This window comes from Arthrobacter sp. SD1074B, assembly GCF_056780195.1.
The window spans coordinates 279,706-334,931 of the sequence record NZ_JBRAZT010000001.1 but is presented as its reverse complement, the minus strand read 5'-3'; the positions used below and the strand labels follow the sequence as shown (position 1 = coordinate 334,931).

The window sequence follows — 55,226 nt, the reverse complement described above, 5'->3', positions numbered from 1 at the left end:
GAAGTCACGCGCACGGGCCGCGACGTCGCCGTCGAACTTGTGCGGCGCGTCCGAATACAGGTTGAGGGCTGCCTGCGCTTCGCCCTGGAGGTGGAACGGCACCGACAGCACCGAGCGGAGTCCGTGGGAGGCCACCGCGGTGGCGTAGTCCGGGCCCCAGCGGTCTTCCTCGAACAGGTCCGGGACGTAGACTTCGCGTTCCTCCTGCGCCGCCGTCAGGCATGGCCCCTGTGCCAGCCGGTACTGGATCTCGTCCACTTCGCGGGCGGAGTCGCTGCTCCAGCCGATGGTGGCAGCCTTCCGGTCCCGCAGCAGGGTGATGCCGCAGAGCGCATCGTCGCCCTCGCCGGCAACCTGGTGCGCGGAAAAGCGCGCGAGTTCGTTGAGGAACTCTTCGAAGTCGGTGCTGTCGAGGATGAGGTTCTGGACCTGGTCGACGGTACTGACAGATTCAGGGGATTCCTGGGGCGGGAGCATAGCGCGTTTCTCCAACTACGGGTACGAACGTACCGACTGGGGGTATTCCAAAATGATAAGCCACCCCTATAACACCGTCCACATGTGTCCGCCGCCGGTGAAACGCCTAGTTCAGGCCGAGTTCATCCTTCCCGAAGGCGAAAAGATAGGGGACGCCGGCTTCGGCTTCGATCTTCTCTTTCGCGCCGGTGTCGCGGTCCACAATCACGGCGACGGCGACAACGTTGCCGCCGGCCCGGCGCACCCCCTCGACGGCGGTGAGCGCGGAGCCTCCCGTGGTGGAGGTGTCCTCCAGGACCAGGACCTTGCGGCCCTCGACCGAGGGGCCCTCAACCTGGCGGCCCATGCCGTAGGACTTCTGCGCCTTGCGGACCACGAAGGCGTCCACGGGACGGCCGGCGTCGACGGCGGCATGCATCACGGCGGTGCCCACCGGGTCCGCCCCCATGGTGAGTCCGCCGGCGCACTCAAAGTCGATCCCGGCGTCGTCCATCAGCGACAACATGACCTGGCCGACCAGCTTGGAGGCCTCGTGGTGCAGCGTGATGCGGCGCAGGTCGATGTAGTAGTCGGCTTCGGCGCCGCTGGAGAGGATGACCTTGCCGCGGACGACGGCCAGCTCCTTGATCAGTTCCAGGAGGCGGGCACGGGCGGCAGCAGCGTCGGCTGCAAAGTCACTGGTGGCAGTCATGGGACCCAGTTTAGTGGCTGGCGGTGGCCGGAATCCCAGTCCGGGCCGCAGATGTCCGGGCCGTGCCGCACGGTCCAGTACGTGCACGGGACTTACGGCACTGGCAGCCTGCGCGGGGCGGGCGTCCGATGTAAGCATGACGGCAGGAACCGAACCTTCCACCCGCTGGCCGGCGATCCCCAAGGATCCCGGCAGCTTCCGGGTCCGGCCCAACCTGCTGGATTATGACGCGAGCTGCGCGGCCTTCTCGTGGGAGGACGCCCGCCGGGAACTGTCCGGACTGCCCGAGGGCCGGGGCCTCAACATCGCCTTCGAGGCCGCGGACCGGCATGCCGCCGGCGGACGCGGCGGCCGCGAGGCGCTGCGTTTCATCCGAGCCGACGGGAGCAGCCACGCGGTCTCCTACGCGCAGCTGGCCGAGCGAAGCAGCCGGTTCGCCGCGGTGCTGCGCAGCCTCGGCGTCGGGCGCGGCGAGCGCGTCTTCTCGCTCAGCGGCCGCACGCCCTCCCTCTACGTCGCAATGCTCGGCACGTTCAAGAACGCGAGCGTGTTCTGCCCACTCTTCTCGGCCTTCGGACCGGAACCCGTGCGGCAGCGGCTGCAGCTGGGGTCGGGGCGGGCGCTCATCACCACCCGTGCGCTCTACCGGCGGAAGGTGGCGCAGCTGCGCGGCTCGCTGCCCGAGCTGCGGCATGTGCTGTTGACCGACGCCGACGGCGACCCGGAGCCGGGCACCCTGGACCTGGAACTCCTGATGCAGGCGGCTCCCGCGGACGGGGAGATCGCGGCGACCGGGCCCGAGGACATGGCCCTGCTGCACTTCACGTCCGGCACCACCGGCACGCCGAAAGGCGCCATCCACGTGCACGACGCCGTCACCGCCCACCACGCCACCGGCACCTTCGCGCTGGACCTGCACCCGGACGACGTCTACTGGTGCACTGCCGATCCCGGCTGGGTGACCGGGACGTCCTACGGCGTCTTGGCCCCGCTCAGCCACGGCGTGACGAGCATTGTGGACGAGGAGGAAATGGACGCGGACCGCTGGTACCGGATCCTCGCCGAGCAGCACGTCACCGTCTGGTACACCGCCCCCACCGCGCTGCGGATGCTGATGAAAGCCGGGGCGGAGCGGGCCGCCGGGCACGACCTGTCCGCCCTGCGCTTTGTGGCCAGCGTCGGTGAGCCGCTCAATCCGGAGGTGGTGGTGTGGGGCAAGGAAGCCTTCGGCCAACCGGTGCATGACAACTGGTGGCAGACCGAAACCGGAGGCATCATGATCTCGAATTTTGCGGCCACCGAGATCCGTCCGGGCTCCATGGGCCGGCCGCTGCCCGGCATCGAAGCCGCGCTGGTGGCCCGGGACGGGCAGGACAAACCCGTGGTCCGCAACGGGCACGCGGTGCTGGTCACCGAGCCGGACGCCATGGGCGAGCTGGCGCTCCGGCCCGGCTGGCCCTCGATGTTCCGCGGCTATCTGCACGAGGAGGAACGCTACCGCCGGTGTTTCGTGGGCGGCTGGTGCCTCACCGGCGACCTCGCCAAGCGCGACGCCGATGGCTACTACTGGTTCGTCGGCCGCGGCGACGACGTGATCAAGTCCTCCGGGCACCTGATCGGCCCGTTCGAGGTGGAGAGCTCGCTGATGGAGCACGAGGCCGTGGCCGAGGCGGGCGTCATCGGCGTCCCGGACCCGGTCGCCGGGGAGGTGGTCAAAGCCTTTGTGGAGTTGCGCCCCGGCTGGGCGCCGTCCGAGCAGCTGCAGCTGGACATCATCGGATTCGCCCGCAAGCGGCTGGGCCCCGCGGTCGCACCCCGGCTGCTGGACTTCACCACGGCACTGCCGAAAACCCGCAGCGGGAAGATTCTCCGCCGCCTGCTCAAGGCCCGCGAGCTGGGGCTGCCGGAGGGCGACACGTCCACCATAGAGTCCCCGCCGGGGTCAGTGCCCGACGGCGGGGCGCCGGGGGCAACCGGGGCAGCGCCGGAGGGTCCGCAGTGACCGGGCCCATGGCGGCGCCCGCCGGCCCCCTGGATGCCGGGCACGGCCGGCACCTGCTGTTGCAGATGCTGCGCGTGCGCCGGTTCGAGGAGAAGTGCGTCGAGCTCTACAGCGCCGCGAAGATCCGCGGCTTCCTGCACGTCTACATCGGCGAGGAGGCCGTGGCAGCCGGAGTGCTGGAGGCCCTGTCACCGGAGGACGCCGTCGTCGCCACCTACCGCGAACACGGCCACGCGCTGCTGCGCGGCGTTTCCGCAGGTTCGATCCTGGCCGAGATGTACGGCTGCGTGGAGGGCTGCTGCCGCGGCCGCGGCGGCTCCATGCACCTGTTTGACGCCGCCACCCGCTTCTACGGCGGGAACGCGATCGTCGCCGGGGGCCTGCCGCTCGCCGTCGGGCTGGCGCTCGCGGACAAAATGGCCGGGCGTTCCCGCGTCACCGTGTGCTTTTTCGGCGAGGGCGCCGTCGCGGAAGGCGAGTTCCACGAAAGCCTCAACCTGGCCGCCCTCTGGCAACTGCCGGTGCTGTTCTGCTGCGAGAACAACCTCTACGCGATGGGCACGGCACTGGGCCGCTCCGAGTCGCAGACGGACATCGCGCTGAAGGCCGCCGGTTACGAGATCGCCGCCTGGGCCGTGGACGGGATGGACGTGCTGGCCGTGGAGGAGGCCGCCCGGCGCGCAGTCGACGCGGTCCGGGGCGGCGGCGGCCCGCACTTCCTGGAACTGCGGACCTACCGTTTCCGGGCGCACTCGATGTTCGACCCGGAGCGCTACCGGGAGAAAGCCGAGGTGGCCCACTGGCTGGAACGGGATCCGATCACGCTGCTGCGCTCGGCGATGGAGTCCGCCGGCCAGCTCACCGGAGACCAGTGGCAGCAGCTGCAGTCCGATGCCGAGGCGGAAGTCGCGGCCGGCGTCGAGTTCGCGGAAGCCGGCACACCCGAGCCGCTCGAGGACCTCACGCGCTTCGTCTACAGCGAGCCCGGCGCCTGGCCGGAAGGGCCCGAATCATGAAATCCAGTTACCGGGAGGCGCTCCGGGCCGGGATCCGCGACGCACTGCAACGCGACGAGCGGGTGTTCCTGATGGGCGAGGATGTGGGGGCCTACGGCGGGTCCTTCGCCGTGAGCCTGGGCCTGCTGGAGGAATTCGGACCGGAGCGGATCCGCGACACCCCGCTGTCCGAGTCCGGCTTCGTCGGTGCCGGCATCGGCGCCGCGCTGGGCGGGATGCGCCCCATCGTGGAGATCATGACCGTCAACTTCAGCCTGCTGGCCCTGGACCAGATCGTGAACAACGCCGCGTCCCTGCTGCACATGTCCGGCGGCCAGTTCCACGTCCCGCTCGTGATCCGGATGACCACCGGCGCCGGCCGCCAACTCGGCGCCCAGCACTCGCACAGCCTGGAGGGCTGGTACGCGCACATCCCCGGCCTGCGGATCCTCACCCCTGCCACCCTCGAAGACGCCCGCGGAATGCTCTGGACCGCGCTTCAGGACCCTGATCCGGTGCTGATCTTCGAGCACGGCTCGCTCTACAACGTCCCGGGCGAGCTCGCCGACGACGCCGGCGCGGTGGACATCACCAGCGCCGCCATCCGGCGGCCCGGCACCGACGTCTCCCTCATCACCTACGGCGGGACGCTTCCCCTCACGCTCGAGGCCGCCGCGCAGCTCGCCGCCGAGGGCATCGACGCCGAGGTGTTGGACCTGCGCACCCTTCGTCCGCTCGACGACGCCGCGATCCTCGCCTCCGTGGCCAGGACGCACCGCGCCGTGGTGGTCGACGAGGGCTGGCGCAGCGGCAGCATCTCGGCCGAAATCAGCGCCCGGATCAGCGAACACGCGTTCTTCGAGCTGGACGCGCCCGTCGGCCGGGTCTGCAGCGCGGAGGTGCCGATCCCCTACTCCAAGCACCTTGAACTGGCCGCGCTGCCCTCGGTGGAACGGGTGGTCGCGGCGGCGCGGGAGGCGGTCGGGGCGGGTGGCTGATTTCCTGATGCCCTCGCTCGGGGCCGACATGGAGCACGGCAAGATCGTCGAATGGCTGGTCAAGCCGGGCGACTACGTCCGCCGCGGGGACCTGGTGGCCGTCGTGGATACGGACAAGACGGTGATGGATGTCGAGTCCTTCCAGGAGGGGGTGGTCGCGGACCTCCTGGTGGACATCGGCGAGACCGTGCCGGTGGGGACGCCGCTGGCCCGGATCGCGCAGACCCCGGCCGAGGTCGGGGCCCCGGCTCCGGAACCGCCGCCGCGGCCCGAGGCCGCAGCGCCCACCCCTCCCCGGGAAGCGCCGCCGATCGCACCGCCGGTCCGGCACCTCGCGCACCGGCTCGGCGTGGACACCGGCCGGATCCACGGCACCGGCAAGGACGGAACCATCACCCGTGCCGATGTGGAGCACGCGGTGGCCGCCCGGCCGGCGGGCGCAGCGCGGGTGCGGTCCTCACCGCGGGCCAGGCGGCTCGCTGCCGAACTCGGCGTCGAGCTTTCCGCCGTTGCGGGCACCGGACCGGAGGACGCCGTGACCGTGGAGGACGTCCAGCGCGCCGCGGCCCGCCAGCCGACGGCCCGCCAGCCGACGGCCGGCCGCCCGGAGGCTGAGGCGGCGGCCGAAGCCCCGGCCGGTTCCGCCGCGGCGGCAGCCCCAGCCGCGGCGGAACCGGCGTCGGAGGCACTCGGCCGGGTGGCCACCCTCCGCCGGGCCATCGGGGCGCTGATGTCGCGCTCCAAGCAGACCATCCCGCATTATTACCTGAGCACCACCCTGGACCTGCGCGCCGCCGTCGGCTGGATGCAGACCCTCAACGCGCACCGGCCGGTGGCATCCCGGCTGGTGCCCTCCGCCCTCCTGCTCAAGGCCGCGGCGCTCGCGGCCAAGGATGTTCCGGAGGTCAACGGCTTTTACGTGGACGGCGCGTACCGGCCCAGCGCTGTGGTGCATCTGGGCGTCGCGGTGGCCCTGCGCCAGGGCGGCCTGGTGGCGCCGGCCATCCACGACGCCGACACGCTGCCCCTCGACGAGCTGATGCAACAGCTGCGGGATCTGGTCGGCCGTGCGCGGGCCGGGCGGCTGCAGCGCGCCGAGATGGCGGACCCCACCATCACCGTGACGAACCTGGGAGACCTCGGGGTGGACAGTGTCTACGGGGTGATCTATCCACCGCAGGTGGCCATGGTGGGCTTCGGCCGCGTGCTGGAGCAACCTTGGGCGGAGAACGGGATGCTGGGCGTCCGGTCCGCAGCGATCGCCACCTTGTCCGCGGACCACCGGGTCAGCGACGGGCTGCGCGGCGCCCGCTTCCTGGCCCGGATGGAAGAGCTGCTGCAGAAACCGGACGAACTGTGAAGATGGAGACGCCATGAACGGACAGGATGCCCGGGCCGCGGTGCGTGCCGCGCTGGGCAAAGTCGCACCGGATGTGGAACTGGACGACGTCGGCGGCGACGCGCGGCTCCGGCAGGACCTTGAGCTGGATTCCCTGGATTTCCTGCGGCTCGTGGAGACCATCGACGAGGCGACCGGCGTGGACATCCCGGAGCGTGACTACCCCGCGGTCGCCACGGTCGACGGCCTGATCAGTTACCTCGCCACGCACGGCTGATCCCCGTCCGGTCCTGTGTCCATTGCTCCGTTGCCGCCCTTTTGGAGGGGCTAAAGGGCGGCTGCGGAGCAATCGACGGGAGTGGGAGGTTAGGGGCGGGGCTGCGGCCGTGCCTCGGCACGCCGCGCGAACGCGGGGGCGTGTTCCGGGCGGGGTCCGAAGGCGATGAACCGGGGAATAATCCGGCGGACCGCCGGAATCCGCCGGGCCAGGAAGAGCGCCGCGGCGGGAACTGTGGCGCGTTTGCCAGCCATGATCGGGCCGAAGACGGCGCGGTGCATGAGCCGCTGGCCGGTCTGCACGATCACGGTGGGGAGCCGCCGTCGTCGTTCCACTTTCCGGAGGTCTGCCGTCGTCACCCTGCCCCGGAGCAGCGCCGGGGCCAGGATCTCCGCCGCGGCCACGGCGTCCTGGATGGCGAGGTTGATGCCGACGCCGCCGGCCGGGGACATTGCATGCGCGGCGTCGCCGATGCAGAGCAGGCCGTTGATGTGCCAGGACTGCAGCCGGTCAAGGCGGACGTCGAGCCAGTGCAGGTCAGCGAGCGAGCGGATCGCGTCCACTCGGTCCGCGAAATCCGGCCGAAGCCCGGCGATCCTGCGCCGGAAGCCTTCGATGCCCTCGGCGCGGATCCTGGCGTCGGTGCCTTTCGGGGCGAGGTAGCCAATCTGGTAGTAGTCGGTGCGGGACAAGGCCACCAGCGCCTCGCCTGGCCCGAAGGCTGGCACCAGCCCGGCCACTTCGCCGGCTTCGGCGGGATGCTTGGGCAGCCGGAACCACCAGGTGTCGAACGGCACCGGAAACTCTTTGGGCGCCAGCCCGACGGCGGCGCGCAGCGCGGAATGGCGTCCGTCCGTCGCGACCACCAAGTCGGCCCGGAGCTCGCCCGGCGTGCCGTCCGGGGTGCGGAACCGGACCCCGCGGACGCGGCCTCCGTCGCGAACCAGCCCGGTGGCCGTGTGGCTCATCAGCAGTGTGAACCCCGGCTCCTCGGCGGCGGCTGCGGCCAGGAAGTTCAGGAAATCCCACTGCGGCATCATGGCGATGTAGTTGTACGGCGGCGGCAGGGAATCAAAGTCACCCATGGTCACCGGCGGACCGCCCGGGACCGGGAACACGACGCTCCGCAGCCGGCTTTGTGGCAAGCGGCGGAACGCCTGTCCGAGCCCGAGTTCGTCGATCAGCCGGATGGTCGACGGGTGCACCGTGTCGCCGCGGAAGTCGCGCAGGAAGTCCGCATGCTTTTCCAGGACCGTCACCTGCACGCCGGCGCGCGCCAGCAGCAGGCCGAGCATCATTCCGGCCGGGCCTCCGCCGACCACCACGCATCCCGTCGTCTCCATGGCCATACGCTACGCCTGCCAGGGGTGCCGCGGGAGGGGGTTTTCGCGGCGGTTCCGGACACGGGCGGCGGTTCCGGACGGGTGCGCCCCGGATCCGCGTAGCGCTGGTCCGGAAGCGTAGCGCTGGTCTGGAAGCGTAGCGCTGGTCTGGAAGCTCGGCGCATCCGGCCGCCGGAGCCGCACCTCGCCGGGCACTGGCCGCCGGCAACAGTTGAGCCTGATTGACACAGCTGGCTAGGCTGTGAGGCATGCGTGAACTCCAGGCGAAGATCATTGAAGAAATGGGCGTACAGCCCCGGATCGACCCCGCCGGGGAGGTGCGCAAACGCGTTACCTTCCTCAAGGACTACCTCAAGGCCAGCCACACCAAGGGCTTCGTCCTGGGCATTTCCGGCGGCCTCGATTCCTCGCTGGCCGGGCGGCTCGCGCAACTGGCGGTCGAGGAGCTCGACGCCGAAGGAGTGGAGGCGAACTTCGTCGCCGTGCGGCTTCCGTACGGCGTGCAGCACGACGAGGACGACGCCCAGGCGGCCCTGGACTTCGTGCGGGCCAAGACGGAATGGACCTTCAACATCTCGGCCGCGGTGGACGGCTTCGAGGACGAATTCGAGAAAACCGTGGGCAACGGCATCTCCGACTTCCACAAGGGCAACACCAAGGCCCGCACCCGCATGATCGCCCAGTACGCCCTGGCCGGAGAGCACAATTACTTGGTGATCGGCACCGACCACGGCGCCGAATCCGTGACCGGGTTCTTCACCAAATACGGCGACGGCGGCGCGGACATCCTGCCGCTCTTCGGCCTGAACAAGCGCCAGAACCGGGCGCTTCTTGCCGAGCTCGGCGCCCCGGCGCGCATCTGGGAGAAGGTCCCGACGGCGGACCTCCTGGACCACAAGCCCGGACGCACCGACGAGGAAGAACTCGGCCTGAGCTACGACACCATCGATGACTACCTCGAAGGCCGGGACGTCCCCGACGCCGCGGCCGAGCTGCTCGAGCAGAAATACCTGCGGACCCGGCACAAGCGCACCGTTCCGGTCACCATTTTCGACACTTGGTGGAAGCAGTAGCCTGCCCTTAGTGGATGCGCCCGGGTTCACTCAGCGGTTCCGCCCGGTCACTTCCGGACTTCCACGGTGCCCACCATGCCCATGAAGTCATGCAGGCCGCAGATGTAGTCGAACTCGCCGGCCTTGGTAAAGGTCACGGTGAACTTGCTGTGCGGGGGCATGATTCCTGAGTTGAGGTCTCCGCCGCCAAATTTGGCCGGGTTGCCCCGAGGAACGAAGAGATTGGCGGGTTCCTTGCCGAAGGTGACGGTATGCGGGGCGCCCATGCCGTTGTTGACGAATGTCACTTTCTCGCCCACACGGATTTCAATGTTCTGCCGGACGAAGCGCATCACCATGGACGTTCCGTTGTCCGTTCCCGCGATCACGGTGTGCTCGTCCGCCTGCTCCCGGGCGGCGTCCCATGATTGGCGTCCGTCCCGCAGGATGGCCCGTTCCTGCTTCTTGGCCTGGCGGTCATACTGCGCCTGGCTGTACGGGTAGTCGGTTCCGGCAGCACGGACATGGACTACGCCTTTCATGGCCATGCCGTGGACCAGGCAGTAGTAGGTGAAGTTGCCCTTGCGCGGGAATGCCAGGGTGTATTCCGTGACTTCCTTAAAGCCACTGTCCGAGACATTCGTCATGACGCCGGAGTTGTAATACGAGTGCCCGTCATAGCTTTTCCCGCCCCGCTGGAAGATGTTCTGCGGCAGCGAGGGGTTGAACGGCTGGGTGGACCTCAGGGATTGGCCTTTGGCCAGGAACGTTACGGTGTGGATTTCAGCGGAGTTGGCCTCCCAAGTGACCTTGTCGCCCGCATTGATGTAAATGTTCGCGGGCAGGAAGGCCATGCCTTGGATGGCCTGGCTGGGGGATTCGGATCCCACCTGGACCGTCCACGTGGTGGGCGAGTTGTCGTCGTCGGTGGCGGCGGCGCCGCTGACTGCCACTGGCAACAGGAGGGCGGCGGTGAAAGCGATGAGAAGGCGCAGCAAGCGTGGCGCGCGGCGGGTTTCTACTGGGAGAGTCATGAGACTCATTCCTTGATGGCTGGGGGCTAACGGGGGTGACAGCCGGGAACCGGCTCGTCGGGTGCGCCGACGCCGCCTTGGGCGACACCGGTTCGCTCCGGCCTGGACTGCGTCCGCCGCTCGCTTCTCCTGCTCCCAGTCCCCCAGCATCAAGGCGGGGAAGTAGTTGTTTGGCCAGACGCGCCACCCGGACAGGGGTATAGGCGGGGTCTAAAGCGCATGCAGCTGCGGCTGCAATTCCCATCGTGCTCCGAGGCTGCCGGTTTGTCGAGAGCTCGTGCGCGTCGGCCGCGGTGCCCGCCTAGGTGCCCTGCAGCTGCAGCGAGATCCGATGCGCCTCCTCCATCAGCAGGCGGCCCAGGAGTTCCCGGCGGCCTTCGCGGAAACGCGGTTCGATCCCGGTCAGGGACAGCGCCCAGGCCGGCCGGCCGCGCTGGTCGAAGACGGCGGCGCCCATCCCCCAGCTGCCTTCCAGCACCAGGCCCGGGTTGACCGAATAGCCTGCCTGCCGGGTCGCTTCCAGATTCGCGCGGACCACTTCCTCGCTGTGGGCAGCGGCGAAGCTTCCGGCATGGGCGGCCCAGCCGGCCAGCAGGGCCCCCTGCTCCGCCGCCGGCAGGAACGCCATGATGGCGGTGCCGGCGGAGGCGACGCCCAGCGGAAAGCGGACGCCCTCATGGAGCACAAAGGAACGCACCGGGAAGCTGCCCTCCTCCCGGAGCAGGCACACCGTCTCGGCGCCGCGGCGGATCGAAAAGAAAGCGCTCTCGCCGGTCTCCTCGGCCAGCCTGCGCAGGCTGGGCCGGGCAATGTCCTCCAGCGGGAAGCGTGCCGAGGCCACCGACCCCATCAGCAGGATCTCCGGACCCAGCACCCAGTTGCCGCTTTGCGGGTCCTGGTCCAGCAGGCCTTCCGCGGCCAGGGAGGTCAGCAGCCGGTGGGCGGTGGGCCGCGTGAGCCCGGATTCGCGGACCAGCTCCACCAGCGGGGACCCTTCCGGCTTCCGGCCTACGATCCTCAGCAGGGCCGCGGCCCGGCTCACCACCTGGGCTCCCTGAACAGGGACGGGGTTCATCTTTTTTTCCTCGCGCTTCCTCAGGACGTCCTCCAATCATCCACATTGTGGACAGCAGCAAGCCTAGCGTCCACACTGTAAAAAAGCACCGCTTACCGCAGAATTTCGACGTTGACAGTGCTCCACGCCACACCATAGGCTCCTTCCTCAGGCGAACAGTCCACAACGTGGATCACGGCGGCGGCCGCTGGCCTGGCCGCCACTGACTGAACAGGCTCAATGAGGAGATGAACATGTCAAAGGTGAAATCCGGCGCGGCGGCCGCGCTGCAGGACGTGCTGCGGGACGGCATGACGCTGGCGGTCGGCGGCTTCGGCCTCAGCGGCATCCCGGCGGACCTGATCGAGGCCGTCCGCGATTCCGGCGTCAAGGACCTCACCGTGGTCTCCAACAACATGGGCGTGGACGGCAAGGGGCTGGGTGTGCTGATCGAAGCCGGCCAGGTCCGCAAGGTCATCGCCTCCTACGTCGGTGAAAACAAGCTCTTCGCCGAGCAGTACCTCGCCGGTCGGCTGGAGGTCGAGTTCACCCCGCAGGGCACCCTCGCCGAACGCCTCCGCGCCGGCGGCGCCGGCATCCCGGCCTTCTACACCAAGACCGGCGTCGGCACCCTCGTCGCCGAGGGCAAGCCGCTGGCGGAGTTCGACGGCGAAACGTATGTCCAGGAACGTGCCATCAAGGCCGACGTCGCCCTGGTCCACGCGCACACCGCCGACACCGACGGCAACCTGATCTACCGCTACACCGCGCAGAACTTCAACCCGGTGGTTGCCACGGCCGGCGCCATCACCGTCGCGGAGGCCGAGGTGATCGTCGAACCCGGCGCACTCGACCCGAACCACATTGTCACCCCCGGTGTCTTCGTGCAGCGCCTGGTCCAGGCCAGCGGCCGGGTCAAGGACATCGAACAGCGCACCGTCCGGCCCCGCGCCGGAGCGGCCGAAGCGTCCGAAGCGTCCGAGACGGACAACGCTGCCGCCTCCGCCGCCACCGTCTAATCCGGCCTGAGCGCCGCCCCCACACTTTCAGGAGAATCATCATGGCTTGGACCCGGAATGAAATGGCCGCCATTGCGGCCGAAGAACTCAACGACGGCGATTACGTCAACCTTGGCATCGGCATCCCCACGCTGGTCGCCAACAACCTGCGCGAGGGCGTCCGCGTGGTGCTGCAGAGCGAGAACGGCCTGCTCGGCATGGGCCCGTTCCCCTATGAGGGCGAGGAGGACGCGGACCTGATCAACGCCGGCAAGCAGACGGTCACCGTACTGCCCGGCGGCAGCATCTTCGACTCGGCCACCTCCTTCGGCATGATCCGCGGCGGCCACGTCAAGGTCGCCATCCTCGGCGCCATGCAGGTCTCCGGCGCCGGTGACCTGGCCAACTGGACCATCCCCGGCAAGATGGTCAAGGGCATGGGCGGCGCCATGGACCTCGTGGCCGGCACTCCGCGCGTTGTGGTCCTCACCGAACACAACGCCAAGGACGGCACCGCCAAGATCGTCAAGGAATGCACCCTGCCGCTCACGGGCCTGAGCTGCGTGGACCGCATCATCAGCGACCTCGCGGTGTTTGACCTGGTGAAGGATGAAGAAACAGGCGTTCGGCGGCTCACGCTGACCCGGCTCGCCCCCGGCGTCACCGTAGCTGAGATCCGCAAGAAGACGGAAGCCGAGTTCGACGTCGATCCCTCCCTCGAGGCAGCGCCGGCCCGTGACGCCGGCAGCCTGGAAGGAGCCACGGCATGAGCCTCAAGGACCAGTTCGGCAAGGATGTCCTGCTCACCGGCTGGGGCCACAGCCGCTTCGGCAAGCTCACGGAGGAGACCCTCGAGTCCCTGATCGTTCAGGTTGCCACCGAGGCGATCGGCAACGCGGGCATCGAGCCCGGCCAGATCGACGAGATCTACCTGGGCCAGTTCAACTCCGGCATGATGCCGTTGGCGTTCCCGTCCTCGCTCGCCCTGCAGGTCTCGGAGCAGCTCGCCAACGTGCCGTCGACGCGGGTGGAGAACGCGTGCGCCTCGGGCTCGGCCGCGTTCCAGCAGGGCACCAAGTCGCTGCTGGCGGGTACCGCCAAGACGGTCCTGGTGATCGGGGCCGAAAAGATGACGCAGGCCGGGGCCGACGTCGTGGGCGCCGCCCTGCTCGGAGCGGACTACGACATGGCCGGCAAGCCCTCCAGCACCGGCTTCACGGGGCTCTTCGCCGAAGTGGCCAAGCACTACGAGAAGCGCTACGGTCCAATGTCCGACGTGCTGGGCTCGATCGCGGCGAAGAACCACCGCAACGGCGTGGACAACCCCTACGCCCAGCTCCGCAAGGACCTCGGCGAGGAGTTCTGCCAGACGGTCTCGGACAAGAACCCGATGGTCGCCGATCCGCTGCGACGCACCGACTGCTCTCCCGTCTCCGACGGCGCCGCCGCCGTCGTTCTCAGCGTTGCCCCCACCGGCGGCGCCACCGAGCCGGTCCGGCTTGCCGGCTTCGGCCAGGCGAACGATTTCTTCCCGACTGACCGCCGCGACCCCACCGCCTTTGCCGCCACCCGCGCCTCCTGGCAGCGGGCCCTGGGCATGGCCGGCGTCGGGCTGGAGGACCTGGACTTCGCCGAGGTGCACGACTGCTTCACCATCGCCGAACTGCTGATGTACGAGGTCATGGGCCTGACCGAGCCGGGCCAGGGCGCCCGCGCTGTCAAGGAAGGCTGGGTCTTCAAGGACGGCAAGCTGCCGGTCAACGTCTCGGGCGGGCTCAAGGCCAAGGGCCACCCGGTCGGGGCCACCGGCGTCTCGCAGCATGTCATCGCGGCGATGCAGCTCACCGGCACCGCCGGGGACATGCAGCTGGCCGCCCCGCGCCGTGCCGCGGTGCAGAACATGGGCGGCGTGGGCATTGCGAACTACGTCAGCGTGCTTGAGGCCGTCTGATAAGCAACGCGGGGGACGGCCTCCCGGTCCGGGACTAGACTCGTTCCAGCCCCCATCCACGACCATGCGAGGAATGCCCATGCGCGCCACCATCATCCACGGCCCCGGCGACATCCGGGTCGAAGACCGCGACTACCCCACCATCCAGCAGCCCACCGACGCCGTCGTCAAGGTCACCGCCTCCTGCGTCTGCGGCTCCGACTTGTGGCCGTACCGGGGCGTCCGGCCCACGCATGAGCCGCGTGCGATCGGCCATGAGTTCATCGGTCTGGTGGAGAGCATCGGCGACGCGGTGACCGGACTGGCCGTGGGGGATCTGGTGATCGCGCCGTTCGTGGTCAGCTGCGGCAGGTGCCCGCAGTGCCTCAACGGTGTCACGGTCGCCTGCGACCACCTGGCCGGCTGGGGCGGCAAAGACGACGCCGGGCTGGCCATTGACGGCGGCCAGGGCCAGGCGGTCCGGGTTCCGCTGGCCGACGCCACCCTCGTCAAGGTGCCCGGTGTCACCGATCCCGACGACGCGCTCCGCGCCAGCCTGCTGACCCTCTCGGACGTCATGGCCACCGGCCACCACGCCGCCCTCGCGGCGAAGGCCGGCCCCGGCCGGACCGTCGTCGTGGTGGGCGACGGCGCCGTGGGCCTGTGCGGCGTCCTGGCTGCCAAGCGGCTGGGCGCGGAACGGATCATCGCCATGTCCCGGCACGCCGACCGGCAGGCCATCGCCCGGGAGTTCGGCGCCACGGACATCGTCGCGGAGCGCGGGGACGACGGCGCCGCGAAGGTACGCGAACTGCTCGGCGGGGTGCTGGCCGATTCCGTCCTGGAATGCGTCGGCACCAAGGAATCCATGGAGCAGGCGCTGCACAGCGTCCGCCCGGGCGGCGCCCTCGGTTTTGTGGGCGTGCCGACGGGCGGGGCCGAGATCCCGCTGCGCTACCTTTTCGACACCAACATCTCGATTGGCGGCGGAATGGCCCCGGCCAGGACCTACATCCCCGAACTGCTCGCCGACGTGCTCGACGGCAGCATCAACCCGGGCCGGGTGTTCGACGTCGTCATGGCGCTGGAGGAGGCGCCGGAGGCCTACCGTGCAATGGACGAACGGCGCGCCATCAAGGTGCTGCTGACGCCGTAGCCGCGGGCCGGCCCCCGGCCGCGCGGCTCTTGCACTGTCGCGGCGGCGGGTCTAGCGTGATGCGCATCAGCACCCGCAGCCGTCAAGGAGCCGTCATGGCCAGGTTTGTGCAGATCATCGAATACCAGTCGTCCCGCATCGAGGAGATCGAAGCGCTCGGCCGGCCATCCCGGACCGAGGGGGAAACCGCCCCGACCTTTCGCCGGATCCTGAACACCGCGGACCGGGACCGGCCCGGTACTTACCTCACAATCGTTGAATTCGATTCCTACGAGTCGGCGATGGAGAACTCCCGCCGGCCGGAAACCTCAGAGTTCGCGGCACGCATGGCGGCCCTCTGCGATTCGCCGCCGGTGTTCCGCAACCTGGACGTCCAATGGGAGGACGCCGGCGACGCGGCGAGCGACTAGGCGCGCGACCCATGCGCTCCGAAGCGGACGACGATGAGCCGGATGCCGCTGCGTCGGACGAGTTCGTGCTGGACCTTGGCCGGACCGGCTCAGCTCCCCTGCGGCTCGTCGGCGGCAAGGCCCTGAACCTCGGAAAACTCACCTCCGCGGGTTTTCCGGTGCCGCAAGGCTTCTGCCTGACCACCGACGCCTACCGCCTGGCGGTACCACCCGCGCTGGAGGCCTTGGCCGCCCGGCTCGACGCGGAGGCCGACGGCGGTGCACCCGGCGCCGACACAGCAGCAGGTCCCACGGCCGCGCCGGACCCGGCGGAGCTGGACCGGATCGCGGCCAGCGCCCGCGAGTTGATCGTTTCAGCCGCTGTTCCGGCCGACGTCGATGCGGCCGTCCGGACGGCGTACGCCGCACTGGGCGCCCGGCCCGCGGTCGCGGTGCGCTCCTCCGCCACCGCCGAGGACCTTCCGTTCGCCAGCTTTGCCGGCCAGCAGGATTCGTTCACCGGCGTCACCGGCGCCGACGCCGTCGTCGACGCCGTCCGTCGCTGCTGGGCCTCGCTGTGGACCGACCGGGCGGTGGCCTACCGGTCCGCCAACGGGATCAGCCACCGCGAGGTGGGGCTCGCCGTCGTCGTCCAGATCATGGTCGACGCCGCCACCGCAGGCGTGATGTTCACCGCCAACCCGGTGACCGGAACCCGGACCGAAACGGTGATCAACGCCAGTCCCGGGGCGGGACAGGCAGTGGTGTCCGGCGCGGTGAACCCGGACCAGTTCACCCTGGACACCACCACGGCAGCGGTCCTGCGCAGGGTGCGCGGAAATGACGATCCTGCGCGGGGGTTGAGCCTGAATGACGCGGAACTCGGCGAGCTGACCAGGCTGGGAGATGCCGTCCAGCATCTCTTTGGCGCGCCGCAGGATGTGGAGTGGGTCATCGACGTCGCGGGCACGCTCTGGCTGACCCAGTCCCGGCCGATCACCACGTTGTATCCGTTGCAGGATCCGTTCTCCACCGGCCCCTCCGCCCTCAGCCCGGACCCCGACGGCGGACCCCGCGTCTACCTGTGCGGGACACTCCTGCAGGGACTCACCCGCCCGATCACACCGATCGGGCTGGCCGCCCTCGGCCTGATGCGGAACCGCAAGGGACCCTGGCGCTACGTCAACCCCGGGTTGAGGATGTACGTGGACCTGACGGCGCTGGTGCACAACAAATGGGGCCGCCGCTACCTGACCCGGATACTCCCGCTGGCGGACGGCAGGTCAGCCGCGATCTTCCCGGAACTGTTGGCCGACCCGCGGTTCGCGGCCAGCGAGCACCCGCGGAAAGCCCGGCCCGACCGCGGACCGCGGACCCACAGCCCGCGGACCCGGAGCACCGAAGCCAGCGCCAGCCTCGGCATGGTCCTGGGCCTGATCCCGGCGCTCATCGGCGCCGCGCTCCGGCCCGCAGCGGAACTCCGCCGGGCGGACGCCTACGAAAAACGCCTCGCAGCCCAGCTGGTGCTGCCCGAGCCCGCCACCGCGCTGCAGCGGCTCGACTACGCCGAACAGATCACGAACCGGACGATTGACGGCCTGATCCGGGCCACGCTGCCAGCCCCGTCCGTGGGCTACATCATGCTGGCGGTGGCACGGCGGCTGCTGCGCGGCATCGCCCCGCCCCGCGAGCTGGAGGCGGTGCTCCGCGGGCTGCCGCACAACGTGACCACCGAGATGGACCTTGAACTCTGTCAGCTATCGGTAAGCATCGGGGACGTTCCCGCCGCGCGGGAGGCTTTCCTGGCGGAGCAGCCGGCCGGGCTGGCCGCCGCTTACCGCGCCGGTTCGCTTCCCGCGCCGGCGCAGGAACGGGTTCGGGATTTCCTGTCCCGGTACGGCCACCGTGCGGTGGCCGAGATCGACCTGGGCATGCCCCGCTGGTCGGAGCAACCGGACCACATCCTGGGCATGATCTCCAACTACCTGCGCGTGGAGGACCCCGAGCAGGCCCCGGACCGTCAGTTCCGCCGGGCCGCCGAGCACGCGGAAGCCCGGATCCGAAGCCTGGTGGACCGTGCGGCCGTGCACGGCAAGTGGCGGGCCCGGCTGCTCGAGCTGTCCCTGCGCCGGGTCCGGGAGCTCTCCGGCCTGCGCGAACTGCCGAAGTTCCACATTGTGAAGATCCTCGGCGAAATGCACCGCCAGCTGCTGCTGGTCGGCGCGGAACTGGCGCGCACCGGCGGTGTGGCGGCGGCCGACGACGTGTTCTTCCTGGACTTCGACGAGCTCCGGGTGGCCCTGCGGGGCGCCGGAATGCAGGATCTCGTCGCCGGGCGCCGCCGCCTTTACGACGTCGAACTGCGCCGGCGCCACATTCCCCGCCTGCTGCTCTCCGACGGGACCGACGTGGAGGCCGCCGTGATGGCGAAAAGGCCGCCCACCGGAGCCTTGTCCGGGACCCCCGCCTCGGCCGGCACCGCAACCGGGACGGTCCGGGTGGTCATGGACCCGGTGGGCGCCCGCCTCGAGCCCGGCGAAATCCTGGTGGCACCCTCGACCGACCCCGGCTGGACCCCGCTGTTCATGACGGCCGGCGCCCTCGTAATGGAGATGGGCGGCGTCATCTCGCACGGCGCCGTCGTCGCCCGCGAATACGGCATCCCCGCGGTGGTCGGCGTGCCGGACGCCACCACGCGGCTGCACACCGGCCAACGCGTCACTGTCGACGGCGCCGCCGGCACAGTCCGGGAACTACCGGACTAGGCGCGACCGGGCGGCTGTCCAGTTCGAGTCACGGCCGCTCCCGCCGCAGTGCCTGGGAGTGCTCTGAGTTCGTCGCTTAGCCAGTGCTCATAACTTCCGGGTCCGGTACCGGGCGGTTACGGACGCCCACCTTCGTAAGTGCCAGCGGCCCAAAGACCGCTCCGCTGAGGATGATGCCCGCGAAGACCAGGCACGACAGCTGCCACGCTCCACCCTCGTACAGCAGCCCCGCGAGCAGTGCCCCTGCTGCTGCTCCGAGGATCTCGAAATTGGTCAGGAGGCTCAGTCCGCGGCCCACTCGATGGTTGTTTACTTCGGCAACAACCGCCCGCTGGATCGGCAGGAGAATTGCCCATGAGGCACTCGTCAGCACCCAGAGCGCAGCGATCACGAGCGGACTGGGCATGAAGGCGAGACCGGCCGCCGCCAGGGCCGACGCGACGGACGCGATGACATATCCCGCGCGCCGGCCACGACGTTCAACGAAACGGTGCAAAACGCGGGGCATCACCGTGAGCACAATGCCTCCGGGCAGATAAATCAGTGCGATCTGGTAGACCTCGAGTCCGAGCGCGTTCTGCAAATGGAGCAGCAAAAGCAGCGACACGCCAGCCTCGGCGACGGCCGTCACGAGTGCGGCGAGCAGCAGCGGGGCGAGGCGCTTTCCGTCGCCCCTGATCCCGCCTGATGGTTGCTCCTGCGGCGGCGACAGGAACCGCGGCACGCGGAACAACACAACCGCAGCGAGGATGCAGACGACAGATAGGATCCCAAAAACCCCGCCGAAGCCGATGAGCTGCAGCAGGACCATCGCCGGGATCCAAAAAAACCACGATCCAAGCGCTTCGGACGACAGCATCCCGGCCAGAGAGCCGGAGTCCCGGTCCAGGCTCTCCGCAGCGATCGACCGGGCTGCGATCCAGAAGAAGGCGCCGCCCATGCCGCCCGCGACAGCTGCGCCGAAGGCCAGCGGAAGGGATGTCGCAAGGGCGTAACCGATGCAGCTCACCGAGTACAGCAGAGCCCCCGCCGCGGCGACCCTCGTTCGCACACGCGAGTCGACCAGCCAGCCGGAAATTGGCCGGGCGATCACCGAGACGACGAGTTCGACAGCGACGAGAACTCCGATCGCGCTGGGCGCGAGGCCAAGCTCGGTGCCGCCCCATAGCGGGATCAGGAAGTCCACCAACTCCGCCGACCCTCCGATCAGGGTCGCCGCAGTGCCGGCTGCCCGCCTCCGGTCCGGTTGTATGCGCATCCGCCGATCCTAGGCGCAGGATCGCAAATCGCACCCGTTTTTCCCTTCTGTCGGCCGCGTCACGCACCGTCCCAATTTCTCGGCAAACCGTCGATGTCTTCTCTCGTCAACCACTCACGTCTGCTTGCCCGTAAAGAACCACAACCATCCACAAGGCGACGCTCACGAGCATCAGCCCCTGGTTCGAACCTTTGGGTTGGCGAGAACCAAGACGAGCCGTTGGACCAGTGCCATTGACGTCCAGAAGTGGCATTCAACGCCGATAGGAGCATCGTCGCGCCGAGGCGCAAGGGACTGACTTTCACGCCATGCGGCAGCGGGAACGCTACTCCAGGCTGAAGTCCTTTTCTCAGGCTCCGGGATGACCATCGCGAAACGCTCCACCCGGGACACCTTGGGAGGACGCCCGGAAAGTCCTCGCCAGCTGGGCCCTCACCCAGCGGGCCACCCCCGAAGTCCTGCTCAAAGGCAAAAAATGACCGACCGCTGTGCGGCAAGGGCAGGCTGCCCTCGGCGTGGTAGCACAGCCGTGCCCAGTTAGAATGGATCATGACCCCGGCGGTCCAGCCATCCCAGCAGTCCCCCTCCCTTCCTGCACGGCCCCTGCCCCTGCCACCAGCGCAATACCCTGCGCAGCGGGCCGGCAGCGCCTTCGGCCTGGCCCGCCGCGCGCGCGGGGTGTTGCGCCGGGTTCCGGTGTGGGCCTGGCGGGCCCTGATGCACTCGCTGGGCCCCGGCGAAAAGGCCCGCTTCAACGCCGACCCCATCACCGGCGTCGACTACTTCCACGACATTGACTTCGTCGGGGACGGCATTCGGGCCCACCGCCTGGACGTGATCGCCCCTGCCGGCGCAGTAGCGGTTGACGGCGCCGGCCAGCTGCCGGTCTACGTTTACTTCCATGGCGGGGGCTGGACCTCGGGCGACAAGGCCTCGCTGACCAAGTACTGCGCAAGCCAGGCCGAGGGCGGCATGGTGGCGGTCAACGTGAACTACCGCCGGGCTCCGCGCTTCCACATGGCCCACGTCCTCCAGGACGCCAATGCAGCGCTGGCCTGGGTCCGCGACAACATCGCCGGCTACGGCGGGGATCCTGCCCGGATTGTCCTGGGCGGCGACTCCGCCGGCGGCCAGATCGCTGCCCTCCTCGCCGCGGCCAGCTTCCGCCCGGAACTGGCCCGCCATTACGCCTTGGAGCCGGCGACCCCCGCCCGGAGCCTGCGGGGCCTGGTGCAGCACTGCAGCGTCGTGGACTTCTCCGTGTTCTTCGACAAGGGCTTCGTGCTCAGCCTGAACTTCGTCCGGATGCTCCTGCCCCGGGCAGCGCGCGGCCCCGGCCGCCGCGTTGCGGAGCTGCGCGCCGCGGCCGGCTTCCTGTCCCCGATCGAATGGCTCGACGCGCGGTTCCCGCCGGTCTTCGTGACCACCTCGGAACGGGACTTCTTCTACGCAGCGAACCTGAACTTCATCGAGCGCCTGCGCGGGCATGAAGTCCACGTGGACACCCTGATTTACGGCTGGGACGCCCCAAACACCGAGCACACCTGGCAGCAGGACTTCCGCCACCCGGAGTCGCAGGAGGTTTACCGCCGCCTGCACGCGTTCGTGCGCAGGGTGGCCGGCGCCTGAGGTCCACACCCCGGGGCTATGTTTAGTCCATGGCGTCAACAGGCCGCAATCTCCCGGGCGCACCGGAACCGGACCCCGGGGTCTTCGGCTCGGGGCTCATCGACGAGGCCGCCCGGCTGGACGCCGCCCTGCCCGACGTCGACTGGTCCGTACCGCCGCCGGGCTCCGTCCGCGGCGAGTTCCGGGCCCCCAGCGGTGCGCTGGCGACCCTGTCCATGGGTGAGCCTGGCCGTCCGCGGGTGCTGCTGGTTCCCGGAGTCACCGGGTCCAAGGAAGACTTCTCGCTCATGCTGCCCCAGCTCGCGGCTGCCGGATATTTTGTGCTCAGCTACGACATCGCCGGCCAGTACGAATCGGCCGGCGCCGGGCCCGAGCAGCTCGACCCGCCCCGGAAACACTACGACTACCGGCTCTTCACCGACGACCTGATCGCCCTGCTGGAGGCCGGGGACGGCGCTGCGCACGTCGTTGGTTACTCCTTCGCCGCAATCGTCGCGCAGCTTGCCTTCGCGACGCGGCCCGATTTGTTCCGCAGCCTGACCCTCCTCAGCTGCCCGCCCGAACCCGGCAACAGTTTCCGGGGCGTCCAGCGGATTGGCCGGTTCAGCGGCCGGGCCGGCGCCGGCGTGGGTGCGGCGCTGATGGTGTGGGGCATCCGCAGCAACGTGGTCCGCGTGGCGCCGAACCGGATCCGTTTCGTGCGGTACCGGTTCCGCTTTACCCGCCGCAAATCCGTGCGGGACATCTTCGGGCTGATGCAGCACGCCCCCGATCTGCGGCCGGTGCTGGCCGCGGCGACGCTGCCGAAGTTCGTCGCCGTCGGCGAACACGACCTCTGGCCGCTTGCCCTGCACCGCCGCTTCGCCCAGGCGATCGGAGCGAAAATCGCCGTCTACCGGGGCGGCCACAGCCCCAGTGAAACGTCGCCGCACCAGATGAGCCGGGACCTGATAGCCCTTTACTCCGACGCCGGCTGACCGCCGCAGCGATTAGCGCCGGTGGGCACGTTCCCAGCGCACACGACGGCGGCGCCGCCGCAGCGGCGGCTCCAAGCGGAACTCCACGGCGAACGTCGTCCACGCCATCGCCAGCCGGCGCCCCGCGGCGTGCCGGCTTTCGAACGGTCGGGCCGAGACGGCCACCCGCAGCGTCGGCTCCCAGACCACGGACACCTCGGGCGGGATCTGATAGGAAATGTCGAGGTCGTCGTGGACCGGCGGCCGGCCCCGGTGGACCCGGCCCCGGATCTTCTCCCAGACGCCGGCCCGCAGTGCGAAATTGGAGCCGAACAGCGGCGGGTGCCCCAGCAGGAGCCCCACGGCCCAGCGATAACCGGGAATCCAAACGTTTCCGCCCATCCAGCGGGCGAACCGCGTCCCGCCGTAGAAGTCCCCCGGTCCGCTCAATGCCGTCAGCGGACCGGCCTTGTCCAGGATGGCTTCGACGCGTTCCAGCCAGTCCGCAGGCGGGACGGAGTCGGTATCCAGGCGCGCGATGATCTCAGTCTCCGCCTCATCAAAGCCACGGGCGGTGGCCGCCGCGATCCCGGGCAGCTCAACAGCGATCCGCCGCACCCCCGCGGCGGCACAAACCTCGGCGGTGTTGTCCGTGCTGCCGTTGTCCACCACGATCACCTCGTCCGCGCGGCGGCTCTGCCGGGCGAGTGCCTCAAGGCACACCGCCAGCGGCTGCGCATCGTTCCGGGTGGGGATTACCACCGAGATTGTTGACATGGTGAGCCGACTATAGCCTCCCCCGGGATTAACTCCCGCACTCAGACCCTTGCACCACGGCCCGGCGCCCCGTACGTTGGGGACAGCGGACGAATGTCTCCGCAGCCGTTGGCCTCGTGGCCGCCGGAGATCAGCAGCGTTTCAGAAGGATAAAGGCATGGCTACAGGCACAGTTAAATGGTTCAACGCCGAAAAGGGTTTTGGCTTCATTGCCCCGGATGACGGGTCGGCCGACGTTTTCGCCCACTACTCGGCAATCGCTTCCAGCGGCTACCGCTCGCTGGACGAGAACCAGAAGGTCGAGTTCGACGTCACCCAGGGTCCGAAGGGCCCGCAGGCTGAGAACATCCGCCCGCTCTAAGCTTTCAGGAAAGCCCGGCCTGCCGGACTGCTTCTCCTAGAAGACCATGCAGCCCCTCCGGAGGAATCTTCCGGAGGGGCTGCTGTGTTCCCGGCCGTCCCGGCGGGACACCGGCCGGCAAAGAAACCCGCGCGTGAGAAAGGCGCCGCATGATCGAGATCCTCAACCCCGCCGAACTGACCCGGGCAAGGGCCGCAGGCGCCCTGGTCGCTGACATTTTGCAGTCGCTGAAGAGCCGCAGCATGGTCGGCACCAACCTGCTGGAGATTGATCAGTGGGCCAGGACCATGATCCTCGAGGCGGGAGCGCAGTCCTGCTACGTCGACTACGCGCCGTCTTTCGGCCGCGGGCCGTTCGGCCACTACATCTGCACCGCCGTCAACGATGCAGTGCTGCATGGCCTGCCGCACGACTACGCACTGGCCGACGGCGACCTGCTGACACTGGACCTCGCCGTCTCCCAAGACGGCGTCGCCGCGGACTCGGCCATCAGCTTCATCGTCGGCGCATCAAAGCCCCCGGAGAGCGTGGCGATGATCAGCGCCACCGAACGGGCCTTGAGCGCAGGGATAGCCGCTGCCGGGCCCGGGGCCCGCATCGGTGACATCTCCCATGCCATCGGTTCGGTCCTCAGCGCGGCGGGTTATCCGATCAACACCGAGTTCGGCGGCCACGGGATCGGATCCACAATGCATCAGGACCCGCATGTTCCCAACACCGGGCGGCCCGGCCGCGGGTACCAACTGCGCCCCGGCCTGCTGCTCGCCCTGGAACCATGGGTGATGGCGGACACCGCCACCCTTGTTACGGACGCCGACGGGTGGACGCTCCGCAGCGCGACAGGCTGCCGGACCGCGCACAGCGAGCACACCATCGCCATCACCGACGACGGAGCCGAAATCCTCACCCTGCCGAGGCCTTTCCGCGTTTGACCGGGGTTGCCGAGCAGTCCGCCTAGCCAACGTGCACCCAGGGCCGCCGCGTGACATCGGGTTCGGCTTCGCGCAGCACCTCGCGGGTCACCGGCGCGATTTCGCCCTCACCAAAGGCGAGGAAGCGCAGGAGGTTGGTGAGCGGGTTTCCCTCGGTCCAGCGGAAGTAGATGTGCGGCATCAGCCCTGTCACGTCCCGGATGTGCAGCAGCACCGAGGCGATGGTGTTGGCGACGGCGGGGCCGTGCACTTCGAGGATCCGGTAGCCGTGCCGGGTGATGCCGCGGACCTCCAGTTCGGTTTCGAAGTCCGAGGAATCATCCACGACGACCTCAAGGAACAAGGCCCGATAGTCCAGCGGCAGGTGGCTGACCTCAATGGCGGACTCCAGCTTCTGCCGGTAGGCCTCCGCGCTGAGGCGCAGCGGTTCGTGCGCGACAATCCGCAGCGGGCCCTCCAGCTCATCGGACATGAATTCCAGCGCCTGCCGGTCCAGATGGACGTGGGTGGCGTGCAGCTCGAACGAGCGCCGGGCGCGCGAGAGCAAGGAAATCACAATGATCCCCAGGATGAAGATCGACGCGATCCGGATACCCTCGGGGCGTTCAATAATGTTGGCCACGGTGGTGTAGATGAACACGACGGCAATGACGCCGAAGCCCGCGGTTCGCTTGCGCTGCCGCTGCCGCCGGGCCGAGAGCGTCACGGCCACGGCAGCCGAAGTCATCAGCACCAGCACGCCGGTGGCGTAGGCGCCGCCCTGGGCGTCGACGTCGGCGTCGAAAAGCCAGGTGACCATGAACCCGATAAGGGTGAAGACCAGGACGAGGGGGCGGACGGCCCGGGCCCAGCCGGGGGCCATCCCGTAGCGGGGCAGGTACCGCGGGACGAGGTTGAGCAGGCCGGCCATCGCGGACGCGCCGGCGAACCAGAGGATCGCGATGGTGGAGATGTCGTAGACGGTACCGAAACCCACGCCGAGGTACTCATGGGCCAGGAAGGCCAGGGCACGCCCGTTGGCCTGGCCGCCGGGCTGGAATTCGTGCTCCGGGATCAGCACGACGGTGGTGAAGCTGCTGACGATCAGGAAGGTGCTCATGATCAAGGCTGCAGTGGTCAGCAGTTTGCGGGCGCCCTCGATCCGGCCGGCGGGGTGCTCCTCGGTGTCCTTGGTGTGGCCCTTGATCTGCGGCATCACGGCGACGCCGGTCTCAAACCCGGACAGGCCGAGGGCGAGCTTGGGGAAGACCAGCAGCGCAAAGCCGACCGCCAGCAGCGGGTTTCCATGCGAGGTGGAGATGGCCTGCCACCAGTTGTCCACGGCCAGCGGATGGCTCAGGACCTCCCAGAGCGATGCGCCGACGACCACGACGTTCAGGCCGAGGTACAGTCCGACGATGACCACGGCCACGCCAATGGCCTCCTTGAAGCCGCGGAGGAACACCGCCCCGAGCAGGGCCAGCAGGATCAGCGTCACGGCGACGTTTTGCCCTTGCAGCCAGGCCGGTGCCACCGGGTTCTGGACGAGGTGGGCGGTGGCGTCCGCGGCCGACAGGGTCATGGTGATCATGAAGTCCGTCGCGGCGAAGCCGAGCAGGACCAGGACGAAGAGCTTTCCGCCCCAGCGCGGCATCAGCCGTTCCAGCATGGCGATGGATCCCTCGCCGCGGTGGCTCTCGCCTGCGACGCGGCGATAGACCGGCAGCGCGCCGAGCAGGGTGATTGCCACCAGGACGAGGGTGGCGAGCGGCGAAATCACCCCGGCGGCGAGCGCGGCGATGGCCGGCTGGTAACCCAGGGTAGAGAAGTAGTCGACGCCGGTCAGGCACATGACCTGCCACCAGCTGTGCTTCTTCTCGTGCGCCGTGGGCACGCCGCCCGGGCCCTGGTGCCCGCCCTTGCTGTCCTGCAGCCCCACCAGCAGCCAGGTCCGCAGCGTAGTCAGGCGGCCCGGTTTCGGCGCCGACGGGTCGACCGGCGGCCTGCTCAGCGTGGTCATGTCGTTCCTTTCTTCGCGGCGCCTCTCTCAACGGGCGGGTGCCGCGTTGTGCCCTCCAGTTGCGAAGCTAGCAGCGGCCGTCGCCGCGGCCGCCACCCGGGCGCGGATCTTGATGAATCCTTGACGCCCGGCTCCCCCGCCGGCCCGCGGCCGGAATGGAACAATGGCTGCATGGCACGTGGAACGCTGCGCATCTTCCTGGGATCGGCCCCAGGCGTCGGCAAGACCTACGCCATGCTCCGGGAAGCGCACCGGCTCCGGGGGGCCGGCGACGACGTCGTCGTCGCCTTCGCACGCGACCGCGGCCGCCGCGACACCCGTGACCTGATGGCCGGCCTCGAGGCGATCCGGCCCAGGCGGGTACCCGTCGGACTGGTCGACGTCGAGGAACTGGACCTGGACGCGGTGCTGCGCCGGGCGCCGGCCACCGCCCTCGTGGACGAGTACGCCCACTCCAACGCCCCCGGCAGCCGGAACCGGCACCGCTGGCAGGACATCGACGAACTGTTGGCTGCCGGGATCAACGTCCTGTCGACCCTCGACATCCACCAGCTCGCCTCCCTGGCCGACGTCGTCAGCGCGATCACCCAGGGCCGGGCCGCGGAGACCGTGCCCGACGGGATCGTCCGCCGGGCCGATCAGCTGCAGCTCGTGGACCTCTCCCCCGACTTGCTGCGGCAGCGGCTCGCGGCCGGCAAGATCGTGCCGCCGGACCGGGTTGACGCGGCACTGTCCAACTACTTCCGCCCCGGGAACCTGGCGGCCCTGCGTGAGCTCGCGCTGCTATGGCTGGCGGACCGGGTGGACGAGCGCCTGGCCAGCTACCGGGAGGGCAACCGGATCGATGCCCGCTGGCCGGCCCGCGAACGCATCGTCGTCGGGCTGGCCGGCGGCCCGGAGGGTGAGGCGCTGATCCGCCGCGGCGCCCGGCTGCTCAACCGCGTCAGCGGCATCGACCTGCTGGCCGTCCATGTCAGGGCCGCGGAAGGGGTCGCCGCCGAGTCTCCGCAGGCGCTCGAGGCGCAGCGGCAGCTGGTCCAGGGCCTCGGCGGCAGTTACCACGTGGTCGCCGGCGAGGACCCGGCCGAGGCCCTGCTGGACTTCGCCCGCAGCGTCAACGCCTCCCAGCTGGTCCTCGGCGTCTCCCGCGGCGGCGCTGCCGCCCCCCTGCTGGCGCGCCTCCGTGGCGGCGGCACCACCGCCAGGGTGCTCCGCGCTTCCGCCGGCATCGATGTCCATCTGGTGCCGCAGGAGCGTGCGCCAGCCGGGGCGCGCCGGAACCGGCACAAGGACCTGGGCCGGCTGCGGGTGGGGGTCGGCTTTGGCCTGGCCGTGATCCTTCCTGCGCTGCTCCAGCTGCTGCTGGCGGTCAATCCGGACAAGAACCTGGCCACGTCCATGCTGGTGCAGCTGACGGGTTCAGTCGCCGTGGCGCTGGTCGGCGGGCTGTGGCCGGCGATCCTCGCCGCACTGTGGAGCAGCCTGCTGGTGAACTACTTCTCCACTCCGCCGCTGGGCAACCTGACCATCAGCGACGCCCAGAATGTCCTCGCCCTGACGGTATTTGTGGGCGTGTCCGCCGCAGTTGCCGTCGTCGTTGACCTCTCCGCGCGGCGCTCCAAGGAGGCCGCCCGGGCGAGGGCGGAAGCCACCACCCTGGCCGAGCTCTCGCGCGGGGCAGCCGGTTCCGAAGACACCGTCACGGGCCTGCTGGAACAGGCGCTGGACGTCTTCCAGGTCCGCGGCGCCGCCCTGTTCGGCCTGGCCGGCGACGACGGCGGCGCCGCACCGGCCGCGGGGCGGCCCGACGGGGCGCCGTCCGGAGAGGCGGGGCCGCACGAGGCCGCGGCCCAGTGGCGGCTGCTTGCCGGCGTCGGCGAGTTCGCGTCCGCGGCAACCACCGACGGCGGAGCCTCTTCAGCGGGGTCCGGCCCGCAAGGGGACAACGTCGAGCAGATCAACGCCGGCACACGGCTGGTCCTGTCCGGCCGGGTGCTGCCGGCCAGCGACCGGCGCCTGCTCGGCGCCTTCGGCGTGCACCTGCTGGCCCAGCTGGAGAACCAGCAACTGCTGGCCAGCCGGAGCCAGCTGGCCCGCCTGGCGGAAAGCAACAACGTGCGCACCTCGTTGCTCCGCGCCGTCTCGCACGACCTCCGCACCCCCCTGGCCGGCATCAAACTTGCGGTCGGAGGCTTGCGGCAGCCGGGTGTCCGCTACACCAGGGAAGAGGAACAGGACCTGCTGGAGACCATCGACGAGTGCTCCGACCGGCTGGACACCCTGGTGGGGAACCTGCTGGACATGTCCCGGATCACCTCCGATTCGGTCACGCCCCTAATTCGGCCCGTGCGCTGGTACGAGGTGGTGGGCGGCGGCCTGCACGGAATCGCCGCCGGCCGGGTGCGGGTGGAGCTGCCGGCGAACATGCCGGAGGTTGAGGCGGATCCCGGCATGCTTGAGCGCGTCATCGCGAATATCGTCGAAAATGCCGTCAAGTACGCCCCTGATTCGGACATTGTGATCACCGGCAGCGCCGGCGGACTCAGCCCCGCCATGGTGGGCGGGCGGCCGGCCGGGGAATTGCGGATCATCGACCACGGCACCGGGGTCCCGGCGGACAAGGTGGTGCAGATGTTCCATCCCTTCCAGCGGCTGGACGACGCGGGCAGCGCCGGCGGCGTCGGCCTGGGCCTGGCCGTGGCCAAGGGGTTTACCGAGGCGATGGGCGGCCGGCTGGGCGCGGAGGCCACTCCGGGAGGCGGCCTGACCATGGTGGTCAGCCTGCCGCTCTCCGAGGGTGCCCCCTTCCGCGAGGACCGGGACCAGGCGCCGCTGGAGCCCCAGTCCGCGCTGGTGCGCCGCCACCACGCGCCGCCGATCCTCTCGTCCCCGACGGACGTGCCGTGACCGCGGTACTGGTGGTGGACGATGACCCGTACCTGCTGCGCGCGCTTCGCATCACCTTGCGGGCCCACGGGTACGACGTCACCGTGGCCGAGGACGGGCAGTCCGCGCTGCTGGCGGCGGCACGGACCCCGCCGGCGCTGGTCATCCTTGATCTTGGCCTCCCGGATATGGACGGCACGGCTGTCCTGGCAAAACTGCGCGGCTGGAGCCCGGTGCCCGTGCTGGTGCTGTCGGCGCGCCACGGCTCGGAGGACAAGGTCCGGGCCCTTGACGCCGGCGCGGACGACTACATTACGAAGCCCTTCGGTCTGGACGAACTGCTGGCCCGGCTGCGGGCGCTCCTGCGCCGCAGCGTGGAAGGCGCCGAGCCGCCCGTCATCAGCACCGACGCCTTCACCGTGGACCTTGGCAGGCACCGCGTCACCCGCGATGGCGAAGACGTCCGGCTCACGCCCACGGAATGGAAAATGCTCGAGGTGCTGGTCCGGAACCCGGAGAAACTCGTCACGCAGCAGCAGCTGCTGTCCGAGGTCTGGGGCCCGGCCTACGCGAAGGAAACCAATTATCTCCGCGTGTACATGGCGCAGCTGCGCCGCAAGCTTGAGCCGGATGCCGGCAATCCCCGGCACCTCCTCACGGAGGCCGGGATCGGGTACCGGTTCCTGCCATGAACGGCGCCCGGGTTCGCGGACCGGGGTTGGGTAGGATGCCCGTCATGGACGAGAAGGAAACTTTGCACCGGTACCTGCGCCTGCGCCGCGCTGAACTGCTGGCCAAGCTGGACGGTCTGGATGAATACGACGTCCGCAGGCCGCTGACACCCACCGGAACCAACCTTCTGGGCCTGGTCAAACACGTCGCAAGTGTGGAGATCGGCTACTTCGGCGAAGTGTTCGGGCGCCCGAACGGCCAGCCCCTGCCCTGGCTGGAGGACGGCGCCGAACCGGATGCGGACCTGTGGGTAGCCCCGGACGAGACCCGTGACCAGATTCTGGAACTGCACCGTGCGGCCGCCGCCCACAGCGACGCCACCATTGACGCCCTTCCGCTGGACGCCGCGGGCGAGGTCCCGTGGTGGCCCGCCGAACGCCGGCGCGTCACACTCCACCAGATCCTCGTCCATATGTGCGTCGAAACGGCGCAGCACCTGGGCCACGCGGACATCCTGCGCGAACTCATCGACGGGACGGCGGGCAAGGGCCCTGGCGATCCGAACCTGACGCCCCGCAGCGACGGCGACTGGGCCGCGCACCGGGGAAGGATAGAGGCCGCGGCCCGGACGGCCGCCGGGGAGGCTGCCCCGGTTTCACGCCCGGTGTTACCACAATAGATACTGGGGCAATGAACTTTCACAGCGCTCTCGCCCGGGAGAACGCACAGCCGCCGCGGCTGCCCGAGGTGCCCGCCCAGATGCGTGCCGTGCTCAACGGCATCCCGGCGATGGTGGGCTACTGGGACTCCGAGCTGCGCAACCGGCTGGCCAATGATGCCTACCGTGACTGGTTTGGGGTCACGCCGGAGGAACTGCACGGCATTCACATCCGGGACCTGCTCAGCGACGCCGTGTACGAGGCCAGCTACCCCTACATCACCAAGGTGCTCGACGGCGAGCCGCAACTTTTCAAGCGCACGCTTACCGACGCCGCCGGGGCGACGCGTTTCGCGGAGGTCTCCTACATGCCCGACCTGCGCGACGGCGGGGACGGGACGGACCACGGGGACGGGACGGACGACGGGGACAGCCGCGTTCGGGGGTTCTTCGTGATGGTCACGGACATCACCGAGCGGGTGCTGGCCGAACGCCGCCAGCAACGCGACACTGACCGGTACCGGGCGCTGGCGCGCAGCGTCCCCGGCGTCTTCGTGCTGCTTTTCGATTCGGAGCTGCGCTACCTGATCGCCGAAGGCCAGGAGCTGGAGTCCTTTGGCTACCGCTCCGCCGAGCTGGAGGGCCGTCGCATCCATGAGGTGCTCGACAGCGCCCTGGCCGCCGAGCTGGAGCCCCGCTACCGCGCCGCCCTGTCCGGCCAGGAGGTCTCGTGGAGCCGGCAGATCGGGCCCCGGACCTACCGGCTGAAGGCCGGACCCGTGCATTCCGCCGAGGACGCCACCGCCGGCATGGTGGTGGCCGTGGACGTCACCGACCGGCTCCAGCAGGAACAGACGTGGGCCGCGCTGCACGAGATCGCCACCGCCGTCGCCCGCAACGCCGCGCCGGCGGCCATCTCGGAGCAAGTCGCCTTTATTGTGCGCGACCTCTTCCACGTGGATTCGGCCGCCGTCGTCCGTTTCACCGGCGCGCTGTCGGCGGACATCGTGGCGATGGCCCCGGCGTTGCCGCCCACCCTGAGCCGCAGGCACGTTTTTTCGCCGACCGACGTCTCAGCTACCGTCCGCGTCGCCGTCACCGGCAAGCCCGCCCTGGTGGTCTACGGTCCGGAAGGCGGTCCCGCCGCCGAGCAGATGCGGGCCGGAGGCTTCCGGTCCGCGGCGGGCGCGCCGATCAGGGTCCACGGCAGCCTGTGGGGCGTCATCACCCTGACCTCGAAGTCCAGCACCGGCGTCACAGAGGCGATGCTGGAACGGCTGGCCCAGTTCGCCGAACTGGTGGAGATTGCGATCGGCAACACGGAGGCCCGCGCCAGCCTGGAGCTACAGGCCACCACGGACCAGCTCAGCGGCCTGCCCAACCGGCGCGCCCTGGAACAGCATCTCTCGCACGAGATCGAGCTGGCGGCATCCCGCAGCACCAGCCTGAGCGCGATCGTGATCGACATCGACCACTTCAAGCAGGTCAACGACACTTTCGGCCACCTGATGGGCGACGTGGTGCTTGCCGACGTCGCCAACCGGCTCCGCGGTGTGGCCCGCGAGGACGAGATCGTGGCCCGCTTCGGCGGCGAGGAGTTCGTTTGGCTGCTGCCGGGGACGGATGGATCAGAGGCCCTGGTGGCAGCGGAACGGGCCCGCGCCGCCATCGAGGCGGAGCCGTTCGGCGAGGTCGGCTCCATCACGGTCTCCGCCGGCGTCAGCGAACTGCGGGACGCCGGCAGCAACAGCCTGCTGGCCTGCGCGGACCGGGCGCTGTATGCGGCCAAACACGCCGGCCGCAACCGCAGCGAGCGCTTCGGCTCCACCCGTTGAACCCGGCCGGCTGAAGGCAGCCGGCTGAAGGCAGCCGGACGAACGCCGCCTAGACGAAGGCTGACTTGCCGGTCACGGCCCTGGCCACGATCAGGGAGTTGATCTCGTAGCTGCCCTCGTAGGTGTAGAGGATCTCGGCGTCGCCGAAGAGCTTGCCCATCTCGTAGTCGCTGCTGATCCCGTTGCCGCCCATCAACGAGCGTCCCATCGCGACGGACGCCCGGGCCAGCCGGGTGGTAGTGGACTTCGCCATGGCGGCCTGCACCATCTCCAGCTTGCCCTCCTGCTGGATCCTCGCCAGCTGGGCCATCAACGCCAGCGAGACGCTGGCGTTGCCCAGGATCTCGGCCAGCTGCTGCTGGACGAGCTGGAAGCGGGCCAGCTCCTTGCCGAACTGCTTGCGTTCCAGCGAGTAGGCCCGGGCGACGTCGAACGCGGCGAGCTGGATGCCGGCGCCCTGCCAGCCCACCCAGGCCCGTGAGTCGCGCAGCAGTTCATTGGCCCGGGAGAAGTCCGTGGCACCGGGCAGCAGGTTGGCTCCCGGGATGCGGACCTCGTCCAAGACAATGTCCGCGTTCTGCATGATCCGCAGCCCGATCTTGTTTGCGATCTTGGTGGCGGTGTAGCCGGGCCTATCGGTCTCCACGATGAAGCCCTTGATCTGCTGGTCCGCGACGTCGCGTGCCCAGACCAGGGCGAAGTCGGCGATGGTGCCGGCACCGATCCAGCGCTTGGCACCGTTGATCACCCATTCGCCGTTCTCCAACCGCGCCGAGGTGGCCAGGCCCCCGGCGATGTCGGAGCCGTGGTCCGGCTCGGTCAGGGCGAAGGCGCCGAGCTGGGTGAACGCGGTGAGGCCGGGGAGCCAGCGGGACTTCTGCTCTTCCGAGCCGAGTTCGTCGATCATGCCGACGATCAGCTCATTGTGGATTCCCACGAGGGCGGAGAGCGAAACGTCGGCGCGCGCCACCTCGACGTACATGAGCCCCTTGAAGAGCTTGGAGGTGCCGTCCGTCTGCAGGCCGCCGAGGCCGTGTTTGCCCAGTTCGGCGAGCAGGCCGAAGGGGAACTCCTCGCGGTTCCAGTAGTCGATCGACGCGGCGCGGATCCGGGTCTGCAGGAACTCCCGGATCTCCTGGTAGCGCGCCCGCTCGTCCGCGGGCAGCAGGTCCACGATGTACATCAGGTCCGCGTCCGGAAACGGGGGTGCCGCCGTTAGTTGGGCTGGGCTTTCCGCGGCACCGCTGCGGGTTGCCTCGGACTGGACAGCGGTCTGTCCGCCGGCACTTCCTTGTGACTGCACGGGTACATATCCCTTCGTAACGTGCCGCGCACCGGCAGCAACATCGGCTCTTCCAAACCCTTGGATGTCCTAGTATATTGCACAGTGATGTGGATCACTAGGACAGCGGCGGACCGGCACCGGCCCGCCTGGCTGCGACCGGCTGCGAAAGGTGCACCATGACCGTCACTGAGGATTTCCGCACTGCGAGGGACAGGCTGCTGGCCCTCCGCGGGGACTACACCGCCGCCCGCCAGGAGTTCGAATGGCCGCGGTTCCAGGAGTTCAACTTCGCCCTGGACTGGTTCGACCAGATCGCGGCCGATCCCGCCAAAGCGGACCGGCCGGCCCTGGTCATCGTGGAGCAGGACGGTACGGCCACGCGGCGCAGCTTCGCGGACCTCTCGGCGCGCTCCGCGCAGGTGGCCAACTGGCTCCGGGCGCAGGGGGTGCGGCGCGGGGACCGGATGATCATCATGCTGGGCAACCAGGTGGAGCTGTGGGAACTGATGCTGGCCGGCATCAAGCTCGGCATCGTGATGATCCCCACCACCACCTTGATGGGACCGGCGGACCTGCAGGACCGGGTGGAGCGCGGCGGCGCCAACTGGGCCGCCGTCGGGAGCGCCAACATCGACAAGTTCGCCGGCGTTCCGGGCGACTACACGCTGATCGAAATCGGCGACGGCGCCGGCGCCGCGGAAATCACGACGGCGGCCCTGCAGTACAGCGAAGCCGCGGGCGCGGCGGAAGACTTCATGCCGGACGCACCAACCCTCGCGGACGAGACCCTGCTGCTTTACTTCACCTCCGGTACCACGTCCAAGGCCAAGCTCGTGGAGCACACGCACACCTCTTACCCGGTGGGGCACCTGTCCACCATGTTCTGGATCGGGATGGAACCGGGCGACGTGCACCTGAACGTCGCCTCCCCGGGCTGGGCCAAACATGCGTGGTCCAACGTCTTCACGCCCTGGATCGCCGAGGCCTGCGTGTTCATTTACAACTACGAGCGCTTCGATGCGAAGGCGCTGATGGAACAGATGGACCGCGAGCGGGTCACGAGTTTCTGCGCCCCGCCGACGGTCTGGCGGATGCTGATCCAGGCCGACCTATCCCTGCTCAAGAACCCGCCCACCAAGGTGGTCTCCGCCGGAGAACCGCTCAACGCCGAGGTGATCGACCAGGTCCACCGCGCCTGGGGCCAGACCATCCGCGACGGCTTCGGCCAGACCGAATCCACCGTGCAGATCGCCAACACCCCGGGCCAGCCGATCAAGATCGGCGCCATGGGCCGGCCGCTGCCCGGCTACGACGTCGTGCTGGTGGATCCGGCCACCGGCGAGGAGGCCGACGACGGCGAGCTGTGCCTGCGCCTGGACCCGCGGCCCGTCGGGCTGATGAAGGCCTACTACGGGGACCCGGAGAAGACCGCGGAGGCCTTCCGCGACGGCTACTACCACACCGGGGACATGGCGAGCCGGGACGAGCGCGGCATCATCACCTACGTGGGCCGGGGCGACGACGTCTTCAAGTCCTCCGACTACCGGCTCTCCCCGTTTGAGCTGGAAAGCGTGCTGATCGAGCATCCGGCGGTGGCCGAGGCCGCCGTCGTCCCCTCCCCCGACGCGCTCAAACTGTCCGTGCCCAAGGCCTTCGTGGTCCTGGCGGCCGGCCACGAACCAGGACCGGAACTGGCCGAGGACATCCTGCGCTACTGCCGCGAGCACCTGGCGCCGTTCAAAAGGATCCGCCGGCTGGAGTTCGCCGAACTGCCCAAGACCATCTCGGGCAAGATCAGGCGGGTGGAACTGCGGCGCAGCGAGGAGCTGCGGCACGGGGCCGGCAGCGTGCCGGAAGGGCTGGGCACGGAGTATTCCGAGGCCGACTTCCCCGGCTTGAAAGGCCAGGGCTAGCCATGGGCGCCCCGCTGCCGCGTGATCCGATCGCCGACGCCCAGCGGAATTGGGAACGGCACGGCTGGGCCGACGTTGCCGCCCCGATGGCGGCGATCACGGCCATCATGCGGACCCAGCAGATCCTGCTGGCCCGGATCGAGACCGCGCTCAGGCCGTTCGGGCTGACGTTCGCGCGCTACGAACTGCTGGCCCTGCTCAGCTTCGCCCGCAGCGGGGCGCTGCCGATGAACAAGGCGAGCGCCCTGCTCCAGGTCCATCCCACTTCGGTGACCAACGCCGTCGACCGGCTGCAGGAGGCCGGGCTGGTGCTCCGCTCCCCGCACCCCACCGACGGGCGGACCACGCTGATCGAGCTCACCTCGGAGGGGCGCACGCTCGCCAAGCGGGCGACGGCGGTGCTCAATTCGGAGGTCTTTGGCCAGTCCGGCTTCGAGGAGCTGGACGTGGAGCAGCTGATCCGGATCCTGGGCAACTTCCGGCGCAATGCCGGGGATTTCAGCGGCTGAGCCGTACACTTCGTTTGCGGGGCCGTCCGCCGGGCAGCCCGGAGCTGAGGAGAGCGCAATGATTCCGGAGATCAACATCTGGGCCGTCCTGCTGGCCACCCTCTCCAGCATGGTGGTCGGGTCGGTCTGGTACACGCCCAAAGTCTTCGGCAGCTACTGGATGCGGGTCGCCAGGGTCAGCCCGGGCGGGGACGCCAGGGACGCCGTCAAGCCCATTCTCATCACCCTGCTGGTCAGCTTCGTCACCGCCTGGGTGCTGGCCGGCTCCGCCGCCATCTCGCAGCACTTCTACGGCGGAAACTTCCTCGCCAACACCCTGGTCACCGCCCTGATCCTGTGGGCCGGGTTCACGGCGGCACGCTTCATCACGCATGACGCCTTCGAGGGCCGCCCCGCCGGCCTGACCGTGCTCAACTGCGCCCACGAACTTGTGACCTTGATGGTAATGGCACTGATCATCGGGCTGTTCGGAATCAGCGCCGCCTAGCCTGTCAGCGGCGGCGGCTGGCGCTGCCGTTCCGCGCCCGGGGACGGGCGGGCGGGCCTACACTGGATGGGCGGCAGGCGCCCTGCCGCTCGGCACGGGCCCGGAGGAGAGCTGCATGGAATTCGACGAATCGTTCTGGGATGAGCGGTACCGCCAGCACGGCCAGCACGCACCGGTGTGGAGCGGGCAGCCAAACCCGCAACTGGTGGCCGAGGCGGCGGAACTGGTGCCCGGTTCCGCGCTCGACGTCGGGGCAGGGGAAGGCGCCGACGCCGTCTGGCTTGCCCGGCGCGGCTGGCGGGTCACGGCGGTGGACATCTCGTCCGTGGCCCTGGGCCGGGCAGCCGCCGCAGTCGAAGGCGAGCCGGAAACCGCTGCGCGCATCACGTGGCAGCACCAGGACCTGACGGTCACGCCGCCTCCGGCCGGGACCTTCGACCTCGTCTCGGCCCAGTTCCTGCACCTGCCCGCACCGCAACGGGACGGCGTTTACGGCCGGCTCGCCGCGTCCGTGGCACCGGGCGGGACGCTGCTGATCGTGGGCCACCACCCCTCGGACCTGGAAACCAGCGTGCGCCGGCCCGCCGCCCCCGGGCTGCTCTTTACCGCCGAGCAGCTCGCGGCGCAGCTCGATCCGGACGAGTGGGAGATCGTGACCTGCACGTCCCGGCCGCGGCCGGCGAAGGATTCCGACGGCGCCCCGGCCACGGTCCAGGATGCCGTGCTGCGCGCCAGGCGCAGGGCCTAGCGCGCCCGCATCACCCGCCGGCCCGCAGCCGCTCGGCGAGGCCTAGCGGTGGGTGAAGTCGGGCTGCCGCTTCTCGCTGAAGGCCGCCATGCCTTCCTTCTGGTCCTCGGTGGCGAAGAGCGAGTGGAACACCCGCCGTTCGAACAGCACGCCCTGGGCCAGCCCGGTTTCAAAGGCCGCGTTGACCGCTTCCTTGGCTACCATGGCAACCGGCTTGGACTTGGAGGCAATCACTTCGGCCGCCTTGACGGCCTCTTCGACGACGTCAGCGGCCGGGACCACGCGGGACACGAGACCGGCGCGCTCGGCTTCCGCGGCGTCCATGAAGCGGCCCGTGAGGATCATGTCCATCGCCTTGGCCTTGCCCACCGCGCGGGTCAGGCGCTGCGAGCCACCCATACCCGGCAGCACGCCCAAGTTGATCTCCGGCTGGCCAAACTTGGCGTTGTCCCCCGCAATGATGAAGTCGCACATCATCGCCAGCTCGCAGCCGCCGCCGAGGGCGAACCCGGAAACCGCGGCCACCACCGGAATGCGCAGCCGGGTGAAGTCCTCCCAGCCGCGGAACCAGTCCGCAGCGTACATCTCCATGTAGCCCTTGGACTGCATTTCCTTGATGTCCGCGCCGGCCGCGAAGGCCTTGGCCGAACCGGTCACCACGACGGCGCCGACGCCGGGGTCGGTGTCCATCGCGGACACGGCGGCCACGAGTTCGTCCATGGTCGCCTTGTTCAGGGCGTTCAGCGCCTCGGGCCGGTTGAGCGTCACGAGGCCCACGCGGCCGCGGCGCTCCACCAGAATGTTTGCGTACTCGGTCATGCCTGTCCCCTCGGCTGGTGTTCGGATTTGTCCCGGATGTCGGTGATGATGCCGGAGAAGTCCCGGCCGGCACCGCCCTCCGCGGCAAAGGTATCGTAAATTTCGGAGGCCAGCGGCCCCAGCCTTGCGGCGACGCCGGTGCTTTCCAGCGCGTTAAGCGCGAGCTTCAGGTCCTTGGCCATCAGGGCTCCGGCGAATCCGGGCTGGTAGTCGCGGTTGGCCGGGCTGGTCGGGACCGGCCCGGGCACGGGACAGTTGGTCGTCAGCGCCCAGCACTGCCCCGACGCGGCCGAGGCGACGTCGAAGAGCGCCTGGTGCGTCAGCCCCAGCTTCTCGCCGAGAACGAAGGCCTCGCTGACGGCGATCATCGAGACGCCCAGGATCATGTTGTTGCAGATCTTGGCGGCCTGCCCGGCGCCGTGGCCGCCGCAGTGGACCACGCGCTTTCCCATCACCTCCAGCATCGGCTTGACGGCTTCGAAGTCCTCGTCCGGCGCGCCGACCATAAACGTCAGCGTTCCGGCTTCAGCCCCGACGACGCCGCCGGAGACCGGCGCGTCCACGGCCCGGTGGCCGGCAGCGACGGCCAGTGCCGAGGCCTCGCGGGCTTCGTCCACGTTGATGGTCGAGCAGTCCAGGAACATCGTCCCCGGCGCCGCGGCGGCCAGCAGGCCCGGTTGGCTGTGCTGTCCCGGCTCGCCGGGGGTGCCGCGGTAGGCGTCCAGCAGATGCTTGCCGCTGGGCAGCATGGTCAGCACGACGGCGGCGCCCGCCACGGCGTCGACGGCCGTGCCCGCGGTGGTGATCCCGTGGGCGCGGGCGGCGTCCAGCGCCGCCGGCACCACGTCGTAGCCGGTCACGGTGTACCCGGCCTTGACCAGGTTGACGGCCATCGGGCCGCCCATGTGGCCCAGGCCGAGGAAGGCGATGGTGCCGGGCTGCGCCGGTGCGGACGGCGATGCTTCAGACATTGTCGCGCTCCTTCGAAAGTTTCAGTTCCCGCGCGCCCAGCGGTGCGAAGTAGGCCTCGACGTCGTCGCGGCTAACCTCCGCCAGGCTGGCCGGTTGCCAGTGCGGGGTGCGGTCCTTGTCCACCACCTGGGCACGGATGCCCTCGCGGAAATCGGGCCCGGCCAGGAACCGCAGGCCCACCCGGTACTCCTGTTCCAGGGCCTCGGCGAGGCTCAGGCCGTGGGCGCGGCGCAGTGACGCCAGCGCCACCTTGACCGCCGTCGGGGACTTGGCCGCGATGGTGTCCGCGGCGTCGATTGCCTCACCGCCCACGGTTCGCAGCCGGTCCAGGATCTCTTCGGCGTCGTCGCTGGCGTAGCAGGCGTCAATCCACTCCTGCTGGGCAGCCAGCACCGACGGCGGAGCCGGCTCGGCGAACCGTGCGACGGCGGCGTCCACCGGTTCGGTTTCCAGCGCTGCCGCCAGGTCCGCGAGTTCCACGGAGGGGACGAAGGTGTCCGCGAGACCCAGGAACAACGCGTCGGCGCCGCTCAGATGCGCCCCGGTGAGGGCCGCGTGCGTGCCGGTTTCGCCGGGCGACCGGGAGAGCAGCAGCGTGCCGCCCACGTCGGGCACAAAACCGATGGTGGTTTCCGGCATCCCCATCCGGGTGCGTTCGGTGACGATCCGGGCCGATCCGTGCGCGGAAATTCCCACCCCGCCGCCCAGGACCAGCCCGTCCATAAACGCGACGTAGGGTTTGGGGTACTCCGCGATCAGCAGGTTCAGCCGGTACTCGACGGCCCAGAAGTCGGCGGTCGCGTCGCCGCCGTCGAGCATGTCCCGGTAGATGGCCACAATGTCCCCGCCGGCGCACAGCCCCCGCTCGCCGGCGCCGCGGACCAGCACCGCGGCCACGGCGTCGTCGTCGGCCCAGAGCGTCAGCTGTTCCAGCATCGCGGCCGCCATGCCGGCGGTCAGCGCGTTGACGGCCTTGGGCCGGTTCAGCATCACGATGCCGAGCCGGCCGCGGCGCTCAAACAGGACCTCGGCGGCCTCACCGGCCGTCTGCTCTGCCATCAGCTGCCTTCCGGCATCACGAAGCTGGCGCCCTGGCGGATGCCGGAGGGCCAGCGGGTGGTGACCGTCTTGGTCTTGGTGTAGAAACGGAACGCGTCGGCGCCGTGCTGGTTGAGGTCGCCGAACCCGGAGGCCTTCCACCCGCCGAAGGTGTAGTAGGCGATCGGCACCGGGATCGGCACGTTGATGCCCACCATGCCGACCTGGACCCGGCTGGCGAAGTCGCGGGCGGCGTCGCCGTCGCGGGTGAAGATGGCCACGCCGTTGCCGAACTCGTGCTCGCTGCAGAGCCGGAGAGCCTCGTCGTAGTCCTGGGCGCGGAGGACGCTGAGCACCGGGCCGAAGATTTCCTCCTGGTAGATCTTCATCTCCTTGGTGACGTTGTCGAACAGCGTGGGGCCCACCCAGAAGCCGCCGTCGTAACCCTCCACCTTGAGGCCGCGGCCGTCGGTGACCAGGCTGGCGCCTTCCTCGACGCCGGAGGCGATGTAGCCCTCGATCCGTTCCTTGGCGGAGGCGGCCACGACAGGGCCGAAGTCCGAGTCCTTGGCCAGGCTGTGGCCCACCTTCAGGTCCGCGATCCGTTCCTGGAGCTTGGCGACGAGCGCGTCGGCGGTCTGCCGGCCCACCGGGACGGCGACCGAGATCGCCATGCAGCGTTCGCCGGCGGAGCCGAATCCGGCGCCGATCAGCGCATCCGCGGCCATGTCCAGGTCCGCGTCCGGCATGATCACCATGTGGTTCTTGGCACCGCCGAAGCACTGGGCGCGCTTGCCGTGCGCCGCGGCGGTGGCGTAGATGTACTGCGCGATCGGGGTGGAGCCGACGAAGCCGATGGCCTGGACCCGGGGATCCTCCAGCAGCGCGTCCACGGCTTCCTTGTCCCCGTTGACCACGTTGAACACCCCGTCCGGCAGTCCGGCCTGGGTGAACAGCTCGGCGAGGCGCAGCGGGACGGAGGGGTCCCGCTCGGAGGGCTTGAGGATGAAGGAGTTGCCGGCGGCGAGGGCCGGACCGGACTTCCAGAGCGGGATCATGGCCGGGAAGTTGAACGGGGTGATGCCGGCGACGACGCCGAGCGGCTGCCGCATCGAGTGGACGTCGACGCCGGTTCCGGCGCTGTCGGAGAACTCTCCCTTGAGCAAGTGCGGGGCGCCGGCGGCGAACTCGACCACTTCGATGCCGCGCTGGATGTCGCCCTTGGCGTCCGGGAACGTTTTGCCGTGCTCCGAGGACAGCAGGGTGGCGAGCTCGTCCATGTTCTGGTTGACCAAGTCCACGAACTTCAGCAGGATCCGGCCGCGGCGTTGCGGGTTCATCGCAGCCCATTCCAGCTGGCCCTTCTCCGCGTTGGCGATGACGTTACGGCCCTCCTCCGCGCTGGCCAGGGGGAGCCGTGCCTGCACCTCACCGGTACAGGGATCGTAGACGTCGCTGAAGCGCCCCGAGGTGCCCTCGACGTGCTGTCCGCCGACGTAATGGGAAAGCTCACGAACCATGATGGAATGCTCCTTTGCATGTGACCTGGATCATCTCTGCACCCGAATATACTCGGACTTCCTACTAATCTCCAGAGCGCGGGGCGGCGGCGGGGCCCCGGGCCGGCGCCCCCGGGAGCGCCGCGGCGGCGTCAAGTTCGGTAAGTTAGGGACTGTGAAGATTGCTACCTGGAATGTGAACTCGCTCCGTGCCCGTGCCGACCGCGTTGAGGCCTGGCTCCAGCGCACCGACTGTGATGTCCTGGCCATCCAGGAGACCAAGTGCAAGGACGACAACTTCCCATGGGAACTGTTCGAGCGGATGGGCTACGAGGTCGCCCACTTCGGCCTGAGCCAGTGGAACGGGGTAGCCATCGCCTCCCGTGTGGGGCTCGACGACGTCGAACGCACCTTCATGGACCAGCCGGTGTTCGGCAAGGGCGGCAAGGACGAGGTACAGGAGGCCCGCGCGATCGGCGCCACCTGCGGCGGAATCCGGGTCTGGAGCCTCTACGTCCCCAACGGCCGGGCGCTCGATGATGAGCACATGCCCTACAAGCTCAGCTGGCTGGATACGCTCCGCGCCCACGCCGAGGGTTGGGTCCAGGCCGACCCGGAGGCCCAGATCGCCCTGATGGGTGACTGGAACATCGCCCCGCGGGACGAGGACGTGTGGGACATCGATTACTTCCGCGCCGAAGGCCTGACGCATGTCAGCGAGCCCGAACGCGAGGCGTTCCGTGCCTTCGAGGAAGCGGGCTTCACCGACGTCGTCCGCCCGCACGCGCCCGGGCCCGGGGTCTACACCTACTGGGACTACACCCAGCTGCGCTTCCCAAAAAAGGAGGGGATGCGGATCGACTTCGTGCTCGCCTCCCCCGCACTGGCTGCCCGTGTGACCGGCGCCTCGATCGACCGCGAGGAGCGCAAGGGCAAGGGCGCCTCGGACCACGCCCCGGTCATCGTGGAGCTGGCAGGCTGATGGACGCCCGCCCGGGAAGCGCCGGTCCTCAATGACCGGCAACCTCTACCACGGACAGGCGGGGTTGCCGTTCTCCTCGACCCTGCGGGTCTACGAGCCGCTGGAGGCCTTCCCCGCCGGGCAACGGGACGCCCTGCGCGCCGCCGGCGCCCGCTCCGAGTCCCGCGCCGCCGTGGAGAATGCCGAGCTGCTCGCTTCCCTGGGCCGCATCACCCGCCCCGGCGGGGATCCCTTTCCCACCGGGCAGACCGATTTGGTCCGTGTGCTGGCCGTCAGCAGCTCCGCACGCCCCGCCGACGGCGACGGTGACGGTGAGGCCAGCGGTGCAGCCGGGAGTGCAGCCAGCGAAGAGGTCCTGCCGGCCAGGCCGCTGTACTGCCCGAGCCAGCTGGTGCTGCGCGCCGGGCTGGCCGCCAACGCCCTGATGGAAGGGATCCACGGCCCGCTCGCCCAGCTCCTGATCCCGGAGGAACAGCGCGACCGGCACCAGGAACGCATCGATCAGGTGAAGGCACGCGAGGGCATCGGCAGGGTCCACACCCGGGCCTCGACCTGGGGGATTCCGTTCAGCTGGTTCTGCCTTTTCCAGGAATCAGACCCCACGGATGTGGTGGAATCCGGCGGCCGGATCATCACGGTGCGCATCCGGGCCACCATCGGCGCCGCGCTGGAACGGGTCCGGCACGCCGTCGCCCACCTGGCCCTCGCAGCCCCGGAGCTGGACATGCTCGAGGACCTGACCCAGCTCACCGACTGGCTGGAGCTCTTCCACCCTGATTCTGTCGTGGAGCTCGATTACGGCGCCGTGGCGGACAAGGTCTATCCGGACGATTCCCCGCTGGACGTGCGGCTGGGCATCGAGTGCCTTGCCGAGGGCGACATGACCGGTGCGGCCGCCGCATACCGTCGGCTCGCGTCCCGCTGGATCCCGATCCGGCAGCTGGCACGCGCCTCCTGAGGCGCGCCCCGCCGGCCGTATGCCCACCGACGCACATCTTCGCCGGCTCTCGGGTCCGCCTAGCCGGGTGCCGGGGCGAGCGGCTGCGCCAGCCGCGGCGCCGCCGTCGTGTCCCGCACGATCAGCCGGTGCGGGGCTACGGTGGAACGCACCGCTCCCGCAATCCCGTCGAGTTCATCCAGCAGCATTTTGGTGCCAAGCTCGGCCTGTTCATCGGGGCGTTGACCGACCGTGGTGAGGCCCATCGCGGCGGAAAATTCGTGGTCGTCGATCCCCACCACGGACAGATCCTCCGGAATCCGGACGCCGGCACGACGCGCCTCGAAGATCACCCCCATCGCCATCTCGTCCGAGGCGCAGAAGATCGCGGTGGGCTTCGGCCCGGGACGGTCCCACAGCCGCTTGAACGCGTCCTGCCCGCTGCTGACGGTAAAGTCCCCCCACTCGTCCCACTCGGGCCGGACGTCCAGCGCCGCCTGGGTCATCACATCCTGGAAGGCCCTGATCCGGACCCGCGGAACGTCGAAGTTCAGGTCTGTTTCGTCGTCGCCGTGCAGCAGCGCGATGTCCCGGTGGCCCAGCCCTATGAGGTGCCGCACCGCGGTGGAGGCGGCCTCGTAATCGTCGATCCCGATGTAGGCGCAGCCTTCGACGTGGCCGCCCACAACGACCAGCGGGATGTCGATCTTCTGCAGGTGCTCCAGCTCCTCCCGGGTCAGGGCCATGCAGAGGACCAGAAGGGCGTCGATTTGCTTGTAGACCATGGTCTTGCTGAACAACCGCTCGCGGTGGCTGCCGTGGCCGCCCAGGTTGAACAGCGAGAGGTTGTACTGGCGGCCGTGCAGTTCGCGGTCCGCGCCCTCGATGGCTTTCGAGAAGAACCAGCGGCTCACGAACGGTGCCAGCACCCCGATGGTCCGGGTGCGCCCGGTGGCCAGGCCCGAGGCCGAGGACGAGGCCACGTAGCCGAGGGCACCCGCGATTTCGAGGATCTTTTGCCGCGTGGTGGGCGAGACCCTGGGCAGGCCGCGGACGGCCCGGGAGACCGTGGCGGTGGAGACGCCCGCGGCGGCCGCCACGTCCTCTATGCTGACGCCGGAATGGCCGCCGCGTTGCGCCCTGTCAGTTGTCCTTGCCACCGTGTCCCCTTGTCGGCTATCCGCAAAAATCGCGTCTAGCGTGCCGCCCCCACGGCGCCGATCCGTTCCAGTATCCGGTCCGCCCTAGGCGGCCGCCTCAGCGCCGCCGGGCGGCCGTCCGGCCGGGCAAACGCCGCCGCAGCCGGATCATTCCGTACAGTGCGAGCAGCGTGGCGAGCAGCCCGAGTGCCCAGCCGACGGCCGGCTGGGCGGTCACCTCCATCCAGACGGTGACCGCCAGCAGGACCAGCGCCCAGAAGCCCAGGAACCCGATGATGATGTCGAAGTCCTCGCCCGAGCGCACCCTGCGGTGCGTAGGGTGGATCTCGCCCTGGTTCTGGCCGCGTGCCATCAGGAACCCGCCATCATCAAACCGTCACTTGACGGCGCCGGCCGTCAGGCCCGCGACGATCTTGCGCTGGAACACCAGCACCAGGATCACCAGCGGGATGGTCACGATGGTTCCAGCCGCCATGATCGCCGTGTACGGGATCTGGTTGGGCTGTGCCCCGGCGAAGCTCGCGATGGCGACGGTGACCGGCTGGGTCGCGTCGGACGAGAGCTGGCTGGCGATGAGGAATTCATTCCACGAGGAGATGAACGCCAGGATGGCCGTGGTGAAGATGGCAGGGGCCGCAAGCGGCATGATCACCTTCCGGAAGGCCTGGCCCTGCGTGCAGCCGTCCACCCGCGCCGATTCCTCGAGCTCCCACGGCATCTCGCGGAAGAACGACGTCATCGTGTAGACGGTCAGCGGCAGCACGAACGAGATGTTCGGGATGATCAGGGCCTGGTAGGTGCCCATCCAGCCGATGTTGGTGAACAGCTGGAACAGCGGGGTGATGAGGGCGACGCCGGGGAACATCGAGGCGCCCAGAATGAAGCCCAGCACCAGGAACTTGAACCGGAAATTCAGCCGGGCCAGGGCGTAGGCGGCGAACACGCCGATCAGCAGCGAGACCACGGTCACCACCACGCCGATGAACACACTGTTGAGCAGCGCCTGGCCGAAGCGGTTTCCGAAGGAGGTGTCGAACGCCGTGTTGAAGTTGTCCAGCGTGACGTGCGTCGGCAGGATCGAGGTGTCGTAGGTGAACCCGACGTCGCGGAAGGCGGTCACCACCATCCAGTAGGCCGGCGCAAGGCACCAGACGAGGATCACCAGGGCGCTGATGTACGTGCGGCCCTGGGCCCACTTTTCCCGGTTCTGGGCGACCTTGCGCCCCCGGTCCTGCTGCGCGCGCAGCTCGGTCGCGGCGGTGGTCATTTCTTCCCCTTACTAGCGCCGGTCTGCTGCTCCACCACGTTCGCGCCAAGGAAGCGCACGAAGATGAAGGCGACAAGGAAAATGATGATGAACGTGATGGTGGATAGCGCCGCCGCCGCGTTGAAGCCCTGCCTGATCTGGTTGATCACCAGGATGGAGAGCGTGGTGGTGTTGTTCGCCCCGCCGGTCAGGATGTACGGCAGGTCGAACATGCGCAGCGCGTCGAGGGTGCGGAAGAGGATGGCCACCATGAGAGCCGGCTTCACCAGCGGCAGGGTGATCATCCGGAACCGCTGCCAGGCCGTGGCGCCGTCAACCTTGGCCGCCTCGTACACCTCCGCGGGAATCATCTGCAGGCCTGCCAGGATCAGCAGCGCCATGAACGGCGTGGTCTTCCAGACATCGGCAATGATGACCGCCCACTTGGCCGGCCACTCGCTGCCGGTCCACAGGATGGTGGTGTTGAAGAGCTTGTTGGCGATGCCCTCAAAGGCGAAGATGAACAGCCACAGCTTGGCGGTAACGGCGGTGGGGATGGCCCACGGCACCAGCACGGCGGCCCGGACCAGGCTGCGGCCCTTGAACGTGCGGGCCATGATCATGGCCATCCAGAAGCCGAGCACCGTCTCCAGCGCCACGGTCACAATGGTGAAGAAGAACGTCGTGGCCGTCGCTGACCAGAACTGGGACCCCAGGGTACCCGGCGGGCAAGCCACCGTGCCGCCGGCCGGCGCACTGCACTGCTGGGCGATCCAGTTGACGTAGTTCGAGAAGCCGGCCGGGCCGCCCTCGGTGAAGAGGCCGGTGGCCGGATCCAGGCCGGCGTCGGCCTGGAAGGACATCACGATGGCGCTGATGATCGGATAAACGATGACGATGGCCAGCGCGATGATGGTGGGGGCCAACAGCCACGACGCCCACCTGCCCTGGCTGGCGATGACGTTGTCCTCCCCCACCCCCTTGGGTGCGTGGTGGAGCTCGGTCCCGCCCGACGCCGGCTTCTTAACCGGCGTCGGGCCCAATTCAGTTGCCATTTTGGACTACTTTGACTGGGTTTCGATGGACTTCTGCATATCAGACAGCGCTGCGTCCACTGCCTTCTCGCCCTTGATGGCCGGGTACGCGTTGTCCTGGATGGCCTTGGTGACGGCCGGGTAGAACGGGGTCACCGGACGCGGGACGGCGTTCTCGATCGAGGTCTTCAGCACCGGAAGGTACGGCAGCTTGGCGACCAGTTCCTTGTCGTCATAGAGGTTCGTCAGCACCGGAGCGAGCGAACCCTGCGTGGCGAAGAACTTCTGCGTTTCTTCCGTGGTGAGGAACTTCAGGAAGTCCAGGGCGGTGGCCTTGTTCTTGGAGTAGACGCTCATGCCGGCGCTGTGGCCGCCCAGCGAAGATGCGCCCGGACCGTCCTTGCCCGGGAGTGCCGTCATGCCCAGCACGTTCTTGACCTTGGACGATCCTTCGGTGGTGGCCAGGTTGTAGACGTACGGCCAGTTGCGCAGGAACAGGAGCTTGCCGTCCTGGAACGCCTGACGGGATTCCTCTTCCTTGAAGGTGATGGCTTCCTTGGGGATGTTGCCGTCAGCGTAGGCCTTGGCCAGGTTGGAGAGGCCGGTCTTGGCTTCTTCCGTGTTCAGGCTCGGCTTGCCGTCCTTGTCCAGCACGGAACCGCCGAAGGAGTTGATTGCCTCGGAGGCGTTGACCGTCAGTCCCTCATACTTCGAGAACTGGCCGGCGTAGCAACCCATGTTCTTGGACTTCGCGATCGAGCACATGCCCATCATCTCGTCCCAGGTCTTGGGTGCCGTGGGGACCAGGTCCTTGCGGTAGTACAGGATGCCGCCGTCGGAAGATTCCGGGGCCGCATACAGGGTGCCCTTGTAGGACGCAGCCTCGACGGTCGGCTTCAGCATCCCGGAGGTGTCCAGCGCCATCTTGTCCTTGAGCGGCTGGAGCCAGCCCTTCGCCGCGAACTCGGCGGTCCAGACGACGTCGACGCTCACTACGTCGTAGTTGGCGTTCTTCGACTGGAAGTTCTGGACCAGATCGTCGTGCTGCTGGTCGGCCTGGTCGGTCTGCTCCTTGAACGTGACCTTTTCGTTCGGGTGCGCTGCGTTCCACTTGGCGATCAGCGGCCGGACCACGTTGCTGTTGTCCTTGCCCTGTACGTAGGTGATGGGACCGCGCCCGTCCAGGTTGGCTGCCGCATCCCCGCCGCCGGCCGAGCCGCCGCCGCCGCCGGTGCTGCCGCCGCCTCCACAGGCAGTAAGAGAGAGGGCCAGAACACCGGCCGCGGCCGCAGGAAGTAGGTATTTACGGTTTTTCATACAGGTGCTCCTCGCTGAGTACCGGTTTGGACCGGTGGTGCAGTTGGTGTGGTGACCATCACACTAGCGAGCAAGGAGCAAGAAATGCAAGCGTTTACATTAAACCTTTACGCAACGGAGACCGGCTGCTGCCGAGCCTCGCATGCCTCAGCCCGCGGTTCCACGGATGCAGGAAGCCGTGGGGCCAGCGGTTCGGGTGGGGCGGAAGTTTCCGAAACTCACCGGGTACCGCGCCCCCGGGACCGCGTCAGTCCTCGTCGGATCGCGACGCGCCGCGTTAGCGGACGCGTTCCGCCCGGCCGAACCGGGACCGCGCTCCGGAACCGATGTGGATCAGCACCGGCGTGCGTTTGCCGACCACAGCATCCAGGGCCTCCACCAGGGCCGAGACTTCTGCCGCCAGGGTATGCGGGGCAACGCCCTGGCGCGGCTGCACCCGGATCCGCAGGGCCGGCTCGCCCCTGAATTCGTAGGTGGCCACCGTGGCGCCGGCCAAATCCGGCCGATCGGCCAGCGCCGCCCGGAGTGCCTGCTCGGCCACGCCGCCGCCGATCCGGACATAGCCGGGCACTTCACCGGCGTCGTCCTCGGCGACAAGAAGGTTTGCCCGGCCCTTGCCCTGCTGCGCCAGCCACGCGACCATCAGCGAGATCACGAGCAGCAGCACCACCACCATGACGATCCACAGCCAGCTCATCGTTTGACCGGGGAAGCGGGTGCGGTCGAAGAGACCGCGGACGCCGCCCCAGAGGCCCGCGGACCAGCCCTGCCACCAGCGGTCGACGGCCGGCACGGTGGCCAGCAGGACCAGCAGGCCCCCGATCACCAGGAGCTTGATGCCGAGGATGCCGATCAGGAGCCGGTTGAGGATCCGCGGGGTGCCGTTCATGCGCCGATCACCCCCGCAGAGGCCAGGTTGACCCGGACCTCGGGCATCGGCGACAGCACCATCTCCCGGAGCTCGGCCTGGACCGCGGCCTGGACGTCCGCTGCGCGGAGCGGCACGCCGGAGGTTGGCCGGACGTTGACCAACACCTGACGCCGGGAGACAACTACCATCACCTGCTCCTGCGTTACGTTGGCGGCAAGCCGCGCCCGCCGCGCCAAGGCCGAGGCGATGACCTCGTCATCGACCACAACGCCGGCGCGGGGGTTTGCAAGGACGTGCCGGGCCCGTCGTCCGGGAAGCACGGCGTTGAGGAAGAAGAACAGCCCGGCCGCGAACAGGACCGCGCCGGTGACGCCGAGCAGCAGCGGGGGAACCCCGGCGGGGAGGGCCGTGACCCGCTCCGCCGCGGTCTGCGGGTCGATCAGCCACGGCGGCTGTCCCACGGCCCGCACTGCCGTTTCCAGCAGGGCGTAGCCGCACAGCCCGATGACCAGTATGGCCGCGATGACCGCGGCCGCCGCCCGGGACGAGGTGGTCTCGCGGGCCAGGACTTTCTCCATCCCGGGCGCGCCGGAGCCTGCACCGGATCCGGCAGGCTGGACCCCGGCGTTGTCGGGTACGGGCACGGCGAACGTGTGCCCGGCGTCGCCATCGGGGCGTCCGGCGGCCTGGCTCACCGGACCCGTCCTCCCTCAGTGACACTGGCCCCGCTGATGCGGATGTCCACCCGGCTCAATTGCGCACCGCTGAGCTCCGTGACGCGGCGCAGGATCTCCTCTTTCGCGGCCACCGCCCGGTCCCAGATGGGGCCGCCGAAGGCAGCCACGCGAGCCGGGTCCCGGAGCACAGCAGTGAGCGACGGGACGGCGATGGGGGTGACGAGCGAGAGGGCCAGCAGCCCGTCGTCATCGGTCCAGGCGGCCCGGACGTCCTGCGGCGGCACACCAAGTGCCTCAGCAGCGGCGGCGCGCGCCACGCTGGTGAGGGCTTGGGTGCTGATCCGGTTGTGTCCGGCCAACAGCCGACCGGCGGCGGCACTCATGAGGAGGAGCGCCGGCCTGTGAGGGCGTCGATGACGCTGCGCAGGTCCAGTTTCCCTTCCGCGGCGCGGCCCAGCAGGGCTCCGAGTGCCATGAAGAGCACAGAGCCCAGGAAACCCCAGACGCCGAACGCGAAGGACATGAACGCCAGGAAGGCGCCGGCCGCTATGCCGGCTACGGTCAGGTTCACTGCAGGGCCTCCCTCACGGGCCGTACCTCGCCGGAGGCCGCGGGCTTGGGCGGTCCGGGGACGAAGACGTCATGGATTTCAATATTCACTTCGATGACCTGAAGCCCGACGAGTTCCTCCACTGCGGCGTAGACGGCCGCGCGGATCTGGTCCGCCAGGGGGTGCAGCGGGGTGCCGTAGAGCGCCACGAGGTCGATGTCCACGGCCACCTGGGTCTCGCCGACCTCGGCGCGCACCCCGGCCGCGTGGTCCGAACTGCCGACCGCGTCCCGGATGGCGCCCAGGGCGCGGGACGGCCCGGTGCCCAGGGAATATACGCCGAGCACCGCCCGGGCGGCGATGCCGGCCACCTTGGCGACGGCGGCTTCGGAGATCACGGTGCGGCCGGTCGCGGACCGGCCCGCCCCTGGCAGCCCGGCGCCGGGTGGCCCGCCCTCCGGAACCGCGGGCTGAGGATTCTGGTACTCCATGTGGCACTCCCCCTTCTCTTTGACACCACCCTAGCCCTTGGGGCCGCGGGTGGGGCCCCTCGCAGGGATTTCCGCGGTTGTTCCCGAGGGCGGGAGCGGCCTAGTTGCAGTTGGCGGCAATCCAACCGGTCACGGGAGCCATGGCGTCCTGGAACTTGCCGCTGGAGTAGACGGTCTGGTCGCTCAGGCCTGCGACGGCGACCTGGTTGAGTTTGGCGAAGTCGGCCTTGAGGCCGTCCGGGACGCGCTCTGCCGTGCGGCTGAGGTCGGCCTTGAGCTGCTCAAGCTCGGCGGTTTTGCCCTGCGCCGCCGACAGCGGGAACAGCGAGGCGCCCGTCGCCTGCTCCGAGATCGTCTTGCAGGCCTCCGCGGCAGTCGGGAAGTCGCCGTATAGGGCGGACGTGTTGGTGGGGCTGGGTGCTGCGGTGGCGGTGGCGGACGTTGCCGGGGCCGGCGACGACGGCGGGGCCGCGGCTTCCGGCGCGGAGCAGCCGGCCAGGGCAAGGGCCGCGAGGAGGGCGGTGACGGTCAGCGGGCGGCGGGTCTTGTGCAAGATGCTCTTCAAAATCACTCTTCTGGTCAGGCTTACGCCACGGACCTGTCCAGGGACGGTCCGCGGCAATGGCGTTCTTCCCCAGCATGCGAGTCTAGCCGGGCCTCCCTCGGGGTCCGCAAACGCGCACGCCGCTCAGAAGTCGTTGCTGTTCACAGTCTTCGAGACGCTCTTGATATGAATGTTCCTGGTAAGCCTGATGACCGGGCGAATCATCAACTCTACGGAGCCGGCGAGGAACATCCAGGTTCCGGGTGTGGCGGTGCTTTCGTTGAAGAAGAGAATGCTTCCCACGATGAACCACAGCGCGATCGTGACGTCGTTCAGTATCGATAGGACTTCATATCTGTTGTGGAGGACGAGTTCCTTCCCGCCGACATCCAGGTCCAGGTCTTTTCCCATAACGATCCTCCTAGTTATTGGGGCGCCGCGTGAAGACTCGCACCCCGGTCTTCCCGCTGCCGGCGGGTGAGAACGAAAAAACCCCGCCGTTCCCGTATAAACACTGGGAACTGCGGGGTTCTAGCTGGTGGCTCCGACCGGCGTCGATCCGGTGACCTTTCGATTTTCAGTCGAACGCTCTACCAACTGAGCTACAGAGCCTAGGTGACATGTCACCATGACGGCCGGAATTTCTTCTGGCAATCAGAGCGACCCTGACGGGACTTGAACCCGCGACCTCCGCCGTGACAGGGCGGCGCGCTAACCAACTGCGCTACAGGGCCTTACTTTTACTGCTTGTTTACTGCTGTTTCTTGCTGCCTGCAGTATCGCTACCGCAATTTTTCAAGGCCTTTAGCCTACCAGACTTTTTCATCCGGCTTGACCAGTTCCTTGCGTACCCCCAACGGGATTCGAACCCGTGCCGCCGCCGTGAAAGGGCGGTGTCCTAGGCCGCTAGACGATGGGGGCCAGGACGCCATCCGGAAAACCACTGAAACCAGGGCAAAAATTAAGGGCCGAAGCCTTCGATTTTTTCCCTTCGGGTTCTTCCGAACTGGACCTATAAAACTATAGGGCCAACTCGCAGAATCTCCAAAATCCGCTCCACCAAACGGGAATAAGCTCTGGACAGGGCCCTTAGGGCTGTGCGGATGATGGACGGATGGACGCCCTTGCTGCCCTCAATGAGATCGCTTTCTGGCTGGAACGCGAACGCGCCACCACCTACAAGGTGCAGGCCTTCCGCAAGGCGGCCGGCCTCATCGGCGGTTTCTCCCCGGAGGAACTGGCGGCCCGAACGGCGGACGGGCGGCTGAAGCGCATGAAGGGGATCGGCGACCGGACCTTCGAGGTGATCGCCCAGGCCGTCGACGGCGGCGTTCCCGACTACCTTGCGGTCCTGCGCGACCGCGGCGCCGAGCCCCTCGCCACCGGCGGCCGGGAGCTGCTGGCTAACCTCCGCGGCGACCTGCACACGCACAGCGACTGGTCCGACGGCGGTTCGCCGATCGAGGCCATGCTGGACGCGGCCCGGACACTGGGCCGCGAGTATCTGGCCCTGACCGACCATTCGCCCACGCTCAGGATCGCGAACGGCCTGAGCGCAGAGCGCCTCACCGAGCAGCTGGAGGTGATCGCCGAGATCGGCGCCGGAGCGGACGACGCCGGCACAGGCCGCCCCGATGTCCGACTGCTCTCCGGCATTGAAGTCGACATCCTGGAGGACGGGACGCTGGACCAGGCCCCGCACCTGCTGGAACGTCTGGACATCGTGGTGGCGAGCGTGCACTCGAAGCTGCGCTCGGACCGCCGGACCATGACCCGGCGGATGCTGGCCGGCATCGAGGACCCGCACACCCGGGTGTTGGGCCATTGCACCGGCCGACTCCTGAACGGCTCCCGCGGGACGCGGCCGCCATCGGAGTTTGACGCGAAACGGGTGTTCGCGGCATGCGCGGAGCACGGCGTCGCCGTCGAGATCAACGCGCGGCCGGAGCGCCAGGACCCGCCGGACGAGCTGATCCAGCTTGCCCTCGACGCCGGGTGCCTTTTCAGCATCGACAGCGACGCGCATGCCCCGGGCCAGCTGGATTTCCTGCAGTACGGCGCGGAACGGGCCGCCCGCAACGCCGTCCCCGCGGAGCGGATCATCACCACCTGGCCGGTGAACCGGCTCCTCGAGTGGTCCGGGCGCGGCACATAGCGGCTGCCGGCGCGGCGGTCAGGCGAGCAGCAACACGGCGAGGGTGACCATCACGACGGCGATGACGGCGTCGAGCACCCGCCAGGCCGCCTGGCGCCGGAACAACGGCGCCAGGAACCGCGCCCCCGCGCCGAGGGCAGTGAACCAGGCGATGCTTCCGAGGCCGGCCCCGGCGGCAAACCACCAGCGGCCGGCCTCCCCCTGGGCGGCCGCGAGTGAGCCCAGCAGCAGGACGGTGTCCAGGTAGACGTGCGGGTTCAGCCAGGTGAAGGCGAGGCAGGTGGCCAGCACGGCCGTCCTGCTGCCCGGGGGCTTGTCTCCGGGGAGGTCCATCCGCTCCCCGCGGACCGCGCGCCGGGCCGCGAGGGCCCCGTAGACCAGCAGGAAGGCGGCCCCCGCCCACCGGATCACCACCAAGGCAGCCGGCGCCCGGTCCAGCAGAACACCGATGCCCGCCACTCCCAGCAGGATCAGCACCAGATCCGAGACCGCGCAGACGGCCACCACCATGGCGACATGTGAGCGCTGAATGCCCTGGCGGAGGACGAAGGCGTTCTGCGCGCCGATGGCAACAATGAGCGAGAGGCCGGCGGAGAGGCCCGAAACCAGGGGAAGGATCACCCTTCGACGGTAAGTGCATGCCAACTATGAAGCCAGCTAACATTTCTACTCGCACATAAGATGAGCTAATGATCGACATTTCCCCGGAACAGGCCCGGACACTGGCCGCGATCGTCGCGCACGGAAGCTTCGACGCCGCGGCCGCCCACTTGTCCGTGACGCCCTCCGCCGTCAGCCAGCGGATCCGCGCCCTCGAAACCGCCGTCGGCCGCCCGATGCTGACCCGGGCGCGGCCGGCGGAACTTACGGAATCCGGCCAGGCCGTGGTGCGCTTCGCCCGGCAGCTGGAGCTGCTCTCCGCAGACCTTGCCGGAGAATTGCGGCCGGAGGAACCCCGGGGGCGGACACGCCTGACGCTGGTGATCAACAGCGATTCGCTGCACACCTGGGCACTGGCCGGGCTGGCCGCAGTGGCGGGAAGGGTCCAGCTCGAGATCCTCCGCGAGGACCAGGACTATTCGCTGGAGCTCCTGCGCAGCGGCGCAGCAGCCGCAGCCATCACCACCACAGCCAAGGCCGCGCCCGGGTGCTCCTCCCGGCGGCTGGGTGTGATGCGGTACCTGCCGGTCTGCACGCCCGGCTTCGCCGCCCGGTGGTTTCCCGGCGGCGCCGCGGCAGAAGCGCTCGCCTCCGCGCCGGTCATTGTTTTCGACCGCAAGGACGATTTGCAGGACCGGTACCTGCGGTCGGCGAGCCGCACGGCACTCCAGCCGCCCCGGCACCACATCCCGGCCGCCCACGAGTTCGGCGAGGCCATCCGCTGGGGAATGGGGTGGGGCCTGCTCCCCGAAATAGAAATAGCGGAGGAGCTGAAGCACGGCACGGTGGTGGCCCTGGATCCGGCGGCGCACGTGGATGTTCCGCTCCACTGGCAGCAATGGCGGCACGGATCGGCCGCACTTGACGGG

The 55,226-nt window shown here is 69.1% G+C and carries 54 protein-coding genes and 3 tRNA genes (2 of these 57 only partly in view); 28 read left to right on the top strand and 29 right to left on the bottom strand.

The features are described from left to right. Both ACUYM2_RS01635 and pyrE read right to left on the bottom strand, forming a co-directional pair. Window positions 1-477: the 5' portion of a GAF and ANTAR domain-containing protein gene (locus tag ACUYM2_RS01635; RefSeq protein WP_481598482.1), read on the bottom strand. Its footprint begins 291 nt before the window's first position; only the first 477 of its 768 coding nucleotides appear in the window; its start codon is at window positions 475-477; its stop codon lies beyond the left edge, outside the window. Between the two features lie 106 nt (window positions 478-583). After that, the gene (gene pyrE / locus ACUYM2_RS01630) at window positions 584-1,168 is read right to left on the bottom strand and encodes an orotate phosphoribosyltransferase (protein WP_346958586.1); all 585 of its coding nucleotides are present in this window, start codon (window positions 1,166-1,168) and stop codon (window positions 584-586) included. Window positions 1,169-1,304: 136 nt separating this feature from the next. Here pyrE and acsA point away from each other — a divergent pair, with 136 nt between their 5' ends. From acsA to ACUYM2_RS01605, 5 genes are read left to right on the top strand one after another with little or no spacing between them, the layout of a single operon-like run. Continuing rightward, window positions 1,305-3,170, top strand: a complete 1,866-nt coding sequence (gene acsA / locus ACUYM2_RS01625) for an acetate--CoA ligase (RefSeq protein ID WP_481598481.1) — start codon at window positions 1,305-1,307, stop codon at window positions 3,168-3,170. An 8-nt stretch (window positions 3,171-3,178) separates the two neighbouring features. Then, window positions 3,179-4,186 (top strand): pyruvate dehydrogenase (acetyl-transferring) E1 component subunit alpha, encoded by a 1,008-nt coding sequence (pdhA, locus tag ACUYM2_RS01620; RefSeq protein ID WP_481601374.1) that lies wholly within the window; start codon window positions 3,179-3,181, stop codon window positions 4,184-4,186. After that, window positions 4,183-5,163 carry an alpha-ketoacid dehydrogenase subunit beta gene (locus ACUYM2_RS01615; RefSeq protein WP_481598480.1) on the top strand — a complete coding sequence of 327 codons (981 nt, stop codon included), beginning with the start codon at window positions 4,183-4,185 and terminating at the stop codon, window positions 5,161-5,163. Before pdhA ends, ACUYM2_RS01615 begins: the two co-directional genes overlap by 4 nt. Continuing rightward, window positions 5,156-6,523 (top strand): dihydrolipoamide acetyltransferase family protein, encoded by a 1,368-nt coding sequence (locus ACUYM2_RS01610; protein ID WP_481598479.1) that lies wholly within the window; start codon window positions 5,156-5,158, stop codon window positions 6,521-6,523. The genes ACUYM2_RS01615 and ACUYM2_RS01610 overlap by 8 nt, the downstream gene beginning before the upstream one ends. A gap of 13 nt (window positions 6,524-6,536) precedes the next feature. Further along, window positions 6,537-6,779 (top strand): acyl carrier protein, encoded by a 243-nt coding sequence (locus tag ACUYM2_RS01605; protein ID WP_481598478.1) that lies wholly within the window; start codon window positions 6,537-6,539, stop codon window positions 6,777-6,779. Window positions 6,780-6,868: 89 nt separating this feature from the next. On the opposite strand, the gene ACUYM2_RS01600 is transcribed toward ACUYM2_RS01605, so the two are convergent. Further along, a complete protein-coding gene (locus ACUYM2_RS01600) occupies window positions 6,869-8,122 on the bottom strand; it encodes an FAD-dependent oxidoreductase (protein WP_481598477.1) in 1,254 nt (417 codons plus the stop codon). Window positions 8,123-8,370: 248 nt separating this feature from the next. Between ACUYM2_RS01600 and nadE the strand changes: the two genes are divergently transcribed. Next, window positions 8,371-9,195: an ammonia-dependent NAD(+) synthetase gene (gene nadE / locus ACUYM2_RS01595; protein ID WP_481598476.1), complete on the top strand. Its 825-nt coding sequence runs from the start codon at window positions 8,371-8,373 to the stop codon at window positions 9,193-9,195. Between the two features lie 47 nt (window positions 9,196-9,242). Here the strand turns inward: nadE and ACUYM2_RS01590 are convergent, their stop codons facing one another. Continuing rightward, window positions 9,243-10,208, bottom strand: a complete 966-nt coding sequence (locus ACUYM2_RS01590; protein ID WP_481598475.1) for a plastocyanin/azurin family copper-binding protein — start codon at window positions 10,206-10,208, stop codon at window positions 9,243-9,245. 301 nt (window positions 10,209-10,509) lie between these two features. Further along, window positions 10,510-11,283, bottom strand: a complete 774-nt coding sequence (locus tag ACUYM2_RS01585) for an IclR family transcriptional regulator (RefSeq protein ID WP_481598474.1) — start codon at window positions 11,281-11,283, stop codon at window positions 10,510-10,512. Window positions 11,284-11,516: 233 nt separating this feature from the next. Between ACUYM2_RS01585 and ACUYM2_RS01580 the strand changes: the two genes are divergently transcribed. The 6 genes from ACUYM2_RS01580 to ACUYM2_RS01555 all read left to right on the top strand — a co-directional run bounded on the left by ACUYM2_RS01580 (window position 11,517) and on the right by ACUYM2_RS01555 (window position 18,500). Beyond that, window positions 11,517-12,281: a CoA transferase subunit A gene (locus ACUYM2_RS01580; RefSeq protein WP_481598473.1), complete on the top strand. Its 765-nt coding sequence runs from the start codon at window positions 11,517-11,519 to the stop codon at window positions 12,279-12,281. A 41-nt stretch (window positions 12,282-12,322) separates the two neighbouring features. Continuing rightward, a complete protein-coding gene (locus ACUYM2_RS01575) occupies window positions 12,323-13,030 on the top strand; it encodes a CoA transferase subunit B (RefSeq protein WP_481598472.1) in 708 nt (235 codons plus the stop codon). Then, window positions 13,027-14,211: an acetyl-CoA acetyltransferase gene (locus ACUYM2_RS01570; RefSeq protein ID WP_481598471.1), complete on the top strand. Its 1,185-nt coding sequence runs from the start codon at window positions 13,027-13,029 to the stop codon at window positions 14,209-14,211. Before ACUYM2_RS01575 ends, ACUYM2_RS01570 begins: the two co-directional genes overlap by 4 nt. Window positions 14,212-14,290: 79 nt before the next feature. Then, window positions 14,291-15,346 (top strand): zinc-dependent alcohol dehydrogenase family protein, encoded by a 1,056-nt coding sequence (locus ACUYM2_RS01565; RefSeq protein ID WP_481598470.1) that lies wholly within the window; start codon window positions 14,291-14,293, stop codon window positions 15,344-15,346. A gap of 95 nt (window positions 15,347-15,441) precedes the next feature. Beyond that, on the top strand, window positions 15,442-15,756 hold the full coding sequence (locus ACUYM2_RS01560; protein ID WP_481598469.1) for a hypothetical protein: 315 nt from the start codon (window positions 15,442-15,444) through the stop codon (window positions 15,754-15,756). Between the two features lie 11 nt (window positions 15,757-15,767). Continuing rightward, window positions 15,768-18,500, top strand: coding sequence for a PEP/pyruvate-binding domain-containing protein (locus ACUYM2_RS01555; RefSeq protein WP_481598468.1), 2,733 nt, complete (start codon window positions 15,768-15,770; stop codon window positions 18,498-18,500). Window positions 18,501-18,576: 76 nt separating this feature from the next. On the opposite strand, the gene ACUYM2_RS01550 is transcribed toward ACUYM2_RS01555, so the two are convergent. After that, complete coding sequence (locus ACUYM2_RS01550) at window positions 18,577-19,758, bottom strand: MFS transporter (RefSeq protein ID WP_481598467.1); 1,182 nt, start codon at window positions 19,756-19,758, stop codon at window positions 18,577-18,579. A 549-nt stretch (window positions 19,759-20,307) separates the two neighbouring features. On the opposite strand from ACUYM2_RS01550, the gene ACUYM2_RS01545 reads away from it, so the two are divergent. Together ACUYM2_RS01545 and ACUYM2_RS01540 are read left to right on the top strand one after the other, a co-directional pair. Continuing rightward, window positions 20,308-21,387 carry an alpha/beta hydrolase gene (locus ACUYM2_RS01545; protein ID WP_481598466.1) on the top strand — a complete coding sequence of 360 codons (1,080 nt, stop codon included), beginning with the start codon at window positions 20,308-20,310 and terminating at the stop codon, window positions 21,385-21,387. A 29-nt stretch (window positions 21,388-21,416) separates the two neighbouring features. Then, complete coding sequence (locus ACUYM2_RS01540) at window positions 21,417-22,364, top strand: alpha/beta fold hydrolase (RefSeq protein WP_481598465.1); 948 nt, start codon at window positions 21,417-21,419, stop codon at window positions 22,362-22,364. A 12-nt stretch (window positions 22,365-22,376) separates the two neighbouring features. Here the strand turns inward: ACUYM2_RS01540 and ACUYM2_RS01535 are convergent, their stop codons facing one another. Beyond that, a complete protein-coding gene (locus tag ACUYM2_RS01535; protein ID WP_481598464.1) occupies window positions 22,377-23,120 on the bottom strand; it encodes a glycosyltransferase family 2 protein in 744 nt (247 codons plus the stop codon). Window positions 23,121-23,277: 157 nt separating this feature from the next. Between ACUYM2_RS01535 and ACUYM2_RS01530 the strand changes: the two genes are divergently transcribed. Together ACUYM2_RS01530 and map are read left to right on the top strand one after the other, a co-directional pair. After that, the gene (locus ACUYM2_RS01530; protein ID WP_013599688.1) at window positions 23,278-23,481 is read left to right on the top strand and encodes a cold-shock protein; all 204 of its coding nucleotides are present in this window, start codon (window positions 23,278-23,280) and stop codon (window positions 23,479-23,481) included. A 149-nt stretch (window positions 23,482-23,630) separates the two neighbouring features. Then, on the top strand, window positions 23,631-24,413 hold the full coding sequence (gene map, locus ACUYM2_RS01525; protein WP_481598463.1) for a type I methionyl aminopeptidase: 783 nt from the start codon (window positions 23,631-23,633) through the stop codon (window positions 24,411-24,413). Window positions 24,414-24,435: 22 nt separating this feature from the next. Here map and ACUYM2_RS01520 read toward each other — a convergent pair whose 3' ends face one another. Then, the gene (locus ACUYM2_RS01520) at window positions 24,436-26,412 is read right to left on the bottom strand and encodes an APC family permease (RefSeq protein ID WP_481598462.1); all 1,977 of its coding nucleotides are present in this window, start codon (window positions 26,410-26,412) and stop codon (window positions 24,436-24,438) included. Window positions 26,413-26,583: 171 nt separating this feature from the next. On the opposite strand from ACUYM2_RS01520, the gene ACUYM2_RS01515 reads away from it, so the two are divergent. Genes ACUYM2_RS01515 through ACUYM2_RS01500 form a run of 4 tightly spaced genes read left to right on the top strand, consistent with a single transcriptional unit; the run spans window position 26,584 to window position 32,463 of the window. Further along, a complete protein-coding gene (locus ACUYM2_RS01515; RefSeq protein ID WP_481598461.1) occupies window positions 26,584-29,319 on the top strand; it encodes a DUF4118 domain-containing protein in 2,736 nt (911 codons plus the stop codon). Further along, a complete protein-coding gene (locus tag ACUYM2_RS01510; RefSeq protein ID WP_481598460.1) occupies window positions 29,316-29,990 on the top strand; it encodes a response regulator in 675 nt (224 codons plus the stop codon). The genes ACUYM2_RS01515 and ACUYM2_RS01510 overlap by 4 nt, the downstream gene beginning before the upstream one ends. 44 nt (window positions 29,991-30,034) lie before the next feature. Continuing rightward, entirely contained in the window at window positions 30,035-30,649 is a 615-nt protein-coding gene (locus tag ACUYM2_RS01505) for a DinB family protein (RefSeq protein WP_481598459.1), read from the top strand. Window positions 30,650-30,660: 11 nt separating this feature from the next. Further along, the gene (locus ACUYM2_RS01500) at window positions 30,661-32,463 is read left to right on the top strand and encodes a sensor domain-containing diguanylate cyclase (protein WP_481598458.1); all 1,803 of its coding nucleotides are present in this window, start codon (window positions 30,661-30,663) and stop codon (window positions 32,461-32,463) included. A gap of 49 nt (window positions 32,464-32,512) precedes the next feature. Here ACUYM2_RS01500 and ACUYM2_RS01495 read toward each other — a convergent pair whose 3' ends face one another. Further along, a complete protein-coding gene (locus ACUYM2_RS01495; protein WP_481601373.1) occupies window positions 32,513-33,646 on the bottom strand; it encodes an acyl-CoA dehydrogenase family protein in 1,134 nt (377 codons plus the stop codon). Between the two features lie 278 nt (window positions 33,647-33,924). Here ACUYM2_RS01495 and ACUYM2_RS01490 point away from each other — a divergent pair, with 278 nt between their 5' ends. The 4 genes from ACUYM2_RS01490 (at window position 33,925) to ACUYM2_RS01475 (ending at window position 37,405) form a co-directional block, all read left to right on the top strand. Further along, window positions 33,925-35,661 (top strand): AMP-binding protein, encoded by a 1,737-nt coding sequence (locus tag ACUYM2_RS01490; RefSeq protein ID WP_481598457.1) that lies wholly within the window; start codon window positions 33,925-33,927, stop codon window positions 35,659-35,661. A 2-nt stretch (window positions 35,662-35,663) separates the two neighbouring features. Next, entirely contained in the window at window positions 35,664-36,170 is a 507-nt protein-coding gene (locus tag ACUYM2_RS01485) for a MarR family winged helix-turn-helix transcriptional regulator (protein ID WP_481598456.1), read from the top strand. Window positions 36,171-36,228: 58 nt separating this feature from the next. Beyond that, the gene (locus ACUYM2_RS01480; RefSeq protein WP_481598455.1) at window positions 36,229-36,657 is read left to right on the top strand and encodes a DUF1761 domain-containing protein; all 429 of its coding nucleotides are present in this window, start codon (window positions 36,229-36,231) and stop codon (window positions 36,655-36,657) included. 115 nt (window positions 36,658-36,772) lie between these two features. Next, window positions 36,773-37,405, top strand: coding sequence for a class I SAM-dependent methyltransferase (locus ACUYM2_RS01475; protein ID WP_481598454.1), 633 nt, complete (start codon window positions 36,773-36,775; stop codon window positions 37,403-37,405). 42 nt (window positions 37,406-37,447) lie between these two features. On the opposite strand, the gene ACUYM2_RS01470 is transcribed toward ACUYM2_RS01475, so the two are convergent. Genes ACUYM2_RS01470 through ACUYM2_RS01455 form a run of 4 tightly spaced genes read right to left on the bottom strand, consistent with a single transcriptional unit; the run spans window position 37,448 to window position 41,754 of the window. Beyond that, a complete protein-coding gene (locus ACUYM2_RS01470; RefSeq protein ID WP_481598453.1) occupies window positions 37,448-38,224 on the bottom strand; it encodes an enoyl-CoA hydratase in 777 nt (258 codons plus the stop codon). Further along, window positions 38,221-39,195: a 3-hydroxyisobutyrate dehydrogenase gene (gene mmsB / locus ACUYM2_RS01465; protein ID WP_481598452.1), complete on the bottom strand. Its 975-nt coding sequence runs from the start codon at window positions 39,193-39,195 to the stop codon at window positions 38,221-38,223. The genes ACUYM2_RS01470 and mmsB overlap by 4 nt, the downstream gene beginning before the upstream one ends. Further along, window positions 39,188-40,255, bottom strand: a complete 1,068-nt coding sequence (locus ACUYM2_RS01460; protein ID WP_481598451.1) for an enoyl-CoA hydratase/isomerase family protein — start codon at window positions 40,253-40,255, stop codon at window positions 39,188-39,190. The genes mmsB and ACUYM2_RS01460 overlap by 8 nt, the downstream gene beginning before the upstream one ends. After that, entirely contained in the window at window positions 40,255-41,754 is a 1,500-nt protein-coding gene (locus tag ACUYM2_RS01455; RefSeq protein ID WP_481598450.1) for a CoA-acylating methylmalonate-semialdehyde dehydrogenase, read from the bottom strand. The genes ACUYM2_RS01460 and ACUYM2_RS01455 overlap by 1 nt, the downstream gene beginning before the upstream one ends. A 154-nt stretch (window positions 41,755-41,908) precedes the next feature. Between ACUYM2_RS01455 and ACUYM2_RS01450 the strand changes: the two genes are divergently transcribed. Both ACUYM2_RS01450 and ACUYM2_RS01445 read left to right on the top strand, forming a co-directional pair. Further along, window positions 41,909-42,715 carry an exodeoxyribonuclease III gene (locus ACUYM2_RS01450; RefSeq protein ID WP_481598449.1) on the top strand — a complete coding sequence of 269 codons (807 nt, stop codon included), beginning with the start codon at window positions 41,909-41,911 and terminating at the stop codon, window positions 42,713-42,715. Between the two features lie 31 nt (window positions 42,716-42,746). Next, complete coding sequence (locus tag ACUYM2_RS01445; RefSeq protein ID WP_481598448.1) at window positions 42,747-43,673, top strand: DUF8083 family protein; 927 nt, start codon at window positions 42,747-42,749, stop codon at window positions 43,671-43,673. Between the two features lie 59 nt (window positions 43,674-43,732). Here ACUYM2_RS01445 and ACUYM2_RS01440 read toward each other — a convergent pair whose 3' ends face one another. The 15 genes from ACUYM2_RS01440 to ACUYM2_RS01370 all read right to left on the bottom strand — a co-directional run bounded on the left by ACUYM2_RS01440 (window position 43,733) and on the right by ACUYM2_RS01370 (window position 52,463). After that, entirely contained in the window at window positions 43,733-44,812 is a 1,080-nt protein-coding gene (locus ACUYM2_RS01440) for a LacI family DNA-binding transcriptional regulator (RefSeq protein ID WP_481598447.1), read from the bottom strand. A 97-nt stretch (window positions 44,813-44,909) separates the two neighbouring features. Next, complete coding sequence (locus ACUYM2_RS01435; protein ID WP_481598446.1) at window positions 44,910-45,164, bottom strand: hypothetical protein; 255 nt, start codon at window positions 45,162-45,164, stop codon at window positions 44,910-44,912. Window positions 45,165-45,188: 24 nt separating this feature from the next. Next, the gene (locus ACUYM2_RS01430; RefSeq protein WP_481598445.1) at window positions 45,189-46,079 is read right to left on the bottom strand and encodes a carbohydrate ABC transporter permease; all 891 of its coding nucleotides are present in this window, start codon (window positions 46,077-46,079) and stop codon (window positions 45,189-45,191) included. Further along, window positions 46,076-47,113, bottom strand: a complete 1,038-nt coding sequence (locus tag ACUYM2_RS01425; protein WP_481598444.1) for a carbohydrate ABC transporter permease — start codon at window positions 47,111-47,113, stop codon at window positions 46,076-46,078. The genes ACUYM2_RS01430 and ACUYM2_RS01425 overlap by 4 nt, the downstream gene beginning before the upstream one ends. Window positions 47,114-47,119: 6 nt before the next feature. Further along, a complete protein-coding gene (locus ACUYM2_RS01420; RefSeq protein WP_481598443.1) occupies window positions 47,120-48,409 on the bottom strand; it encodes an ABC transporter substrate-binding protein in 1,290 nt (429 codons plus the stop codon). Window positions 48,410-48,686: 277 nt separating this feature from the next. Beyond that, entirely contained in the window at window positions 48,687-49,298 is a 612-nt protein-coding gene (locus ACUYM2_RS01415; RefSeq protein ID WP_481598442.1) for a hypothetical protein, read from the bottom strand. Next, window positions 49,295-49,858, bottom strand: a complete 564-nt coding sequence (locus ACUYM2_RS01410; protein WP_481601372.1) for a hypothetical protein — start codon at window positions 49,856-49,858, stop codon at window positions 49,295-49,297. Before ACUYM2_RS01410 ends, ACUYM2_RS01415 begins: the two co-directional genes overlap by 4 nt. A 113-nt stretch (window positions 49,859-49,971) precedes the next feature. Next, entirely contained in the window at window positions 49,972-50,340 is a 369-nt protein-coding gene (locus ACUYM2_RS01405) for a hypothetical protein (protein ID WP_481598441.1), read from the bottom strand. Then, entirely contained in the window at window positions 50,337-50,528 is a 192-nt protein-coding gene (locus tag ACUYM2_RS01400; protein ID WP_481598440.1) for a hypothetical protein, read from the bottom strand. Before ACUYM2_RS01400 ends, ACUYM2_RS01405 begins: the two co-directional genes overlap by 4 nt. Beyond that, entirely contained in the window at window positions 50,525-50,998 is a 474-nt protein-coding gene (locus ACUYM2_RS01395; protein WP_481598439.1) for an Asp23/Gls24 family envelope stress response protein, read from the bottom strand. Before ACUYM2_RS01395 ends, ACUYM2_RS01400 begins: the two co-directional genes overlap by 4 nt. Window positions 50,999-51,098: 100 nt before the next feature. Beyond that, window positions 51,099-51,563, bottom strand: coding sequence for a hypothetical protein (locus ACUYM2_RS01390; RefSeq protein ID WP_481598438.1), 465 nt, complete (start codon window positions 51,561-51,563; stop codon window positions 51,099-51,101). Window positions 51,564-51,686: 123 nt separating this feature from the next. Beyond that, a complete protein-coding gene (locus ACUYM2_RS01385) occupies window positions 51,687-51,953 on the bottom strand; it encodes a YrhK family protein (protein WP_481598437.1) in 267 nt (88 codons plus the stop codon). A 125-nt stretch (window positions 51,954-52,078) separates the two neighbouring features. Next, window positions 52,079-52,154, bottom strand: a tRNA-Phe gene (locus ACUYM2_RS01380). Between the two features lie 48 nt (window positions 52,155-52,202). Next, a tRNA-Asp gene (locus ACUYM2_RS01375) sits at window positions 52,203-52,276 on the bottom strand. A 114-nt stretch (window positions 52,277-52,390) separates the two neighbouring features. After that, a tRNA-Glu gene (locus tag ACUYM2_RS01370) sits at window positions 52,391-52,463 on the bottom strand. Window positions 52,464-52,656: 193 nt separating this feature from the next. Between ACUYM2_RS01370 and ACUYM2_RS01365 the strand changes: the two genes are divergently transcribed. Continuing rightward, window positions 52,657-53,697, top strand: a complete 1,041-nt coding sequence (locus tag ACUYM2_RS01365; RefSeq protein WP_481598436.1) for a PHP domain-containing protein — start codon at window positions 52,657-52,659, stop codon at window positions 53,695-53,697. Window positions 53,698-53,715: 18 nt separating this feature from the next. Here ACUYM2_RS01365 and ACUYM2_RS01360 read toward each other — a convergent pair whose 3' ends face one another. Further along, window positions 53,716-54,318, bottom strand: coding sequence for a LysE/ArgO family amino acid transporter (locus tag ACUYM2_RS01360; protein WP_481598435.1), 603 nt, complete (start codon window positions 54,316-54,318; stop codon window positions 53,716-53,718). Window positions 54,319-54,386: 68 nt separating this feature from the next. Between ACUYM2_RS01360 and ACUYM2_RS01355 the strand changes: the two genes are divergently transcribed. Next, window positions 54,387-55,226, top strand: partial view of an ArgP/LysG family DNA-binding transcriptional regulator gene (locus tag ACUYM2_RS01355; RefSeq protein WP_481598434.1) — the 5' portion only. 42 nt of this gene lie beyond the right edge of the window; only the first 840 of its 882 coding nucleotides appear in the window; it begins with the start codon at window positions 54,387-54,389; its stop codon lies off the right edge, out of view.

Bases quoted from the DNA above. Each gene is read 5' to 3' on its own strand.
- ACUYM2_RS01405 (WP_481598441.1), bottom strand. From the start codon at position 50,340: ATGAGTGCCGCCGCCGGTCGGCTGTTGGCCGGACACAACCGGATCAGC.
- pyrE (WP_346958586.1), bottom strand. From the start codon at position 1,168: ATGACTGCCACCAGTGACTTTGCAGCCGACGCTGCTGCCGCCCGTGCC.
- ACUYM2_RS01475 (WP_481598454.1), top strand. From the start codon at position 36,773: ATGGAATTCGACGAATCGTTCTGGGATGAGCGGTACCGCCAGCACGGC.
- ACUYM2_RS01505 (WP_481598459.1), top strand. From the start codon at position 30,035: ATGGACGAGAAGGAAACTTTGCACCGGTACCTGCGCCTGCGCCGCGCT.
- ACUYM2_RS01410 (WP_481601372.1), bottom strand. From the start codon at position 49,858: ATGGAGAAAGTCCTGGCCCGCGAGACCACCTCGTCCCGGGCGGCGGCC.
- ACUYM2_RS01455 (WP_481598450.1), bottom strand. From the start codon at position 41,754: ATGGTTCGTGAGCTTTCCCATTACGTCGGCGGACAGCACGTCGAGGGC.
- ACUYM2_RS01555 (WP_481598468.1), top strand. From the start codon at position 15,768: ATGCGCTCCGAAGCGGACGACGATGAGCCGGATGCCGCTGCGTCGGAC.
- ACUYM2_RS01480 (WP_481598455.1), top strand. From the start codon at position 36,229: ATGATTCCGGAGATCAACATCTGGGCCGTCCTGCTGGCCACCCTCTCC.
- ACUYM2_RS01570 (WP_481598471.1), top strand. From the start codon at position 13,027: ATGAGCCTCAAGGACCAGTTCGGCAAGGATGTCCTGCTCACCGGCTGG.
- map (WP_481598463.1), top strand. From the start codon at position 23,631: ATGATCGAGATCCTCAACCCCGCCGAACTGACCCGGGCAAGGGCCGCA.
- ACUYM2_RS01580 (WP_481598473.1), top strand. From the start codon at position 11,517: ATGTCAAAGGTGAAATCCGGCGCGGCGGCCGCGCTGCAGGACGTGCTG.
- ACUYM2_RS01415 (WP_481598442.1), bottom strand. From the start codon at position 49,298: ATGAACGGCACCCCGCGGATCCTCAACCGGCTCCTGATCGGCATCCTC.
- ACUYM2_RS01560 (WP_481598469.1), top strand. From the start codon at position 15,442: ATGGCCAGGTTTGTGCAGATCATCGAATACCAGTCGTCCCGCATCGAG.
- ACUYM2_RS01365 (WP_481598436.1), top strand. From the start codon at position 52,657: ATGGACGCCCTTGCTGCCCTCAATGAGATCGCTTTCTGGCTGGAACGC.
- ACUYM2_RS01535 (WP_481598464.1), bottom strand. From the start codon at position 23,120: ATGTCAACAATCTCGGTGGTAATCCCCACCCGGAACGATGCGCAGCCG.
- ACUYM2_RS01430 (WP_481598445.1), bottom strand. From the start codon at position 46,079: ATGACCACCGCCGCGACCGAGCTGCGCGCGCAGCAGGACCGGGGGCGC.
- ACUYM2_RS01545 (WP_481598466.1), top strand. From the start codon at position 20,308: ATGACCCCGGCGGTCCAGCCATCCCAGCAGTCCCCCTCCCTTCCTGCA.
- ACUYM2_RS01520 (WP_481598462.1), bottom strand. From the start codon at position 26,412: ATGACCACGCTGAGCAGGCCGCCGGTCGACCCGTCGGCGCCGAAACCG.
- ACUYM2_RS01590 (WP_481598475.1), bottom strand. From the start codon at position 10,208: ATGACTCTCCCAGTAGAAACCCGCCGCGCGCCACGCTTGCTGCGCCTT.
- ACUYM2_RS01530 (WP_013599688.1), top strand. From the start codon at position 23,278: ATGGCTACAGGCACAGTTAAATGGTTCAACGCCGAAAAGGGTTTTGGC.
- ACUYM2_RS01565 (WP_481598470.1), top strand. From the start codon at position 14,291: ATGCGCGCCACCATCATCCACGGCCCCGGCGACATCCGGGTCGAAGAC.
- ACUYM2_RS01585 (WP_481598474.1), bottom strand. From the start codon at position 11,283: ATGAACCCCGTCCCTGTTCAGGGAGCCCAGGTGGTGAGCCGGGCCGCG.
- ACUYM2_RS01515 (WP_481598461.1), top strand. From the start codon at position 26,584: ATGGCACGTGGAACGCTGCGCATCTTCCTGGGATCGGCCCCAGGCGTC.
- ACUYM2_RS01550 (WP_481598467.1), bottom strand. From the start codon at position 19,758: ATGCGCATACAACCGGACCGGAGGCGGGCAGCCGGCACTGCGGCGACC.
- ACUYM2_RS01385 (WP_481598437.1), bottom strand. From the start codon at position 51,953: ATGGGAAAAGACCTGGACCTGGATGTCGGCGGGAAGGAACTCGTCCTC.
- ACUYM2_RS01605 (WP_481598478.1), top strand. From the start codon at position 6,537: ATGAACGGACAGGATGCCCGGGCCGCGGTGCGTGCCGCGCTGGGCAAA.
- ACUYM2_RS01495 (WP_481601373.1), bottom strand. From the start codon at position 33,646: ATGTACATCGTGGACCTGCTGCCCGCGGACGAGCGGGCGCGCTACCAG.
- ACUYM2_RS01540 (WP_481598465.1), top strand. From the start codon at position 21,417: ATGGCGTCAACAGGCCGCAATCTCCCGGGCGCACCGGAACCGGACCCC.
- ACUYM2_RS01420 (WP_481598443.1), bottom strand. From the start codon at position 48,409: ATGAAAAACCGTAAATACCTACTTCCTGCGGCCGCGGCCGGTGTTCTG.
- pdhA (WP_481601374.1), top strand. From the start codon at position 3,179: ATGGCGGCGCCCGCCGGCCCCCTGGATGCCGGGCACGGCCGGCACCTG.
- ACUYM2_RS01425 (WP_481598444.1), bottom strand. From the start codon at position 47,113: ATGGCAACTGAATTGGGCCCGACGCCGGTTAAGAAGCCGGCGTCGGGC.
- ACUYM2_RS01470 (WP_481598453.1), bottom strand. From the start codon at position 38,224: ATGACCGAGTACGCAAACATTCTGGTGGAGCGCCGCGGCCGCGTGGGC.
- ACUYM2_RS01485 (WP_481598456.1), top strand. From the start codon at position 35,664: ATGGGCGCCCCGCTGCCGCGTGATCCGATCGCCGACGCCCAGCGGAAT.
- nadE (WP_481598476.1), top strand. From the start codon at position 8,371: ATGCGTGAACTCCAGGCGAAGATCATTGAAGAAATGGGCGTACAGCCC.
- ACUYM2_RS01500 (WP_481598458.1), top strand. From the start codon at position 30,661: ATGAACTTTCACAGCGCTCTCGCCCGGGAGAACGCACAGCCGCCGCGG.
- ACUYM2_RS01445 (WP_481598448.1), top strand. From the start codon at position 42,747: ATGACCGGCAACCTCTACCACGGACAGGCGGGGTTGCCGTTCTCCTCG.
- acsA (WP_481598481.1), top strand. From the start codon at position 1,305: ATGACGGCAGGAACCGAACCTTCCACCCGCTGGCCGGCGATCCCCAAG.
- ACUYM2_RS01600 (WP_481598477.1), bottom strand. From the start codon at position 8,122: ATGGAGACGACGGGATGCGTGGTGGTCGGCGGAGGCCCGGCCGGAATG.
- ACUYM2_RS01435 (WP_481598446.1), bottom strand. From the start codon at position 45,164: ATGGCACGCGGCCAGAACCAGGGCGAGATCCACCCTACGCACCGCAGG.
- mmsB (WP_481598452.1), bottom strand. From the start codon at position 39,195: ATGTCTGAAGCATCGCCGTCCGCACCGGCGCAGCCCGGCACCATCGCC.
- ACUYM2_RS01490 (WP_481598457.1), top strand. From the start codon at position 33,925: ATGACCGTCACTGAGGATTTCCGCACTGCGAGGGACAGGCTGCTGGCC.
- ACUYM2_RS01615 (WP_481598480.1), top strand. From the start codon at position 4,183: ATGAAATCCAGTTACCGGGAGGCGCTCCGGGCCGGGATCCGCGACGCA.
- ACUYM2_RS01460 (WP_481598451.1), bottom strand. From the start codon at position 40,255: ATGGCAGAGCAGACGGCCGGTGAGGCCGCCGAGGTCCTGTTTGAGCGC.
- ACUYM2_RS01575 (WP_481598472.1), top strand. From the start codon at position 12,323: ATGGCTTGGACCCGGAATGAAATGGCCGCCATTGCGGCCGAAGAACTC.
- ACUYM2_RS01395 (WP_481598439.1), bottom strand. From the start codon at position 50,998: ATGGAGTACCAGAATCCTCAGCCCGCGGTTCCGGAGGGCGGGCCACCC.